Source organism: Virgibacillus oceani (genome assembly GCF_041521345.1).
GTDB classification, from domain to species: Bacteria; Bacillota; Bacilli; order Bacillales; family Amphibacillaceae; genus Virgibacillus_N; species Virgibacillus_N oceani_A.
The window spans coordinates 1-57,671 of sequence record NZ_JBGOHB010000028.1; the positions used below are offsets into that span (position 1 = coordinate 1).

Sequence of the window (57,671 nt, forward strand, 5' to 3'; positions counted from 1 at the left end):
AACTATATCTCCATATTTTTCTAAATGAATACTTCTATTTCGTTTAGAAATTCATTTTCATGGTAGTTGGTGGCGATGCGTAGCATAGCCATGGTTGTTTCAGTGGGGGATGAAAAGAAAACCCCCATTGAATGAAGTTTCACTTTATCGACAAAATACGGCATAAGTCAGGTAGGATATTTACTATAGTAATAATAGATAACAATTGGATGGTTCTTTTTTTGCAACAGAAGAACTGTCCCTTTGTTGCAAACAAGGAGGCGTTTATTTGCGGAGGAATAGTGTTTATCAAATAAAGTTTTTAAGTCTGGTAATGGTAGTGGTGATGGTTTTCTCTATCATCACTCCGGGTTTTGCGGAAGGGAATCTGGAGAATCGAAATGTGTTACATGATAAGAGCAACAGTCCTATGGCTAAGCTGAATGATCGTTTAATAAGTCAATGGGATGATGATGAAAAGGTAACGTTTTTAGTTAAATTTAAAGAAACGGCAGATACAGAAAAAGTCGTAGAAGAAGCGAAAAGTGATGCACAGGCTAACAACTTATCAGCTCAAAAAGCAGAATTTCATCAACGCTCCAATGTGGTTAATGTATTAAAAGAAGTTGCATTAAAAGAGCAGCAGAGCACAATGAAGATCTTGGAAAAAGAAGTTGAAAAAGGGGATGCTGAACTTGTACATTCCTATTTCATTGTTAATGCAGTCGCTGTGACAGCAACAAAAGCAGTGGCAGAAAAAATTGCAGGACTTTCAGAAGTGGAGAAGCTTCTGCCGAATGAAACGAGGTATTTAACAACTCCAGTACCTGAATCGAAAGTTATATCACAACTTGAAGCTGTTCCACAATTAGAAACAGAGAATATAGAATGGAATGTTGATAGACTAAATGCTCCTGCTGTATGGGAGATGGGTTTTGATGGAGCCGGGACAGTAGTCGCAAGTATTGATACTGGCGTACAGTGGGATCACCCTGCTCTAAAGGAAAAATATCGTGGTTTTGAGGTTGGAACGGGTATAGTTGATCATGATTACAATTGGTTTGATGCTACCGGATCAGAAGAGGAGCCATATGATGACCAGGGTCACGGTACGCATGTAACAGGAACGATGGTAGGAAGTGAAAGTGATGGTGTGAACCGAATTGGACTAGCTCCTGGGGCTCAGTGGATTGGAATAAAAGCATTCAACGCGGATGGAACAGCTACGGATGCTGATTTACTGGCTGCAGCGGAATGGGTTTTAGCACCAACAGATGCAGATGGAAATACGCGTGTAGATCTTGCCCCTGATATTGTCAATAATTCTTGGGGCGGTGGTCCTGGATTGGATGAATGGTATCGTGATGTTGTAACGGAGTGGCGTAACGCAAATATTTTCCCGGTTTTTGCTGCAGGTAACGTAGACAGTAATAATAGCGGAGGACCTGGTTCGGTTGCTACACCGGCAAATTACCCGGAATCTTTCGCGGTCGGGGCATTGGATGTTGGAGATGATGTGGCCAATTTTTCACTTCGAGGGCCGTCTCCATATGATGAAATCAAGCCGGATGTAACAGCGCCCGGACAGGGTATCCGTTCTTCTATTCCGGGAGGTGAATATGAGGGAAATAACGGAACATCCATGGCTGCTCCAGCAGTTTCCGGTGTTATTGCTTTATTGATTCAAGCAAACAGGAGCTTTGATGTCGAAGAAATAGAGGAAATTTTAATGGAAACAGCAAACCCATTAACAGATGACGAATATCCGGATACCCCGAATAATGGATATGGCTATGGCCTAGTCGATGCTGAAAATGCTGTGATGGCTGTAGATAGCGGGGTAGCTACAGTAGAAGGAAGTGTTACAGAACAAATAACGCAGCTGCCACTTGATGCTGAGGTAAGTGTACAGGGTAAAAATCGTTCAGTAAAAACAAATCCTGATGATGGATCATATATGTTTCGTTATGCTGGAGGAGAACATGTTTTGCAGGCCGAATCATATGGTTACTATACGGTGGAAGAGGAGATGGATTTAACTGAGAATGAAATAGCAGAATTGAATTTTTTCATGGAAGAAATACCAGAGGTGACGGTTAACGGGAAAGTAACAGATGCGAAGACCAGTGAGCCTATTGAAGCAGCTTATGTGCTGCTGGCAGAGGATGCGAATGTTGAGCCGGTACAGACCAATGAACATGGAGAATATTCGTTCGTGGCCTATGAAGGTGATTATACGCTAAGAGTTTCTGCAAATGGAAATGTTACAGAAAGAGTAGATGTATCAATTTCCGAGGACAATAAAACATTTAACATTGATCTTGAACCGTTCTACAGCTACCCAGGCGGTGAATTGGCTTATGATGATGGAACCGGTGAAGGTGGGAGTTGGTTTCAGGAAGCGGATAATGCCTGGGGAGTCAGGATGTCCCTTGATGAAGGTCAAGAACATGCATTAGTGACGGAAGGTAAATTTCTTTTCTCTGCTGGTGGCGGGGACCAATTTCAAGTTGCGGTAATGGATGCAAATGGTCCGAATGGTGCACCTGGAGAGATGATTGCTGGACCTATTGATGCCACTGCAGTGAAGGATGGCAGCTGGACTATTGTAGACTTGCGCGATTATGGAATTTTGGTAGAAGAAGAATTCTATATGGTCTATATTCAGTCTGAGGGTAGGGAAACAGCACCAAGGCTTCAGAATGATAAGGATGAGTTTACCGACAGAAGCTGGGAAATGTATAAAGGCTTCTGGTATCAATTGGAACCTGATTTTCTAACGGGAAATAAGATGATTCGCTCTGTAGTTGAATATGAAGTGGATACACCGGTAATCTCTTCACCGGAAAACGGATTAGTAACTAAGCATACGGAAATTAACGTAGAAGGTACAGCTACAGCGGAAACCGATGTCCGTGTGATGAATAATGGTAAAGCGGCCGAATTTACTAATGTTGGGGAAAATGGCACTTTTAACATAGATGTTCCACTCAAAGAAGGGGATAATGAATTGACAGCTATAGCATACGTAGATGGGGAAGCCGCGAAAGAATCCGATTTGGTCCTAGTTACAGTTGACACAGAATCTCCTGAACTAAAGGTTGATAGTCCAATAGATGGTGATAAAACTAATCGTGAAACAGCAACTGTGGAAGGTACTGTAAGCGATGAAAATCTTGACACGGTAGCGATTAACGGTCAGGAAACTGCCGTATCTGATGAAGGGGCGTTTTCACAGCGTATTCTGCTTAATGAAGGGGAAAATGTGATTGAAGTTGAGGCCACAGACTTTGCCGGTAATACGACAACAGAAACATTAACCATATTTGCCAAATATACTGCACCCGAAATCACTAACTTAACACCTGAAGAAGATATAGAACTCGAAACAGGTCAATCCGTGATGATTGAGTTTGAAAGTGAGCCGGGACTGCGTACAAGCTTTGTTGTGCACATGCCATTGACAGACTTTGGTACACAGACGTTGAATGCTACAGAATTACCGATGATGGAAACAACACCAGGTAATTATGTAGGCTATTATACCGTACCACGCAATGCTTATGCTGGTGGAGCAGTGATTGAAGTAAAAGCTGTAGATGATTTCAGAAACGAAACCCGTGAGCAAGCTGAAGGTAGACTGATTATTAACGTGGAGTGAAACATGGGGACGGTTCTTTTGTTGCGAAATGGTTAAATTTTGAAGGGTGCAGAGGCGGTATGTCTCTGTGCTCTTTTTATTGCATAAGGAAACCGTTTCAGTGTTCCAACCTTCATTGGTTGATGAAGGTTGGAAATGATTTAAGATTGATAGGTTAATCTTTTAATTTAATTTTTTGGATGTGGCTAATACAATAAATAGGTGAATCATTCCAATAATCCTGCTTTTTACCTTGGAAATGAATTTAATAAAAATGAGAGAAACATATTGTAGATTGTCTAAGCAATTTATATCAACCGGATTTCTATTAAAATGTAATTCACTTATCTTCAGTAAATCCTCCCTTTGAACAAGAATAATATGAATTGAATCTACTAACAACCAAAATATTTTTTCAAAATTTATATTGACTAATGATTTTTAATTTTATATAATGTAGCAAACATATAAATAAGCCCTTAAAACTCTTATTTAAAAATTTTATGAAAAGGGTTTCGTAAAGTGGGGAAGGTTTGAAAACTATCTGTTATCAAAGTATAAAACAGAAAAGCAGAATGCAAAATAGAAAGAATTGGATCAGATGACAATCTCAGAAATTGATGAATGAGGAAGACCATAAAGTCGCTGATGCAGTTATTTGAGAATTACTTACTATTGAAATGATAACTCAAATAATTTGTGAAAGTTTCAAAAAGGCGAGCGTTTATTTTATGTTAGTTCTGGCACGAGTGGCTGAATTTGAATTTTGTATTCCGTAGAATGCCAGCCATCCTTGAGTACTTCTCGTGAGCAAGTGTAAGAAGTTATGGCAGGTGGCGAAATAACCCATTATGTACTCAGTCGAAGGTGCTGAATACAAAGAGGAAATAGGTGAAAGTACCTTCAAAAAAGAAACTTGAATGACAGAGATATCGTGGTTGGAATTGCTCCAAGCGGTAGAACACCCTATGTCGTTGGTGCTTTGAAATATGCCCAAAAGGTTGGATGAGCATCGATTAGTTTAACAAGCAATAAAGATAGCGTCGTTAGTATATATGCGGATCATAAAATCGAAGTCGAGACCGGCTCAGAAGTATTGGCAGGGTCCAAGAGATTTAAGCAGGTACAGCACAAAAAATGGTTTTGAATGTAACGGATTTTTAAGTGAAACCAGCAATTGTTATGTTAATGACCGAACAGCCTTTTGAAAAAGTGATATTCGCCCTCGAAAAATCAAATGGGTTTGTCAACAAGGCAATTCAGTTCTTGCTGATAAATAGTATATTTAATCACGTAGAACTAACCTAAGCTACTAGGTGATGAGGTGTTTCTCTCATGCGTATAGAAAAAAGAATTCAATTCATTACGGAAACCTATCTGCCAGATGAATATTTTAATACTGTTGATCTTTTGTTTAGAAAGGATAATAGATATACGGTTTCATCCACTTATCAAAATGGCAGCTGGTTATCGAATCAAATAGAAAAACCTATTTTTGACTTGGCCAGTTTGACGAAAATCATAACCATGACTGGGATTTTGAGGTTGATTACTGAAAAGAGGTTTGGTTTAGAAACTAGACTTAGTAAATTATTACCATTGTCTGATCGAGTGCAAGAAATAAATAATATTACTGTTAAAGAATTATTGACACATTCGTCTGGATTACGAGCTTGGTATCCTTTTTATACCTTACATCCAAGAAGTTTCCTGGAAGCTTTGGCTGACATTGATCTTAAACATCATTCAGATTCAAAAGTCGTTTATAGTGATTTGAATTATATGCTATTGGGTGAAATTATTAAGTCTATCAGTGAAAAGAATCTATCACAATTTTTGCAAGAGAATATAGTTGAGCCTTTAAATCTGCCAAGTTTATCATATGGTTCCTTGAAAGAAAATCCATTCGTCGTTTCAACTGAATTCGGAAATCGTACAGAGAGAAAGATGGTACAAGAACGACACCTATTATTTGATGGATGGAGATCTTTTGAGGAAGCTATTCACGGTGAAGTAAATGATGGAAATGCTTTTTATTACTTTGGAGGAGAAGCTGGCCATGCGGGCCTATTTGGAACCACGGATGATTTGGACAAAATTTTAGCTCTTTATTTGAAAGGAGGTCAAATTGAAGGAAATGAATTTATCAATCAAAGCCTAGTGAAGCTTTCATTAAATAACCTCGTTGGAAATCGAGGTTTAGGTTGGCATTCAGGTGAACCATTTCCAACGGGATTTGGGCATACAGGTTTTACAGGCACATCCATCTGGTTAGATCCTGAAAATTCCATTACAGGAATAGTTTTAACGAACCGTCTGAATGTTAAAGAGCCTAGAAATGTAAATGGTTTCAGAATGGAAATACATCACGAAATACAAAATTCATTAAAAGATACCTAGGGAGGATTAAGATGATTAAAAACAAAAAAATTCTTGTTGCTTTATTAGCTATCACATTGATGATATTACTTGCTGCATGTGGTGGTGACGATAGTGTTGAATCTATAGATAACAATGATGATCAATCGTCTGAAGAATCAAGTGAAGATACAGGAGAGTCGGAAGAAACGGCAGGGGAACAGATTCTGAAAATCGCCAACGATCAAGAGCCTGCAGGACTTGACCCACATATCACCCCTGCACATTCTTCTGTAAGAGTTTATTCAAAAGTTTATAGTACGCTTGTTGGGTTTGATGAGAATATGGAAATCACGCCAGATTTAGCTGAAGAATGGGATTGGACCGATGATACTACATTGGTGTTCCAGCTAAGAGAAGGTGCCACTTTCCATAACGGAGATGACGTGACGGCTGAAGATGTTGTTTATAGCTTTGAAAGAATCCTGGATGAAGAAACAGGTTCTCATATAGCGTCATATTTTAGCTCAGTCGATAGCATCGAAGCGACAGATACACACAAAGTTGCATTCAATCTTTCTGAACCGGATGCAACGTTGCTGACAAACTTCACAAACTCGAGTGCAGCGATTGTCAATCAATCTGTTGTTGAAGAAAATGGAGACTTACAACAAGTTGCCGTCGGGACAGGCCCATTTAAATTTGAAGAATGGGTACCTGACAACAGTGTTACGCTGGTTAAAAACGAGGATTATTTTGTTGATGGTCAACCAGCCCTTGACCAAGTTGAATACTATACGATGGTGGATGAAGCAGCAAGACTTTCTTCGATTCGCACAGGCGAGATAGATATGACCACAGTGACGGCGCAATCTGCTGAATTGCTTGAAGCTGAAGATGGAATTAATATAATGGAATATCAAACACTTGAGTATAGTTACGCAGGTTTTGATATGAATCATGAAATTCTAAGCGATGAAAAAGTACGTCAAGCGTTGAGCATGGCGACAAACCGAGAAAGCATCGTTGATATAGTGTGGGATGGACAGGCAGTTGTTTCTGGCCCAATCGCTCCATCTATGGGTGATTGGTCAATCGATGTCACACAACATGAGCTTTATTCCAATGATCTAGATCAAGCTCGTGATTTGCTTGAAGATGCAGGGTATCCAGAGGGGTTTGAAATTGAAATTACTACAGCTTCTACTTATGACGATATGATTGATACAGCTCAAATTCTGCAACAACAGTGGGCTGAAATTGGCGTCAATGCGACGATTAGCCAAGTCGAGTGGGGGGAATACCTTGATATTTGGACAAACACCTCTGCTGACATATTGATTGGTCGAAATGGTTCCGGAAGCGATCCTGACCGGGCGATGAACTACTTCTTTAATTCTGAAGGTTCGGCAAACGTATGGGGTTACGCGGACGAAACATATGATGAAATCGTCTATGAAGGTAAAACTACAATTGATGAAAACGAAAGAAATGAAATTTATACGGAAGCTCAAAACTATCTACTAGAACAATCGCCTAACTTGTTCTTTGTTTCACCATCAAACTACGTTGCTGTTCGGAATACAGTGGAAAATTATACACCATATCCTCATAACGCAGAAGATATTGATGAAACATCTAAAAAATAAATAATATGAGGCTGCTTTAAAGCAGCCTCATATTTCTAGTTGAGGGTGAGATCTATGTATTCATATATTATTAGAAGACTTCTAATGATCATACCAGTTCTGTTCGGTGTGTCGATTGTCATATTCTTTACGCTCCGTGTTATACCAGGAGATGTAGCACAAACCATATTAGGAACGAGTGCTACAGAGGAATCTCTATCCGCTTTACGGGGTAGATTTGGCTTGGATTTACCCGTACATGAGCAGTATTTCTTATGGATTTCAGGGGTTTTAGGCGGTGATTTCGGCGTCTCAATGAGAACGGGAGCAGAAATTTTACCAGAGATTTTAAGCCGTTTTGCAATTACTTTTGAATTAACTTTAATGGCTGCCATTATATCTTGGATTGTGGCGATTCCACTTGGCATCATTGCTGGAATTAATAGAAATAGTAAAACAGATTTTTCTGTAAGGATTATTTCGTTATTTGGGGTATCTATTCCTAACTTTGCACTAGCGACCATCTTGATTTTGATTTTATCGTTAGTGTTTAACTATAGCCCGCCTGTAGGTTATGTTGGTTTCTTTGAAGAGCCATTAAGAAACTTGCAAATTTTGTTCCTGCCAGCCTTCGTATTGGGAACTGCAATGGCTGGTGCGGTCATGCGGATGACGCGTTCATCGATTCTGGAAGTTTTGCGCCAGGATTTTATTCGGACCGTTCGTGCGAAAGGTGTTAAGGAGCGCATCGTTATTTTTAATCACGCTTTCAAAAATGCGATGATCCCTATTTTGACGATTATCGGGATGCAAGTCGGTGTTCTTTTGGGGGGGACGGTTATCATTGAGCAAATCTTTTCTTTGCCTGGTCTTGGTCAGATGGTTTTGACAGGAATTAATCAACGTGATTTTACAGTGGTACAAGGGGCAATTCTGTTCATTGCCTTTGTTTTTGTACTGATTAACTTGCTTGTCGATTTGCTTTACGCTTATTTAGATCCGAGAATCACATACAAATAATCAAAAGTTGATGTTTCAGAGAAAGTGGGATTTACATGACAGAATTCATTCAAAAACTGAAGGAAGATAAAGTTGGCCTTGCCGGATTGATTGGTATCGTCATTGTTGTTGTTTTAGCCTTGCTTGCTCCAGTAATTACTCCCTATTCACCTGATCAAATGCATACGGAACATGTCATGGAGGCGCCGAGTTCACAATTTCTATTTGGGACAGATGATTTCGGAAGAGACATATTTTCCCGAATCGTCCATGGCGCGCAAGTTTCACTGCAAGTTGGTCTGATCGCTGTAGGAATTGGCGCTACGTTAGGATTGATTTTTGGACTTTTGGCTGGTTTTTATCAAGGAAAGACAGATCAAATTATTATGCGGGTTATGGATGTATTTTTTGCTTTTCCTGATATTTTACTTGCATTAACGATCATTGCTGTTTTAGGCCCTAGTTTAACCAACACAATGATTGCTATTGGAATTGTATTTACACCTGTATTTACTAGGTTGATCCGATCCGCCGTTTTGACGGTAAAAGAAAATGAATATATTTTAAATGCCAAAGCAGTTGGTGTCAGCAATATAAAAATAATTTTGAAACATATCACTCCGAATGTCATGGCGCCATTTATCGTGCAAATTACACTTGCATTATCTGGAGCTATTTTGACAGAAGCAGCGCTAAGCTTTTTAGGTCTCGGTGTCCAACCACCCAATCCGTCTTGGGGTGTGATGTTAAATGAAAGCAGAGCCTATATGGAGATCGCTCCTTGGTTGACAGTTTTTCCCGTTGTTGCAATTATCTTAACGATTTTCTGTTTTAATCTATTAGGTGATAGTTTGCGAGATTTATTAGATCCGAAATTAAGACAGTAAGTAATAATTAAACGAAAAGGATGAGTGGTATGCCTGCGAAATTAGGAATCGGCCTCATGTCAGGAACTTCTCTTGATGGAATCGACGCTGTTTTATGCAAAATTAATGGCACAGGTTTTGATACAGAAATAGAAATTCTGGATTCATATAATATTTCTTATTCAGAAGATGAAAAACAAAAAATCATGGATTTATGTGATGAACGAACTGCTCGAGTCGATGAAATCACTTCGATGAATTTTTACTTAGGTGAAAAGTTCAGTCAGGCAGTAGTGAAACTAATGGAGAAATCAAATTATGCAATGAGTGATGTTGATTTTATTAGTAGTCATGGACAAACTATTTATCACCTGCCTGATGAGGGCGTAGAATCTTTTAGTCTGAAGAGCACCTTGCAAATCGGGGATATTTCAGTCATTTCAGAAAGAACAGGTTTACCTGTTGTTGGAGACTTCCGTACAGCTGATATGGCAGCAGGTGGTCAAGGAGCTCCACTCGTTTCATTTTTTGATTATGTGTTCTTTAATAGTCAGAAAAAAGCAAGAGCTCTCCAAAATATCGGTGGAATCGGCAATGTGACTTACTTGGGAGTTCAAGCAGATAAGAAACCTTTTTCTTTCGATACAGGACCTGGAAACATGGTGATTGATGAAGTTGTCTATCGATTGTCGTCTAAAGAAAAAACTTATGATCAGAACGGCGAATGGGCTGCTGCAGGCGAAGTTAATGATGATTTTGTTGCGGAACTCATGAGGCATGAGTATTTTTCTAGAAAGCCCCCTAAGACTACTGGAAGGGAAGTTTTCGGTAAAGCCTATGTCGATCAAGTCATGGCATTAAGTGATCAATCCAACTTAAGAAAAAATGATCTCGTAGCAAGTATTACGGCTTGGACGGCGAAGACAATTGCACAAACTTACCAAGATTTTATTATAAATAGCGGCCTTCGACTGGATGAAGTTGTCATCTCAGGTGGTGGAAGTCACAACAAGACTTTACTAAAGTTTTTACAAAACTATTTGCCTGATCAAGATGTAACTACCATTGATGAATTCGGTATTTCGGGAGATATGAAAGAAGCAGCTGCTTTTGTTGTCCTTGGCTATCATTTCTTAAAAGGAGAGACAAATACAATTGAATCTGCAACAAATGCTGACAATAAAGTTATCATGGGCAAGCTAAGTTATACGCAACCGAATACCTTTGAAAAGGTACTTGCTATAAGGGGGAGTTAAATTGGCAAGTTTACTGGAACTTAAAGATGTATCAATTGACTATAAATCAAAAAGAAAAGAATATAATATTATTAAAAATATCAATCTATCGATCGATAAAAAAATGAAATACGGGATTGTCGGTGAGTCTGGAAGTGGTAAAAGTTTAACTTCCTTAGCGATGATCAATCTGTTATCGGATAATTTATCGGTCGATTCTGGCGAAATTATTTTAAGGACAAATGAAGAAAAAGTTTTGAATAAATTAAATAAAAAAGAGATGCGCGGTGTAAGAGGAGACGATATTTCAATGATTTTCCAGGAACCAATGACGGCCCTCGATCCACTTCATACGATAGAAAATCAAATTTTAGAAGTTTTAGAAGCACACCGTAAAATGAACAAAAAAGAGATGCTTGCAAGAGCAATAGATATGCTTGATAGTGTGGGCATTTCAAGACCTGAGAAAATTATGCAAGAATACCCGCATCAGTTGTCTGGCGGGATGCGTCAACGGGTTATGATTGCAATGGCACTCATTTGCGATCCAAAGCTTTTAATTGCAGATGAACCGACTACAGCGCTTGATGTTACGATACAAGCACAAATTTTGGACTTGATGAATGATCTCACGGATAATCATGACACAGCAATCTTGATGATCACCCATGACCTAGGCGTCATATTAGAAACTTGTGACCGTGTGGCCGTCATGTACGCGGGACAAATTGTAGAGGAGTCGACGGTGAAAGAAGTGTTTGATCATCCACAGCACCCTTATACTCAAGGATTGTTAAAATCTATCAAAACATTGGGAGACCGGTCTCAAAAATTATATTCGATTCCAGGAAATGTTCCAACACCGGATAATTATCAAGAGCTAGGTTGCCGGTTTGCGACAAGATGTCCTTTTGCTTTTGAGAAGTGTTTCAAGCAAGAACCTCCTGAATTTCAAGTCGGAGACGATCATGCCAGCAAGTGTTGGCTTCATGAGAAGGAGGCGAAGTCAATTGAGTGAGAAACCAGTCGTATTAGAAGTTAAAAATTTAAAAAAACATTTCCCAATTAAAGGTGGCGTTTTCAAGACAACTAAAGGTCATGTCAAAGCAGTTGATGGCATTACGTTTTCGATCAAAGAGAATGAGACATTTTCAATTGTCGGTGAAAGTGGTTGTGGAAAATCAACAGCTGGAAGAACGATATTACGTTTGCTTGAACCGACTGAAGGAGAAGTGTGGTTTAACGGCGAAAATCTCTATGATTTCAATAAAAAAGAATTTAGGCAAAAGAGAAAGGATTTTCAATTAATTTTCCAGGATCCGTATAGCTCATTGAACCCGCGGATGAAAGTGGAAGAGCTTTTAATAGAACCTTTGTTAACGCATAACATGTGCACAAAAAAAGAGGCGAAAGAACAAGCCGCTAACATGATAGAAAAAGTGGGTCTCTCCAAAAAACAATTGGAAAGATATCCACATGAGTTCAGTGGCGGTCAACGCCAGCGGATCAGTATTGCGAGAGCATTGATTGTCAATCCAAAACTTGTTATTTTAGATGAAGCTGTTTCAGCTTTGGATGTATCTGTCCAATCCCAGATTTTAAATCTATTAAGTGACCTGCAAGATGAATTTGATTTGACTTATATTTTTATTTCCCATGACTTGAATGTCGTTAAGCATTTAAGTGACCGCGTCGGCGTGATGTATCTTGGGCAGATGATGGAACTCACTGAAACCGATAAGCTGTATGATAATCCACTCCATCCTTATACGCAGGCATTGCTTTCTGCGATACCGAGCTTGTCGACGAAGGAAAAGAAAAAGAGAATTATTCTAAAAGGGGATGTACCTGATCCATCCAATCCCCCTTCAGGATGTCCTTTCAGGTTGAGGTGTCCGCATGCGCATGACCGCTGTGTGGCCGAAAATCCAGCTTTTCAAGAAGTTGAAAAAAGTCATTGGGTTGCTTGCCATTTATATAATGAGTAGAAATGGAGTAAGAATTTAAGTGAATTCCATGTTTACTTATTTTGCGAGAGATATTGGATGGATCCCCTGAATAGGAGAAAAAATAGTAAAATATAAACCTGAGGGACCGAAAATGATTTAATTTATACGGACACTATATTAGGCAAAAAAATGGGATCGTAATTTCCCGAGACTAAAAAGAATATTTTATTGGTGTCCATCATGCTTATGTTTATGACATTGAAATAGAAAAGCTTTTTTCATCGTGTGAATGAAATGGTGAAAGGTATAAAAGCAACAGGTCAAGTTAAAATGTATTTTTCTTGAGGAAAATAGGTAAACTCAAAAAAAGCATTCCTCTTGAAATCAGAATAATTTTATGTATAATGGAGTTATAATTAAATATTCGATTCCAATCTTCGGGGCAGGGTGAAATTCCCGACCGACGGTAAGGAGCTGTATAGCTTCAAGTCCGTGACCCGTGAAAGCGTATTGCTTGAGCGGTGGATCCGGTGTGAGTCCGGAACCGACAGTTACAGTCTGGATGGGAGAAGATGTTGAGCCACTTGGTGCATTTTAATGCGCCCGGTTTTCCATTGACGAACTATACCCTAAAGCCCCATTATGCTTTAGGGTTTTTAATGTTCATTGGAGCTAAAGGCTTTTCCTTCATCAACGAGATAGGAATCGAGACAAGATGGAGGAGAAAGAAGATGAAAAACAGAAACCTTTTAAAACTTATTATTCTGGCATTGCTTGGAACGATATCTCTTGTACTATTTTTCTTTAATTTCCCGCTGCCATTTCTGCCGCCGTATTTGAAGATCGACTTTAGTGATATACCTGCACTAATGGCATCGCTCATTTTCTCGCCAATGGCTGGTGTGACAGTAGTTGGAATAAAAAACCTGCTTTATATGGCCATCGGCGGCGGAGAACCGGTTGGCGTGGCTTCCAACTTTTTGGCAGGAATTATGTTTGTGGTACCCGTAGCAATTCTTTACCATAAATTCAAAAAAGGCGTAAAAAGTGTTGTATCCGGTCTTATCGTTGGAACCATTGTTATGGCAGTCGGGATGAGTATATTAAACTATCTCATCATTTTACCAGTTTATGCATGGTTTATGGGAATGGAAGAAATGCATATTACTAGCGTCAAGTTTTATGCTGTGTTGTATGGTATTCTGCCGTTTAACGTGATAAAAGGGATCATTGTAGGGTTAATGTTCGTACCGCTGTTTGTGAAAATGCGCAGCTGGATCGAACAAAAACGGCTCGATATTGCTTAAGATTATAACAAAAGCTGATCTCAAAAGAGGTTGGCTTTTTTTGCATTTGCAAAATCATTTCACTTCCCCGCAGCAAAATAATAAAACAGACCTCCGAGCATCCAGAACGGTTCCCAAAACACAAGCCGCCAATAAGTCGCATAACTGTCCAGATCAAAATCTAGTACTCCAAAGGCACTCAAACTTATGGTAATGAAGTTGAGAAGGCCATATGTAAATAAAAGGATACCCGAAATTTTTATTGTGTAATAGAATGTCCATTTTAACCAGGTTTTTCTCCAATGTACTAAAAGCAGAAACAGCAGGACCGCCCCGAATAACTTTACGAAGCCTGTCAGCCAAACAACCAGGATAAAGGCTGGATCCGGGTTTAAAGACTGTTCATAAATTGCCCCGCCGAGCGATCTAACTCCGATCATGCCTCCCAGGGCCCAGTAAAAGCTCATGGCAGCAAACGTTAGTGTCCACACTACACCCAATGACAGAAAAAGTTTATTTGTTTTCATATGTATTTCCTCCGGCTCCCTCTTTTACTTTTGCAACATGATCACGACTCAAATATTACAGCAAATTGACAAGACAGCATACACAATTTTCTGTTTTCCTTCATTTGACCTATTATTTATTGTTAGATTCTTACTGGAAAGCTGAAGTCACGCACTGGTGTATGCAATATTTGTCTGAAACAGCTCTTAATGTCCATTGCTTATTCTTTGCTAATTAAAAGAGGTGTTGTATAATTTTAGTAGCGTAAAATTGAATAAAGCTTATAAATAAGGTGTCTGAATTACGAGACTTAAAAAGGGAAGTTTGGTGAAAATCCAACATGGTCCCGCCACTGTAAATGGTAAAGAATGTTTAAATCCACTGTGCAACGAGGCATGGGAAGGAAAACATAAATCAGCCATGAGTCAGGAGACCTGCCTTATTTTACTGCGCCAATCAAACCTACGCGGATAGGGGGGTGTATGAAAGGTAAATGAGGAATCTATGGGTCCACGTTTATTTATTCGACATCTCTGTGATCAGAGATGTTTTTTTAACGGATAAAATATGTTTTACGGATGTCCATATTGTAACAAAACATAATAACAATTGGGGGAATTAAATTGAAAAAAGTAAATATATTTTTGCTCACATTATTAATTATTGCTGGAATTTTGGCTGGTTGTGGTGCAGCTGAAGAGAATGGTGAAACCGATACTGCGGAAGATGAAATCACAGAAGAAAATGATCAGTCAGCAGGCGATGAGTCGGCGTTTCCAGTTACAATGGAAGACAGTGCCGGAGAGGAAGTAACGATTGAACAAGCGCCGGAATCCATTGTTTCACTTATGCCAAGTAATACCGAAATAGCTTTTGCCCTTGGACTTGATGAAAGAATAGTTGGTGTTTCCGACCACGATAACTACCCGGAAGAAGCTTTGGAAAAAGAAACAATTGGTGGACTGGAATTAAATGTTGAAATGATTCTCTCGCTTGAACCTGATTTAGTCTTAGCACATCCCACCAATCCACCGGAGGGTATTGACCAAATAAAGGATTCCGGCATAACAGTGTTAACGGTGAATGATGCTATAAATTTTGATCAGGTTTATGAATCCATTGAAATGATAGCTGCTGCAACAGGAACAGAAACAGAAGGGGAGGAAATTATTATTGGCATGCAGGATGATTTGGCTGCTTTAGAGGAAAAAGCAAATGAAATCGCTGAAGCGGATAGGGAAAAAGTTTTCATTGAAATTTCACCGGAACCTGAAATTTTTACGCCGGGCAATAATACATTTGAAAATGAAATTTTAACCAAAATCAATGCGATAAACATCGCAGCGGACCAAGAGGGCTGGGTAGAATTAAGTGAGGAAGCCATCGTGGAACAAAATCCGGATGTGATTATTTTGAGTTATGATTTTGTTGAAGATCCAGTTGGACAGGTTTTAAGTCGTGATGCATGGCAGGATATAACGGCAGTACAAAATGAAGATGTCATCCTTGTAGACACTGATATTATCAGTCGCCCGGGGCCTCGTTTAACAGAAGGAGCGGAGACGCTTGCAAAAGCCATCTATCCGGAAGTTTTCGAAGAGCAGTAAATTTTTCGCATATATTCTTCTTACTGTTTTGTTGGTATTTACCATTTTATTGGGTACATCCATTGGAACCGTTTCTGTTCCTTTTTCCAGTATTATCCAAATAGTAATTTCAAAATTAATTCCTGGATTATCATGGGGCACCGTAGAATCCATGCACGATAATATTGTATGGAATATTCGTCTGCCTCGGGTACTTTTATCAGGGTTTGTGGGGGCTTCTCTTGCCATAGCAGGGGCCGCCTTCCAGGGTTTGTTGCGTAACCCGCTTGCAGACCCTTACACACTGGGAGTATCCTCGGGTGCTTCTGTCGGTGCAGTGTTTACCATCTTTTTTGGGATATCACTTCCATTCTTAGGTTCATTTACCTTGCCTGTATTTAGTATTATTGCGTCATTTCTAACGATATTTATCGTGCTATTTTTCGCCCAGCGAATCGACCGGGCAATGCGCGTGGAGACAATTATATTAACAGGTGTTATTTTCAGTTCTTTTTTAGGAGCCCTTATTTCTTTAATGATTGCTTTAACCGGAGAAGAATTAAGACAAATTATCGGCTGGCTGCTGGGCAGTGTTTCCATGAGGGGCTGGGACCATATTCAAATTATCATGCCTTTTTTCCTAGTCGGTGCTATTTTATTAATATTTCATGCGAAAGAGCTAAATGCGATGTCTTTCGGGGAGGAACAGGCTCAATATTTAGGGGTGAATGTAGAACGGAAAAAAATGAGTATTTTGATCGCAGGTTCGATCTTAACAGGAGCTGCTGTAGCGGTATCCGGAACAATCGGTTTCGTAGGCCTAGTTATTCCGCATTTTATCCGTATCCTGTGGGGACCCAATCATGTACATTTACTGCCGTTATCCGCACTTGCGGGCGGGAGTTTTCTTATTCTTGCGGATTTGGTCTCAAGGACGATTATTTCCCCTTCTGAATTGCCAATTGGTGTCATCACCGCGCTTATAGGAGCACCGATCTTTGCCGTTATTTTAACAAAAAACCGTATGGAAAGAAGAGGATAACATGATTGAGGTAGATAGCTTATCCTGTGGCTATTTTAATGAAACGATTATTAAAGACATCTCATTTCATATTCAAAAAGGAGAGCTCTTTGGCATCATTGGTCCAAATGGAAGCGGAAAAACAACGCTTTTAAAAACGATCAGCCGAATTCTGGCGATAAAACAAGGTGAAATCAGGATAAAAGATGAACCGATATCTCTGTACGACACAAAAAAGTTTGCCCAATTAGTGGCTGTACTTCCGCAAAATGCCGTACAGACATTCAGCTACACGGTAAAAGAAACGGTATCATTAGGCCGATATGCACATCAGAAAGGTTTGTTTCAATCCATGAGTGAAGAAGATGAATCAATCATTCAAGATGTAATGAAACAAACAGGTGTTGAAGCGTATCAGCATGATGCAATTGATACGTTATCTGGAGGGGAACGGCAGCGGGTTTTTCTTGCACAGGCTTTAGCTCAGGATCCGGAAATTCTTTTGCTTGACGAACCGACTAATCACCTTGATATTGCCTATCAGAAAGAATTGCTGGATGTGCTGAAAAGCTGGACAAAGGAAAAAGATTTAACAGTGATTTCCATTTTTCATGATTTAAATTTAGCTGGATTATATTGCGATCGCCTGCTTTTGTTACAGGACGGGAAAAAGGTGATATGCGATAATTCAAATGAAGTGCTGAAAAGAGAACGGATCCAGGATGTTTATGGTGCCGCCATTGAAGCGCATCCACATCCTAAGGTAGCAAAAACACAGATGATGCTTGTTCCCAGTTTTTTTGCAAGGCAAAGGAATGTGATCATTAGCGAGGATTTACTGCAAATAACGGATGAAAAAATCACATTGGAAACAAGTGAGCCGTTAAGGACAATGTCTTCAGGAGTGACGGGCGACGGTGTTGGCTGGCATAGCGCTTTTGTCAATCGCCATGTGGATCAAACCTACAATTGTTCAGACCATAAACTTGAAATGAAAGACTATTTAATTGCCAACGGATTTCATCCCAATGACACAGTGGGCATGATGACAGCGGCATGGTTATCAGATGTTAGCTTTCATTTTCTTGAAGCAGAGGCATGCTCGGTGTTCATTGTCGTTACTGCAGCAAGTGGCAACGCAGTCGATGCTTCCCGAGGTCAAAAAAGAACAATGGAAATCAAGCCAGGTACGATCAATATATGGGTATTGGTGAATGGGAAATTAAGTGAAGAAGCGTTTATTCAATCCATCATGACAGCAACCGAAGCAAAAGTCTCAGCAATAAAGGAAATGGGAATATTGGATGCAGAAACAAATACAACAGCAACTGGTACGTCAACAGACAGTATATTAATCGGAGCATCACAACAAGGGAAAGTGCTCAGCTATGGCGGGACGGCCACACCGCTTGGCCAGCTTGTCGGTAAAGGTGTGTACCAATGTACGAAAAAAGCATTGGAAAATTACTTTAAAAGGAGAAACAGCAGATAATGATTTATCATCATCTTATCGCTATCGTGCTAGCTGTTGTTATTGATCGTATCATAGGTGACCCGCCTCAACTGCCGCATCCTGTAAAAAGCTTCGGGAAAATGATAAGTTATTTTGATAAAAAATGGAATGAAGGGCAGTGTCAAAAGATAAAAGGTTTGTTCATGCTGATTATTTTAATCTTTATTATATTGGGCTTATCTATCGGAGTCGTTACGCTTGCTTATTACATCCATCCTGTAATTAGGGTTATAGCTGAAGCAGTCCTCATTGCAACGACAATCGCCCAAAAAGGACTCAAAGAAGCGGCTTTGGAGGTTGGAGAGCCGCTGGGAACCGGTGATATAGAACTAGCTCGTCAAAAACTATCCAATATTGTAGGACGGGATACGGATCAATTACCAGAAGAAGAAATCATTCGGGGAACCGTTGAAACAGTGGCTGAAAATACGAGTGACGGCATTACCGCACCATTGTTTTGGGCCGCAATCGGTGGGGCCCCGCTTGCATTGACGTACCGTTTGATTAATACATGTGACTCCATGGTGGGCTATAGGAATGTTTCTTATCAAAACTTTGGCTGGGCATCAGCAAGGCTGGACGATATTGTAAATTGGCTGCCATCCCGTCTGACAGGTTTTATTATGATGCTTGGCTACCGTTCGGGACAAATTTCCTGCAAAGAGGCATGGTATATTCTTTTTCGTGACGCTAAAAAGCACCCAAGTCCGAACAGCGGCTGGGGAGAAGCGCCTGTTGCTGTGCTTCTCGGAGTTCGCCTTGGTGGTTTAAACTATTACCAAGGGCAGGAGTCCTACCGAATGGAAATGGGTGAACCTGTAAATCGGCTGCAGCTTAAACATATTGCGGAAAGTATTAAAATAATGCAGCGAACCGTCAATCTATTTTTAGTCACCTTACTTATAGGAGGAATCATCTTTGACCTTACCATCACATGGATCTAATCCGGCTTATTTATATGAAGCGTATGCGCTTCCAATGCCTGCAGAAATCATTGATTTTAGTGTTAATTTAAATCCGTTCGGGCCACCCTTCAAACTGAAGGAAAAATGGCCATCGTGGTTCATGTTAATTGAAGATTATCCTGATCCGCAAGGCAAGGAATTAATCAAAATTATCTCGGAAATGGAAAGTATTGATACTTCATCCATATTATTGGGGAATGGCGGTGCTGAACTGATTACTTTAGTTGCAAGTCATTTCTCAGGAAAATCGATAGGGATCACGCAGCCTGCCTTTTCTGAATATGAAAAAACGGCAAGGGCGTATGGCTGTCACATTACATATATCCATCTTCCTGATGATGATTGGCAATTGAACACAGAGGAAATATCAAGCCAGCTTGATGCTGTGGATGCATTATTTATATGCCATCCCAATAACCCAACTGGCGTAAGCTATTCACAAACAGATTTATTGAACGTTTTAAAAGCGTGCGAGAAGTATCGTTGCTATTTGATTGTTGATGAAGCTTTTCTGGATTTTCTGGAAGAAGGCCAAAGTCTTGCAAGTTTCATTACGGAAAGCAGTTATTTAATCATCTTACGATCGCTAACGAAAATGTATTCTATTGCAGGTTTGAGACTTGGATTTCTGATGACTAACCCGCATTTATTGGGGAAATTGAAAAGTATTCAGCCTCATTGGAGCGTAAATACCTTAGCACTCGAAGCCGGAAAAGCAGCTTTGAAGGATAAGACGTATGTCCGTAAAACAAAACAGTTTATTCATGGGGAAAGAAAGCGGATCATGCGTGATTTAAATAAGCTGGGCTATCATCTTTCAGACAGCAAGGTTAATTTTTATTTGCTTCGGGATCCCTCGCTGCACAATCAATCTTCTTTACTCCAGTATTTATTGAAAAAAGGGATTGTTCCAAGACATACTGAAAATTATCCCGGGTTGGATGGGCGATATCTGCGCTTTGCAATTAGACAGCAAAGTGAAAATAATATACTTTTGGAGGCATTGGCAAAATGGAAACAGGAGAGCTGATCTTCGTTACAGGCGGGGTGAGGAGCGGGAAAAGTTCATTTGCAGAGGAATATGCAGCTTCCGAGGCGAACACAAAAGCAGGAAATTTACATTATATTGCCACGTCAAAACCAGCGGATGAAGAAATGGTGAATAGAATTAAACGCCACCAAAGAGATCGGGAAAGAAGTGGAACCGCTTGGAAAACATGGGAGTGGCCTGTAGACTTGCATGAAATTGTTCCTCATTTTAAACAATCTGATATTGTGTTACTCGATTGTTTGACAATCCTTTTATCGAATGAACTTTTTCGATATAAGGATCCAGGCGAAAGCTGCGATAAAAAGAAAATTTACGATGCTATAATAGACGGGATTGTTCAACTTACAAATGTGGTTAATACACTTATCATCGTTTCCAATGAAGTTTTAACAGAACCAATGTCAGACGAAAAAGTCGTAAAGTCATATTCGCATCTTTTAGGAAAACTTCACCAGGCAATGGTGAACCGTGCGGAGAAAGCCTATCTTGTAGAAGCTGGAATACCTATTTTAAAGAAGGAGAGACCCTGAATATGAAAGGAATTATGATTCAAGGTACCGCCTCGAGTGTTGGAAAAAGCTTAATTGCAACAGTATGCTGCCGCTTGTTTTATGAAGATGGGTATCATGTGGCACCATTCAAGGCGCAAAATGTTACCCACCATTTCTATACAAATATCCAAGGTGAGAAAATTGCCAAATCCCAAGCCATTCAAGCAAGAGCGGCTAAAACGGAACCTTCTGTTTTAATGAATCCAACCTCCTTAACTTTAGGAAACGATCAATCGGAAGTAATCCTGCTTGGAAAAACAAAAGGACGGTTTGAGAAAACAGACAATCCTAATGCTATCTATGACAAGTGGATTAACGTAATTCAATCATCGCTGGAACAATTAAGCAGACAATATGATCTGCTTGTTTTAGAAGGTGCAGGGAGCCCGGTAGAACTTAATTTAAAAGAACGAGATGTTTCCAACATGAAAACTGCAGCACTTGCAGATGTACCTGTATTGCTTGTTGCAGATATTCATAGGGGCGGGGCATTTGCGAGCATCGTCGGTACGCTTGAATTACTGGAACCAGCGGAAAGAGAACGGGTGAAGGGAATAATCATTAATAAATTTCAAGGGGATAGAGCACGATTCCACGATGGGATAAAATTAATGGAAGAAAGAACAGCACTGCCTGTTCTTGGTGTATTGCCATTTATGGATCATGACATTGAAGAAGAGGATGACAAAGTCCTCCTGCTCAATGATTCTAATGCCACTCCTTCAAGCTTGCCTGCAGATCATCAAATAGATCAAATAGCACAAAAGATGAAACAGCACCTTGATTGGAAACAAATTAAAGAAATAGTGGACCAGTGGGATAAACGATGAAAGCATATATTTATGGCCTCATTTTAAATATACAATTTTTTAGTATTATCCCGTTACAGGCAGAGGTACCCTCAGTAAAGAAGAATTACGAACGGGCCATACAGACGTTTCCGATTTCAGGATTGATGCAAGGCGTTATTTATGCCGGCTTTTTATACATGATGTTAGAGTGGACGCCTTTGTCAGCTCTGGCAGTCGCCTTTTTACTTTGGCTTCTGATGATCGTTTTAACCGGCGGTATTCACTTAGATGCCTGGATTGACTGCAGTGATGCTTTTTTTTCCTATCGCGATAAAGAGAAGCGTCTTCGTATTATGGAAGATTCCCGGGTTGGGGCTTTTGGTGTGCTGAGTGTGATCGTACTATTAGCTGCCCGCTTTTTCTTTTTATATGAAATTATTTTAATGGCGAACACTTCAACTTACCTATTCGTTTTAGTTATCCCGTTTTTCGGCAAAACACTCATGGGGATGATGTTGGCTCGCGTTCCCTTAGCTAAAGAAGAAGGAATGGCATACTTTTTTAGAAAAGCGACTCAACCAAAAACTTTATGGATATATCCAGCGTATATGCTTATTTTGTTCCTTGGCAGTGCGCTATTAGCGCAAGATTATTTCATTCATTTACTCATCTTGCTTATCATGAAATATATTTTGTTTATTTTATTTCGCAGGAAGTCATTAAAATGGTTTGGCGGTATAACGGGGGATGTTACCGGGGCAGCAAGAGAAGGAGGAGAAATTAGTTTATGGATAATTGTGTGGCTATTTCATTATTACGCCATGGGATGACAGAAGAAAATGAAAGACGGGCATATATCGGCTGGACTGACGCTCCCCTTAGTGATAAAGGAAAAGAAATGATGTATCAGAAACGAAAAGATTACGAGCAGCATGATATGATTTTTTCCAGCCCGATGGTTCGCTGTTTGCAAACGGCTGAAATACTTTTTCCCAATCAAAAATTAAATATTGTCCCTGATATGAAAGAAATGAATTTTGGTTTATTTGAAGGAAAGACGTACGAACAATTGAAAAGTCAAAAGGCGTATATAAATTGGTTATCTAATCCTTTTTCCCGCCGCCCGCCACACGGTGAATCTTATTATGATTTTGAAAAAAGAGTAGAAATTGGCCGGAAGAAGGTTGCCGGGAAAATAGGTGAAACAGAAGCAACGAATGCGGTGATCGTGGCACATGGCGGGGTGATTCGCCAGCTGCTTTCGACCTGGTCTGCAAGTGATAAACCATTCTTTGAGTGGAAGATACCTTATGGTGGCGGATACCAATTGATTTGGACAAAAGAAGCGTTCAGGAGGGGTGAAAAATGCATGTCGTTACAGGTGGTGCCTACAACGGAAAAGCTGGGTGGGTCAAGCAGTGTTATGAATTAAGTGACAAATACCATACTTGGATATCGGCTTATGAAAGGGTGCCATGTCCCGATGACTTATCAAAGTATAATACCGATTTGATCATTTTAGAAGGCGTGGAACAGTGGATTCGGCGAAAGGTTGCGGAGGAAAATACGGCGTTTACCCGAAATGCTGGCAAAGCATTAATTGAAAAATGGGTTGGGTGGACACAGCAGCATCCAGGATACCAGCTCGTTGTGATTGGAACAGATATTTCTAAGGGTATTGTTCCAATTGAACAAGTTGATCGGAAGTGGCGAGATATGACCGGCTGGTTTTATCAGGACTTGGTAGAAAACTGCGAGCGATTTGATGTTATATGGTATGGGATAAACAACCAATTAAAAGGGAGGAATTTGCAATGAAAATTTATACAAGAACAGGTGACAAAGGACAAACAGCCCTTATTGGCGGACGGGTTGACAAAGATGATATTCGGGTAGTGGCTTACGGAACTGTGGATGAACTGAACGGATTTGTCGGCAGAGCAATGACCGAGCTTGACAAGGATAAATTTTCTGATGTGCTTGATGACTTGGAAAAAATTCAGCATGAGCTATTTGATTGTGGCGGGGATCTTTCCAGTGTACTGGAGAAAAGAGAAAATAAACTAAAAGAAGTAATGGTCGATTATTTAGAAGCACGGATTGATGTGCTGACAGAAGAAACACCTGATGTGGAGCGTTTTATTTTACCTGGTGGATCGAAACCTGCTGCAACCATCCATATTGCCAGAACAGTAGCCAGACGTGCAGAGCGATTGATTGTAAAATTAATGAAACAGGATGAAAATGTGCCGCCGGTTACTTTACAATATGTAAATCGGCTTTCTGATTACTTTTTTGCATTAGCCAGATTAATTAATTATAGGCTGGAAGTTCCCGACGTAGAATACGTGCGAAGTGCAAAGGTTTTCCGCAGCGGCCGCAGCAAGGAGAAGTAATTGAAAAGGGATGTAGCAGTGATCCCGTTGAATGATGAAGAGGAGCTGGTTATTGCAACGGATAACAGTGGATCAACCGGGATGCGCGAACAGGATGTCGTGCAAGTGCCGTATGACATTGTGTCCTATTTTAATTTTCGAGTCGCTTGGATGGAATGTGTGGCTGCAGGAGCAGCGCCCTTTGCTGTCGTCTTGCACAATTTCTCCGGTGAAGCGGCTTGGACTCAGATGGTCAAGGGGATTCAACGCGGGATGCAAGAATTGGAGATAGAAGATTTGAAGATTACCGGCAGCACGGAGACGAATTTTTCACTCATGCAGTCAGCAGTTGGAATGAGTATAATTGGACGAAGGAAAAAAGGGTTGGAAGAAGCAATTTATTCTGATATGGAAAAAATGAAAGCAGCAGTTATCGGTGAACCGCTGGTTGGTAATGAAGTCATTGACAATAAACATGCTATTGCCCCGCTCAAGCTGTTCCAATGGTTCGCCAATCAACGTGACATTCTATCTTTGGTGCCTATCGGTTCAAAAGGAATTTTATATGAATTGGAGCACTTTTTTGCAGACCGGCCATTGAGATTTACGACTGACCTGGACATGCAGAAGTCTTCAGGACCTGCTACTTGTTTTATTGTTGTTTTTAAAGAAAGTAAGAGGGAAAAAGTGAAAGAAATAGCGGCAGATTTGTTTCATGAAGTGACAATAGAACAAATTGATACTTAAATTTGAGCAGTTCAGACACTTTTTTAAAATGGAATGAATTTGTAAACCAGATAAATAAGTAAAAGGGTAATACATAAAATAGGAACATATGGATTACCCTTTATGCTGTTTACTTACGCTTATGATTTACCGATTCGAGCTCCAATGGCAAAAAAGCATAGTCCCCGTCCTTAATAATCTCCCCTTTACGAACCGAAATTGGATATTTAAACAAGGGGCCATTTATTACTGTCGTATGGAACTCTCCACCTTCTCCGCATGGGTCTATACCCCGGGTTTCAAGCTCTTTTAAGTATTCATGGTTTAATGTTCGGCCTAAGTCGTCCTCTCGCATGCCAAGTGATAAATTAACCGTTACAATAATTGATTCAAATTTCAGGTTTACGAACGCTTCAACAGCCGCTCGATGAGTCATGCCCCATAATGGCATCCCTAGCTTTAACTCCGCATTCTTCGTAACTTTTTCATGCCAGCTGCCGTGGGAAGGCACAGCTAAGTCTCCCGTCACTAATACTTCTGCCCCTTTATTTTTAGACTTTTCCAATAGGCGGATAAATGCCGTTTCATAATCTTCCCAGCTTGCAGCAGCAGTAATCAAGGGTAAACCAATAGAATCAGCCTGGGCACGCAAGAGTTCTGGCGGCATTCCGTGTGATCTGGAACGCTTTCCTTCTTCCTCCAGCATGGCGATCAACCCAATTGCTTCTCCAACCTTCATTGCCTTATATAAAGCTAAGACACTATCTTTTCCTCCGCTAAAAGCAGCTACAAATTTATGCTCTGAGACAATACTTTTCCAATTCATTAATGCTGACATTAATATCTCCCCCTTTTTATTAATAACTCATTCCCAGGACCTGTTTATAACCAAAATAAATTTCTTTTATAGAATAGTACATTTCAAAAAGCACATTATTTTCTATCGTATATTACTTTGAACGCACTAAATACCAGAAAAAAAGCATGTGATTCTCAAGTTGGATCACATGCTTATATACAAATTATCTACTCTTCTTCAACTAAATTTCTGGCTGTTGGCTGCACTTCCAGCCGTTCATAGGGAATAGGCTTTCCTGATTTTTGGCTGTAGCCATAAGTACCATCTTCAATCCGCTGCAATGCATCTTCAATATCCTGTATCTGATCCTGTCTCATCATTTCTAACCCAGCATCCCGCTGCTGTTCAAATTGCTCCGTTCCCATATCACCAGGATGGTTGTCATAATCAGCAAGTTCTCCGACCGAATCATTGGGTCCCTCTGCCTCATCTATCCGTTCCTGATCTCGGTCCTTCATCATCTGTAATCGCTGTTTAAAATGCGCAAGATCGTCTTTACTCAGATGTTCACTCATCGTATTCTCCTTTCTGTGCTGTATCTCTGAATATCCGGAATGGAAGTTAGAACAGTCCGCTGATCAATAAGGATAATCCTAACAACAAACCATAAATCGAATTCGTTTTACCCGTGGCTGCCATGGCAGGCATCATCTCAATCGGTTCTGTTTTCCCTTTGAAATTTTTAATCACATGTACTGACTTAAAAATAGCGATAAAGGAAATCATTGACCATATCGGCAAAATTCCGGCAACAATGTAAATTGCCGTCATGATAAAGGCTACACTGAACATGACTGCAAGAAACACAACCGCATTTTTTCTGCCAAGTAATATCGCAATTGTTTTACGTCCGCTCTCCTTATCTCCATCTAAATCACGGATATTATTTGATAACATAATGGCGCCAATGAAAATGGCAACCGGAATGGAGACGAGAATGACTTCCCATGTGACAGCAGATGTCTGGATGAAATAACTGATTCCAACGATGACAGGGCCCATGAAAAAGCCTGAAGAAAGCTCGCCGAATGGTGTATAGGCAATTGGAAAAGGCCCTCCAGTATACAAATAACCGAATAACATACATACTAAACCAATAACAGCAATCCACCAGCTGGATTCCATACTAATATAGACGCCAAGCAATATGGAGATGCCAAAGAACCCAAGCGCCAGATTTAATACTGTTTTTGGCTGAATTCCGTCACGTACGATGGTGCCGCCGATACCAACTGAGCTTTCCGTATCCAGCCCACGTACAAAATCATAATATTCATTAAACATATTGGTTGCTGCCTGGATAAGAATGGAAGCCACCATCATAGCAAGAAATAACCATATGTGAATGGAACCTTCGACAAAGGCAAGCATAGTACCTACAAAAACAGGTACGAATGAAGCGGTTAATGTATGCGGCCGCAGTAGGCGCCACCACACTTGAAACCCTTCTTTTTCATTTAAAGCATCTTTTATATTAACTTTATTGGATGATTGCATTACAGTTCCCCCTAATTTCTCTACATCATACTTATTTTAGGCAAATCCGCATAGCGTGTCAATTTATGCCGGAACGCATTTTATATAAAGTTAGGTTATATTTGCATTTTCTTGAGGGGCAAAAATAGGATTTCCTTGAGAATCAAACCAAAAGAGAATAGAATAAGAAATGGGAGTTTGCCATTTGGAGGTATTTACATGATTGAAATGAAAGAAAAAGAGCTGGAGGCCATACTGGAACATGCGATACAGCGTGCCAGTACCGATGAAGATTTTCAACTCGTTAGTATTACAAAAAAAATAAAAAATACGGAACCGCTTCATTTTTTTGAAGCTGCCAAATATATGAATAAAGACCGAATTTACTGGACAAGCACTGCTAATGAATTCACTATTACCGGCGTAGGAAACGCATTTGAAATAACCGCTGACGAAGACCGTTTTCGCGTGACGGAAAAAGAATGGGAAAAAATACAAAATAAAGCAATCATCCATAATGAAGATAATGTACCAGGAACAGGTATTGTCGCATTAGGCGGCATGTCATTTGATCCAAAGAAAGAACAGACCGATTTATGGAAGCATTTTAGACCTAGTGAATTTACCATCCCCGCATTTATGCTGACTGTTCATAACAACAATCATTATTTTACGATAAACAGTCTGGTGAATAAGGGTGACCATCCTGTACAGCTTGCAAATGAACTCAAAATTGCGGAGGAAAAGCTTTTCACACAGGAAACCCTACCAGCAGAATCATTATCCATTATAGACAAGAAAGAAATTGAACCCGAAACATGGAAAAAAACCGTCGTCAAAGCGACCGAAGAAATTAATGCAACACAGACCGATAAAATTGTGCTTGCAAGAGAATTGCGGCTGAAGTTGAATAAAGAGGCAAATATTAGCCTGGTTTTACAAGAACTGATGGCCAAACAGGCAAACAGCTATGTATTTGTATTTGAAAAAGAATCGGACTGTTTTGTTGGTGCTACACCGGAGCGGCTGGTGAAGCTGGAACAGGATAAAGTGCTTTCCATTTGTCTTGCTGGTACTGCACCAAGAGGAAAAACCAAAGAGGAAGACAGAAAAATTGCCAGGTCTTTGCTGCATGATTCCAAAAACCGTGATGAGCATGATTTTGTTGTGCGAATGATTAAGGATGGAATGAAACATTATTGTAAAAACGTGGATATTCCAGAAGAACCTGTCGTTTATCCACTGAAAAATCTGCAGCATTTATATACACCAGTAACAGCCACCTTAAAAGAAGGCCACAGTATTTTTGATATAATCGGTAAGCTACACCCAACGCCGGCTTTAGGTGGAACACCTACTGAAATTGCCTTGAAATTCATCAGAGACAATGAGCTTTTGGATCGGGGCTGGTATGGTGCTCCTGTTGGTTGGCTGGACAGCAACCGGAACGGGGAGTTCGCTGTTGCCATTCGTTCCGGACTAATACAAGGAGATGAAGCATCACTCTTTGCAGGCTGTGGCATTGTAAAGGACTCGGATATTGAAAAAGAATATGAAGAAACAAATATTAAATTTTTGCCGATGTTAACTGTATTTGGAGGATAACAATGAATCATACAGAGGTTTTAACACGCTATACAGCAAATTTTATAGACGAATTAACGAAAAATGGAGTAACAGATGTCGTCATTTCTCCAGGTTCCCGGTCAACACCGCTTGCTCTACCTGTTGCCGAAAATGACTATTTAAATGAATGGGTCATTATTGATGAGCGCTCTGCAGCATTTTTTGCACTGGGCATGGCTAAAAAAACAAAGCGGCCGGTAGCGATCATTTGCTCATCAGGAACAGCAGCTGCCAATTATTTTCCGGCGATCATAGAAGCCCATTACAGCAGGGTTCCGCTTGTTGTCCTGACTGCTGATCGGCCGCATGAATTGCGTGATGTGGGGGCACCGCAAGCAATTGAGCAGATAAAGCTTTACGGAGAATATGTAAAATGGTTCCAGGAAATGGCCATTCCGGAAGCAACGTCTGAAATGCTGAGCTATGTTCGGAGTAAAGCAGCCCGTGCTGTTTATATGGCAACGGAAGGTAACCCTGGTCCGATACATTTGAATTTTCCTTTTCGTGAGCCGTTATCTCTTGATTTTTCTTTGGAAAATATATGGAAAGCGCCTTATAACAAACCGTACAGTCCGGCAGTTGAAGGGAAAAAGCAGCTCAATTATCAACAATTAGAAGGGCTGCTGCAACAGCTGGATGGAAGGAAAAAAGGAATTTTTGTATGCGGTCCTCAGGTGAATGAGGATTTTGCAGAAAGTATAACCGCTCTTGCCGATAAATGGGGATGGCCAGTACTGGCAGATCCTTTGTCACAGTTGCGTTCTGGAAGCCACGTAAAAGAAAATATAATTGAAAGTTATGATGCAATCCTGCGAAATGAAGAAATTCGTGAAGAGCTGAAGCCCGATGTGATCATTCGTTTTGGAGCAATGCCCGTATCTAAACCTTACTTGTTTTTTGTAAAACAGCACAAATCAGTACAACAATTCATCGTAGAAAATGACACAGGATACCGGGAACCTGCGGGAAATAGCACAGAATTTATTTTTGCGGATGCTGCTTTGCTATGTAAGGATCTCGCAGCAGTAAAACAGTCAGTACATCGTGATAATTATTGGCTGAAAAAATGGCGGCGCATGAATCAAATCGCAAAAAATGAGCTGTTGAAGAAAGATGCGGAGGAAATCACGGAAGGTGAAGCTGTAAGAGGACTGCTGGCAATCATTCCGGATAACAGTTCCATCTATGTTGGAAACAGTATGGCCGTAAGAGATCTGGATACATTTTTTCTGACAAACGAGAAAAACTTATCTGTTTTGGCCAATCGGGGTGCGAACGGAATTGATGGAATGGTTTCCAGCGGCCTGGGTGCTGCAGCAGCCGGCAGCCCTGTTACGCTGGTTCTTGGGGATTTATCTTTTTTTCATGATATGAACGGACTGATGGCCGCCAAGCATTATAACTTAAACATCACCATTTTAGTTGTAAATAATAATGGCGGCGGCATCTTTTCCTTTTTACCTCAAGCGAAAGACCCGAAGCATTTTGAAACCTTGTTCGGCACCCCGCTTGATATTGATTTCAAAGAAGCTGTTTCGATGTATGGCGGTGAGTACGCGGAAGCAAAAACAGAAGAAGAATTAAAAGCAGTTCTGAAAGAAAGCTATCAATTTAACGGTTTGTCCGTGGTGGAAGTAAAAACAGATCGAACGGAAAATATAGCGTGGCACAAGGAAAAATGGCAGTCGATTCAACAGGACATTCTGTCAGATAAGAGGTGAGACAATGTATCATTCCATTGGGGATGCTAATTATTGGTGTGAAATTCACGGCACTGGAGAGCCACTCGTACTTTTGCATGGATTTACAGGCAGCTGTGAAACTTGGAGATCGTTTATAGCTGACTGGCAAAAAGATTTTAAATTGGTCATGGTAGACTTGCCTGGTCATGGAAAAACCGATGCACCTCATGTCATGACCATGGAAGAAGCCTGTTACGATTTGCATCAGCTATTTTCTCGCCTTGGTCTTGATACTTTTCACCTGCTTGGCTATTCCATGGGCGGGAGAACAGCTATATCTTATGCGATGTACTACCCTGGGAAGATAAAATCGCTTATTCTGGAAAGTGCTTCCCCGGGTCTGGATACGGAAGAAGCACGAAAAGAGCGGCGGGTCAAAGATGAAAACCTTGCTGACCGTATAGAGAAGGATGGCTTGGAGCGGTTCGTTAATTTTTGGGAGAACATCCCATTATTTGAAACCCAGCAAAGGCTGCCTGCTGAAAAAAAAATTGCCATCAGAGAGGAGAGACTCACGCAGAGCAAAACAGGGCTCTCGCAGTCTCTTCGAGCGATGGGGACGGGAAGCCAGCCATCCTGGTGGAAAAAGCTTTCTGACATAACAATACCGGTTTTCTTGCTTGCAGGGGCGTTGGACCCGAAGTTTACGGATGTTAGTAAGAGAATATATGAACATCTCCCAAATAGTGGTTTAAAAATAATTGCAAATGCTGGACATGCAATTCATGTGGAACAACCCGATATTTTTGGTAAAATAGTAAAGAGTTTTATTTTTAATACATAGAAGGAGGAATCAGTATGACAGTTCAATGGGAAAAAGTAAGAGATTATGAAGAAATCATTTATGAGAAATATAATGGCATTGCTAAAGTAACGATGAACCGTCCGGAGAAACGGAATGCGTTCACACCTTTAACGGTGAATGAAATGATTGATGCTTTTGCTGATGCAAGAGACGATTCTTCCGTTGGTGTAATTATTTTGGCAGGTGCCGGGAATGAAGCATTTTGTTCCGGGGGGGACCAGTCTGTAAGAGGACATGGCGGATATGTTGGCACGGACCAGGTACCGCGTTTGAACGTACTTGATCTGCAGCGTTTAATCCGTACCATTCCAAAGCCTGTCGTTGCCATGGTTTCCGGCTATGCAATCGGTGGCGGCCATGTGCTGCATGTCGTTTGTGATTTAACAATTGCAGCTGATAATGCGATTTTCGGACAAACAGGGCCAAAAGTAGGAAGCTTTGATGCCGGTTACGGTGCAGGTCTCTTAGCACGCATGGTTGGCCATAAGCGCGCCCGTGAAATCTGGTACTTGTGCCGCCAATATAATGCAGAGGAAGCCTATGAAATGGGACTCGTTAACACAGTCGTACCATTGGAAAAACTGGAAGAAGAAACTTTACAGTGGTGTGAGGAAATGCTGGAAAAATCACCAACAGCACTTCGCTTCCTGAAAGCTTCCTTTAACGCTGATACAGATGGTCTTGCAGGCCTGCAGCAAATGGGCGGGGATGCAACGCTTCTGTATTACACCACAGATGAAGCAAAAGAAGGAAGAGACGCATTTAAAGAAAAAAGAAAGCCCGACTTCAAAAAGTTCCCGCGCTTTCCTTAAATTATAAAGAGGCTGGTACAGAACAATTGTAGTAAACAAAAATCCGAACACCACTAGACTTGCACTTAAAAATCGCTCAGGAAATATACACGCTTTCATCACGGGCACAAGTGCGACATCTATTCAAACTCTCGTTGGTCGTTTTTCACAGTGTCTTCTTTGCTGCGGGTGGCCGGTGAGCTTCTTTGCCCCGACAAGGGGTATGCCGACTTTGCCCGCAAAGGGCGGTTTTAGTCGGCCTTCCTTATCAAAGCACTCCGGGGTCTCACCGGTGCCGACGCAAGCACAGGATGTGCGAGTGTCGGCGTTGGTCATAGGACGTGACCGAAGTTAGCCGACCTCCCGTAGGAGTCTACGTATATTTCCTGAGCTACCATAGTAGATTGTTCGTCTTTACAATGTTTCCTCAGGCTCTGTCCCATCCTTTTTCCTTGGCAAAAAGAAAATTTTCAAACTTTCTTTTCTACATAATTGTAACTGCGGCATTCGCTGAAAAGCTTGCACTTCACAGCATAAGGCCTTTTAAGTAAGCAAAGTACGCTTTCAAGAATCCCTTTAGCGAATGTCAAGTTTTCTAAAGTTTTCATAGAAGGAGATTGGAAAAATGCACGATGTGATCCCTCATTGGTTAACAAAACAGGCAGATACGGCGCCAAACCAAATTGCGTTGGAATTTCCGGACGGATCCCAAGCAACTTTTCGCGAATTGAAGGAAAGAAGTCAGCAGTTTGCGAGGAAATTAGCAGCACATGGGGTGAAACAAGGCAGTCATGTTGGTATCCTTTCAACGAATGAGCTGTCAATGGCTGTTGCAATTCATTCGCTAAGCTATATTGGGGCAGTCACTGTACTGCTGAACAACAGATTAACGAAGGATGAATTAGATTTTCAGCTTAAAGATGCCGATGTTTCCATATTGCTGACGAGTGATGGGTTAAAGGACAAAGGACAGGCACTAGAAGTACCGCAGATGAAGACATTTCCAGAGGTGGAGCAATGGGAAGAAAAATATGTACCCCTAAAATCTGAAATAACACTGTCAGACCCGTTTACCATTATGTACACTTCGGGAACGACCGGTTTTCCCAAAGGTGTTATTCACACATATGGAAACCACTGGTGGAGTGCGATCGGATCACTGCTGAATCTTGGTTTTACGGAAAAAGATAAATGGCTGGCCGCACTCCCGATTTTTCACGTGAGCGGCCTGTCTATTTTAATCAGAAGTGTCATTTATAGCATGCCGGTATATCTTATGGATAAATTTGATGAGCAGGTCGTCCAAAAAGCGATCATGAAACAGGGAGTAACGATTGTTTCTGTTGTAACGGTGATGCTGCAAAAGCTTGTAGAGGAGCTCGGTGATAGCCGCTACCCGGAAGCATTTCGCTGTATGCTGCTTGGCGGGGGACCGGCACCAAAAATGCTGCTGGAAAAAGCGAAAGAGAAAGGCATACCTGTTTTCCAGTCGTTTGGCATGACGGAAACAGCCTCGCAAATCATCACATTAAGCTCAAGGTATGCACTAAATAAAATTGGTTCAGCAGGAAAGCCGCTGTTCCCTGCCCAGCTTGAAATTGATAGCGCCGGAGAGGAAGAAATCGGAGAAATTTTCGTTAAAGGTCCCATGGTCACAACAGGTTATTATAAAAATAAAAAAGCGACAGAAGAAGTTCTGCAGGATGGCTGGCTGGCCACAGGGGATCTTGGGTACACCGATGATGAGGGATTTTTATATGTCGTGGACCGGCGGAAGGATTTAATTATCTCCGGGGGAGAGAATGTTTACCCTTCGGAAGTGGAGAGCGTGCTGGCGGGCATGGATGGCATTAAAGAAGCCGGTGTCACTGGTAAGGAAGATGCTACATGGGGTAAGGTGCCTGTTGCATTTGTTGTGAAAGATAAAGTGCAGCTGACAGAATCGGAAGTAAAAACTTATGCCAAAACCCGAATGGCAGCCTTTAAAGTACCAACTCATGTTTATTTTGTAAGTGAACTGCCACGTAATGCATCTAACAAACTGGTAAGAAATCGTCTGATGGAATTATTGAAATGATGTGTTTATTAAATCAAAACCCGGGATCATATATAATGATTTCGGCTTTTGTAGCATAGAAATTAATTATTCTTTATAACCGTATTCTTAGCTGCATATCGAAGACGATGTCTCAGGTATGTGAGATAACAAAATATCGCATAGTTGCATATCAGAGAAGTGCACTTAGGTATGTGAGATTGCTATTATTACTCGTGTTACTTACTAAGGTCGCACCCCTTCTTATACTTGGTGATCTTTGTTTGAATTGGTTTCCATTTACTTTTAGCAATTATTATAATCCCCAATCGGATTTCAATATGTCTGCCAGTAGCTGTAATTGATCATCTCCAATGTTATCGGCGATCTTTCTTTCCAAATCAGCTTTCAATGCTTCATTTTTTTCATAACAAGTTTCTCCCAGCTCCGTCAAACGAATACTTTTTTCTTTTTTATTATCCTGGGCATCGCTGATTTCAACCAGCCCCTTGGATGCGAGTTGTTTTATAAATTTATGCGTTGCCTGCCTGGAGATGTCCACATTTCTTGATATATAGGCAATGGTGGGCTCCTTATTATATATTCTAACCATAATAAACCATTCGGAATTGGACAGTTTTATATCACTATTTTCGTTCCATAGATTCTCTGTAATCTTTTTCAGCTTTATATGACGTTCGTTTAACAAGTCAATTAAATTTAAATGCTTCAAATCAAAACTCATCTGTTTCACCCCTGTGTATTTATCCAGTATTACTATATAAAAGACACTCCTGTTTTGTCAACCTAATTGACAATTGATCGAAAATAGCGTATACTAGTATTGTAAACTAAGTTGACAATATGGAGTTTGGAGGCCAAAAAATGTTTAATATTGGAGATTTGATTATCTACACGACACACGGCTTATGCGAGATTGTCGATATATGTGATAAAAATATTGGCAACGTAACAAGGACTTACTATGTGATGCATCCAATGGAAGATCCAAAGCTAACCATCAGTATTCCAAAAGATATTGGGGAAAAGAATATGCAACCAGTGATGGAAAAGAGGGAAGCTAAAATGATATTGCAATCCTTCCAGAACATCGGTATTCCATGGATAGAGGATGCTAGAGAGCGAAATAAAAAATACAGCAATCTTGTTAAAACAGGGGAGCGTAAAGACATATCAAGAATCGCCAACACCTTAATGAGGAAAAAAAGCGAGCTTAGGAAGAATAAGCAAAAAATGTCTGAACAGGACCGGAAGCTTTTAGAATCTATTCAGCATATTTTATTCCAGGAAATGGCTGTATCTATGGATACTTCGATGGAGGAAATATCTGAAGAAGTCGATAGCATGATTAAACAAACAGGATAAATTTTTTAATCAGAAATAACTCAGTTTAGAACTGGGGTTTTTTAAATAGATAAATCTCCAATTATCGGATTCTCGTTATATATAGCTGGATGACATCATTTGTTATCCAGCTATGTTTGTTTATAATTCCTTTTCACGTATGATTTTTGCTATTATATATAGTATAGTGAGGAAATAAATAGTTTACTGCAATGAGATCCTAATTTTGGCGGATAATACAGACAGGGGCTATTTCCTAAAAATAATTAGAGGAGGAATTTTTATGGCAACATCCAAAGAAATCATTGAACAAACAGAACAATACGGGGCACATAACTATCATCCGCTTCCAATTGTCATTAAAGAAGCTGAAGGGGTTTGGGTAAAGGATCCTGAAGGCAATAAATATATGGACATGCTAAGTGCCTACTCCGCGGTGAATCAAGGGCATCGTCACCCGAAAATTATTGCTGCACTTCAGGATCAGGCAGGCAAGGTAACGCTGACTTCTCGTGCTTTCCATAATAAATTATTGGGACCATTAACAAAAAGAGTTTCAGAATTAACAGGGAAAGATAAAGTACTGCCAATGAATACTGGCGTGGAAGCTGTAGAAACGGCAATCAAAGCAGCACGCCGCTGGGCATATCAAGTAAAAGGTGTGGAAGCTAATAAAGCAGAGATCATCGCTGCAAAGGGAAACTTTCACGGGAGAACATTAAATGCGATATCCTTGTCCAACGATCCAGAAGCAACAGAGGATTACGGACCATTTGTACCAAATATTAGTAAAGTAGAGTATGGAAAAATTGAAGCAATACGGGAAGCAATTACGCCAAACACAGCGGCGGTTATTGTAGAACCAATTCAGGGAGAGGCTGGGATCGTTATTCCACCTGAAGGTTACTTAAAACAAATCCGTGAAATTTGCAATGATAACAATGTATTATTTATTGCAGACGAAGTACAAACAGGTCTAGCCCGAACAGGGAAAATGTTCGCCTGTGAGTGGGAAGATGTTATTCCGGATATTTATGTGATGGGTAAAGCTTTGGGCGGCGGCGTTTTTCCGGTATCTGCCATTGCTGCAGATAAAGAAATTATGGATGTCTTCACGCCAGGTTCACACGGCTCTACTTTCGGCGGAAACCCACTAGCATGTGCTGTTTCATTAGCAGCACTGGATGTGATTGAGGACGAAGATCTGGTGCAAAAATCACTTGACATGGGTGAGTACTTCGTTAATGAATTAAGAAAAATCGATAACCCGGAGTTGAAAGAAGTTCGTGCCCGGGGAATGTTCATTGGTGTGGAAATGAATCATCCGGTTCGGAAATATTGTGAAGCATTAAAAGAAGAAGGCGTATTGTGTAAAGAGACACATGAGAATACGATCCGCTTTGCACCGCCGTTAGTGATTAAGAAGGAAGAAATTGACTGGGCGATCGAAAAGGTGAGTAAAGTATTGTCGAAATAGAATGATGTTAAATATGAGAGGGGATGGACTTAGTTAAGCAGGGTTCCGTCCTCTTTTCTATTTGTTTTGAAGAACTGATGCTGAGGAAGTACTTCGATTAAGTGAAAGGACACTAGAATAGATCTTCATCAAGGTGATGAAGATCAAAAAAGTTGAAATGAGCAGAAAAAAGATCTTCATCAAGGCAATGAAGATCAAAAAAGTTGAAATGAGCAGAAAAAAGATCTTCATCAAGGTAATGAAGATCAAAAAAGTTGGAATGAGTAGAAAAAAGATCTTCATCAAGGCAATGAAGATCAAAAAAGCTGGAATGAGTAGAAAAAAGATCTTCATCAAGGCGTTGAAGATCAAAAAAGCTGGAATGAGTAGAAAAAAGATCTTCATCAAGGCAATGAAGATCAAAAAAGCTGGAATGAGTATATAAAAGATCTTCATCAAGGCAATGAAGATCAAAAAAGTTGGAATAGAATAATAATAGACTTTTATTAAATTTCCTGGTAGTTAAAGACAAAGTTAAATATAGTAAGCCCATTGATGAACGCCTACTATTTTGAAATTATTACTTAGTATTTTTCTTATTCTCTGTTTCGACTTAACTACCATGCACCAATCATGAATTATATTTGTCGTAAGTCTCTTATCTGGGAATAGAATCTGAAATTCCTTAATGTTTCTTAATACAGCGTTTGTTACTGACTCTTCATAGCCGCATTCACTACAAATACATTTGCTTTTGACTACTGTAACAGATAATGATTGACACTCTGCACAAGCAATGCCCTTTCGCAATTGGTCATAATCGTAGTACGGCAACTTGCTATATTTGGATTTGGTTTTATGCAAAGCCACCAATTGTTCGGCAAGTTTCTTATTTTTTACTGTTAATTTTGAAGGTATAGAGTTTAAGCTTTCCGTATAACTGTTGACTTGGGTTGGAAGAATAATTGGCTTGTCCATCGGTGCTTGGTATAAGGTGAATTTGGGATTGTTGAAAACAACAGAAGCATTAATTTGAGGATTGGTACCGAGGCTTAGGAGTAACTGTCGCAGCAAAGAATCACTTCTGCTCAATTGGTGCAGCGGGTTAATCACTTCTTTTCTAGGTTTTTTAAACAATTTGTCCTTTTCATAGTAGTAATCGCCCTCATGATATTTTACTTCATAAAAGTAAATCATTTCCTGCAAAATAATTAGAGTATCAATTTGGAAGGTAGTGTTACTAACTTCGAATAAGAGATCGTTTAATACCAAACAGTCACATTGAAGTTTTTCCGTAAATGTATCAAATAGCATCTCTCCCTCATAACCTTTTTTCAGGCTAAAATAATATTTCTTGTCCTCGCTGTTTAAATCCATTCGCTTGTTTAATAATCCGAGGGTTATTAATTCATTAGGCTTGGTTCGAGGTTTGTAAATCATCGTCCACATCCTTTCTATGTATATATAAGTTTATTATATTCTAATAATTAAATAAAGGGAATTAACTTACAATTTTTTGACTTAAATAAATTAATGTCAAATAAAATCAATTAATGTAAATGCCATATCGAAACCAATTCTTTCCGTCGGACAGTTGCATAGTGTGAAATAGACGCTGTGTAAAAGAAATTCTAATACAGGTTGATTTTAAGACCAAAATAATGTAAAATATCCCATATACAAATATTCGATATAATAATACAAGGAGCGCAAATAGATGGAAAGAAATCTTTTTACTGCTGCATTTCCTGAAACGAAATTAAATACTGAACATTCCCTGGGTATAAACTTAATGACCAATATTCAGCTGGCAGATTATTTTATAAATAGTTCAACCTATCCTTCTGAATGGATTAAGCGTTTTTCCAATGAGCTGCATCCGACAGTAATAGCTGATTTAAAGCTATTAAGAACAGTGTTTGCCCATGGTGTAATTCTTCGTGACTTTTATATTTGCAAGCAGCCGAATGTAAATCAAAACTGGGAACAATTTATCGGCTGGTGGAAGGGTTTGTCCAAAGAAGAAGTACTGGAACTCATTATTTACGGGATAAGAGAGACGATGGATTATTATTTTAAATACTTATCGCCGATGCCCACGGTCGAAAGGACCATGGAGCGAGTCAGTTTAGATGAAGAAAAATTAAGAGATTCGCTTAACCGAAGACAGGCATTACGAGCGGTTTTACAAAGCTGGTCTGTGGACGATATTAAAGAAACACTTCCTCTTTATGAAGATACAGGTTTGATCAAAAACAGAATGGTTCGTTTATTGGAAGGTTTTTGGCAGTCTGGTTTTAAAGATCTCTGGACCAGAGAGAGTGAACGTCTTTCTGATTGGCAATCCGAAAATAAAGAACTGGTGTTTAAATCTTATCCAACAAATGTGGAGGCCATTTTTGAAGTTACTGGTTTATATCCGGATACGAATGAATTGGATAAAGTGAACAGGGCTAAAGAACTACTATTTATTCCTGTAACCAATCTGGGGCGACTTATCGTTTTATACCACTCAAATGAACAGCTTTATGTGATGTTTGAGCCAGGTATCAGAAATAGTAAAAAAGAATCCTGGGTGGGGAAGGAAAAGCTGTCGGAGTTTTATTCACTGTTTGAGGGGCTCGGGGATAAAACCCGTTTGCAAATGATTGAATTAATTGATGAAAACAAAGAAATGTTTGCTCAGCAAATTGTACAGAAGCTTGGGATGAAACAAAGCACGGTTTCCCGGCATCTGAATCAGCTGCATCAATCAGGAATAGTAAACATCCGGCAAGAGGGAACCACCAAATATTTTTCCATTAATAAAAAAGAGTTCAGGAGAGTGAGTAAGTTCCTGGATACGATTTTAAAATCTTAACGAGGAGGGCTACGATGGCTGAATTTAACGTAATGAGGGTAAACACAATAATTGTACAAGTGAAGGAACTGGATAAATCTACGCAATTTTATGAACACGTGTTGAACTTGAACAAGGATTTTGTAGATAAAAATATGGCTTTTTTCCGAGTTGGTTCAGGTGGAGTAGAGGTCTCCATTTTACTGCATACAGCAGAAGATCCTGAACCATCCGATAAAGGAATGGTCATGGAACTATTGGTGGATAATGTGGATGTGGCTGTATCATCCATTAAATCTGCCGGCGGGGAAATTGTGCAGAATCCCATCAATCAGGATTGGGGCGTAAGGGAAGCTGTAATAGCAGATCCGGATGGATATAAAATCTGGCTGGCGCAGCGTTTTGCATAAAAGAGGTGTGTGGATATTGAATATATCTATTTTGAAAGCAGACACAAAACATACAAAGGGGATCGCCAGGATTTGTTCAGTCGGCTGGAGGCAAACGGTCACAAGGGAGCTAAGTGAGGAATACCAAAAGAAAAATGCGGATTTTTGGTACAATCATGACCGGGTTTATGATGATATTCGCGCTGGGATGTATTCATATGTCGCTCTCCAGAAACAGGATGTTGTCGGAGTAATCGGAGGCGGAATAACAGAAGTCGGTGCCGGTGAAGTATTTGTTTTTTATGTTGATGAAACTTACCGGTATAAAGGTATTGGCAGGTTGCTTCTGGAAGAGCTAACGGAAGAACATAAGTATTTAGGTATAAAAAAGCAATGGGTGTCTGTTCAGGAAGATAACCATCGAGGAATTCCCTTTTATGAGGCAAGAGGTTTCGTGTTTCAACATAAGCGAATTTCATATACCGAGACGAATGAAGCGCAAGTATCTTTGCGGTATTTGAGAAAGATATAAAATAAGGTACAGCGTATCTCCTGTACCTGTGTCCCAAAAATTCCATACATGATTTCTGGTTTCTTGAGCCAAATTATGACCAGGAGGTGTTGGGTATGCAAAGGAAGAAATATTACGTAAATATCGGCTCCGGTGAGATTTCGCAAACAAAGTTTGGGAATAATGATGAATTTATCATTCATGCAACAAGCGAAGATATTTTATTGTTGCGTTCCAAAATGGAAAATATGCATAATGCGAACTGGAAGTCAGCTTGGCGCGGGCATGTGCCGATTATGCCCTACCACAATGACAAGCCAAATGACCTTTATGACGATGCGTTAACTGAGACATATCAAATGCTATATAATTTAGGCGACGATCATGTAAAAAAACATATTGATGATATTGGCGTACTTGGAGAAGATCCTTTATAAAAATTTTAAGCAGTTAGGATAATGTGGTGTCTTTGTAACACAAGACACCACACTTATTTCATGAATAAACGATCAGTGATACGGATTGACATGGACATTTACGTCCTGTACTTCTACATATTCTTTCATTAAACTATCTTTCACTTCTGCTGCAATATCATGGCCTTCATCTACGGTAATCGCTGGGTTGACACTAATCTTTACATCGATAATTACATAAGAACCATGTGACCGTGCATTAAGGGCATCAATTCTTTTCACACCTGCTATTCCATCGGTAGTATTAAGGAATTTCTTTTTTTCTTCCTCGTCAAGCACTATTTCCAGGGAAATTTTCACCGCTTCTTTACCGAGGCTGAAGCCCATCCAAATGATGATTACTGCGATAAAGGCACCGGCAAGCGGATCCAAATATTGCAAGAATGGAATCTGATAATTGGCACCCCAAATGGAAAGTCCGATCCCGGCAAGCGCAATTACAGAAGAAATAGCATCTGTGCGATGATGCCAGGCATCTGCAATAATCGCAGGACTATTGATTTTTTTACCTAAGCGGTTTTTATATTGAAAAAGAGCTTCTTTTATCAAAATGGAGAACATGACAATATATAAAGCGAGCATGCTTGTTTGGCTGTCAGTCTCCGACCAAATGGCGGTAATGGCATCTACAAGAATCTCAAAACCCACTACAACGAGCAGGAAAGAAACGATTAATGTAGCAATATTCTCCGCTTTACCGTGACCATAAGGATGCTCGGAATCGGGCGGCTTTTGCGCTGCCCTTATACCTACCAAAACGGCAATTGAGCTGATGACATCAGATGCAGAATGGAAAGCATCGGCTATTAAAGCACGGCTGTTTCCAAATATGCCGCCAGCTCCTTTAATAACGGCTAATATCAAATTTGCCACGATGCCTAATATAGAAGCGAAATTGGCTTTTTGAAACCGATCATTCATATAAAAAACCTCATTTGCGATTTGCTTTCTTCACATCATATCAATAAATGAACGGTAACGTCCATAATGGGTGTTCAAATCACTATCTATTAGCTGTCTCACAATACAATGTTTATTTTTTGAGAAATAAGGAATGAATATATAGATATCGTATTAAAAAAAGGAGGGGAATCAGATGAATAAGAAACACTGCAAACATAAGCAGTAAGTCACTGTATTTTCTTCTTCCTGTATTCATTCTATAAATTATAACATTTACATATCACAAAGAAAAAAAGAAGTCATAGCAAAAGGCGTAGTACAGCAGGAAGAAAAAGAGAGGTGTCCATAATCCTACACCTGACAGGTTAATTTATGGGCTTCATTTTGAGGCAGCGTATTAGGTGAAATTATCATACGAAAGAAGAACTTCTCGGTCGCTTGAATTAAATATTTATAATATTAAGTATTCCCGGTGGCTGAGGCACCGTCCTGGTTTCTAAAAAGACAATGAGTATGATATGATTCAAGTAGCGAACAAAAGATAAATCAATTCAGGATAACATATACAATAGAACATCAATCTACAAATGATGATGAGGGGAAAAGTAACCAAAAATTAAACATTTGAATTAATGTGCAAAAGGCAGATGAATCGATGTTCACGTTTACAGACTACTATAATAATCAGGTGAAGTTTTCTTTTGAAGATCACCCCTTCTCAAAGAATCCAAAGCATGTGTGGGTGATTTGCAAGTATAAAAATAAGTGGCTCCTGACAAAACACAAAGAAAGAGGAATGGAATTTCCCGGCGGCAAAGTGGAAGAAGGGGAAAATGCTGAACAGGCAGCAATAAGAGAGGTGGAGGAAGAAACCGGTGGACGCGTAGGATCAATGCGGTATATTGGTCAGTACTTTGTAGATGGAAAGAGACAGACAGTCGTTAAAAATGTGTATTATGCAATTATTGAAAAACTCATACCGAAAGATTCTTACTTGGAAACGGAAGGTCCCCACCTATTAAGAAAGCTGCCAAAAAATGTAAAATATCTGGAAATATACAGCTTTTTAATGAAAGATGATGTGTTAAAACACGCATTACGTTATATTGAAGAAAATAAAATATAAGATCGCCTGCTGTCGCCAGTAGGCGATTATTTTGCTAGTAGGGAGATTATGCCTTTGGTCTCTACGTGGAATGTTTGATGAGCCAACCTTCCAATTTCTCTACCATTTTATACATGATGGCTGCAAATATAGCGATGAGTACCAGACTGGAAAGAACGAGGGAGAAATCAAATACCTGAAAGCCGTAGATAATTAAATAGCCTAACCCGTTTTTTGCTACGAGAAATTCTCCTACGATAACACCTACCCACGATAGGCCAACGTTTACTTTCAGCGTGGAAATCATAGCAGGGAGTGTTGCCGGGAAAATGGCTTCTTTGAAGGTTTGCCATCTCGTTGCACCAAAGCTGGTAAGTACTTTTTCATAATTGGAATCCACTTCATTAAAAGCAGAGTAAACAACCAATGTCGTAATGATTACACAAATAATTGCTCCCATTGTAATAATAGATATATAACCTGTGCCAAGGGCAACAATCAGAATCGGACCAAGTGCCACTTTCGGCATCGCATTAAGAATGACCAGGTATGGATCCATGATTTTTGCAAATCTTTTTGATGACCATAAAAGGGAGGCAATGATGATTCCTGCAATGGTACCGATGAGGAATCCAGCGATCGTTTCAAATAGTGTGATCTGCACATGGCTAAGCATCGAACCGCTAGCAAAGCTGGAAATAATGACTTCAACGACCTGGGAAGGAGAACTGAATATGAGGGGATCAATCCAATACAGTCTGCTTCCTATTTCCCACAATGCAATAAAGCCTATAAAAATAGCTATTTGCCAACTGATTACAATCTTTTTTTCTTTTTTTAAGCCGTTCTGGTATTCTTGAAAAAGCTGCTGGTCATTCTTGGCTGCCATCTTTTGAAGTCACCACCTTTGTATCTACCTGGTCATTTTCCTCAGTCTCCAATTCTTTCCAAATTTTATCAAAAAGAACTTGAAATTTAGGATGACGCCTTACAAGAAACGGGGTTTCGTTTCGTAATTCGATTGGTACATCAAACGTTTTTGCAATCGTACCCGGATTGGCATTCATGATGAAAATTTTATCACTCATCGCTATTGCCTCCCCAATATCGTGGGTTACCAGCATCGTTGTTTTGTTGTATGCTTTTAACAATTGAGCGACGAGGTCTTCCAGTTTTAACTTTGTCTGATAATCCAGGGCGGAAAACGGTTCATCCAGCAGCAATATTTTTGGATCATTAATCAGCGTTCTCACTAAGGCGACTCGCTGGCGCATCCCTCCAGAAAGGGAACTGGGATAATCATCAGCCACCCCGGATAATCCAACCTCCTCAAGCAATTCACTGGCTTTTTCTCTGGAATCCTCACCTAATGTTTTGGATACTTTAGGTCCAAGCAGGACATTCTCAATAATCGTTTTCCACGGAAACAGGTAATCTTGCTGCAGCATATATCCAATAGCCATCTCAGATTCACGAATCGGTTGATCATGGAGAAGAACTTTTCCTGATGTCTGATTCATTATACCCGCCACAATGGATAAAATGGTTGACTTCCCACAGCCGCTCGGACCCAAAAGAGCAATGAATTCCCCTTCCTTGATGGAGAAAGAAACATCGTCCAATGCCTTTGTATATCCATTTTTGGAAAAGTAGTGATGGGTTACATGGGTTAAAGATAAAAATGACAAAGGATCTCCTCCTTAATTGTTGATGACTTCCTCGGCAATTTCAGTATTAACGAGCTCTTCATATGGTACATCCTCCGGCAGTTCTCCAGCTTCATCCATAATGTCTTTCAAATTTTCCCATGCCTCTTCATCCATTAATGGACTTTGGGCAAAAGAATCCTGTTCTTTATAGCGTTCAACAGAGGTGGCAAGCATTTCTACTTCGGTTTCTTCAAAATAAGGATGGATGGATTCTGCGATCGTTTCAGCACTGTTTTCCTGCACCCATTGCTGAGCTTTATATACGGCGCGGGTGAATTTTTCAATCGTATCCTGGTCTTCATCAATCATGCTTTGTTTGGCCATGAAGACGGTGTATGGAACTTTCCCTGATTCTTCACCAAAGGAAGCAATAATATGGCCTTCTCCTTCTTTTTCAAAGGTGCTCGCAGTTGGCTCAAAAAGCTGGACATATTCAGCATCACCTGTTTGAAAAGCACCAGGAATATTGCCAAAATCAATGTTTTGCTGCAGTTCTAAATCCTCATGCGGATCAATGCCATGATTCTTCAACACAAATTCACCAACCATCTGCGGCATGCCGCCAACACGTTGACCGAGGAAATGACTTTCTTTGAGGTCATCCCATGTAAAGTCAGGCTTTGGTTCCTTAGCAACGAGAAAGGTGCCATCTGTTTGTGTGAGCTGAGCGAAATTGATAGCATAGTCCCTGGAATCCTGTGCATAAACGTAGATGGATGTTTCCGAACCTACGAGCGCAATATCGACACCATCTGATAACAAGGTGGTCATCGTTGTATCTCCGCCCCAAGTTGTCTGCAATTCGACATCCAGGCCTTCTTCTTCAAAAAAACCTTCTTCTATGGCGACATACTGTGGTGCATAAAATACGGATCGTGTAACTTCAGCGAGGTCAATCGAAGTCGTTTCACTCTCTGATTGACATGCAGAAAGAAATAAGACGATACCCAGGAAAAAGATAACGATATAGTTTCTCATACTTTCGTTCCTTTCTGTAGGAGGTATTGTTAATTACATCTCAGTTTATGCACGTGATAAAAATGTGTGAATGCCTAGATGGGGGAGTAGGGTTTTGAAGTCTTTCTTCTTGGTTGTCGTCTTGGATTGTTCCTATAAATTACTTATAAATGAAAAGAAAATATAAGCAAATAAAAAACCGACCTCCACAAAAAGGCCGGTTCACTATCTATCAAATTATATTTTTCCTTTATACACAGGTCCTGATTCTCTGATTTCTTTGTCTGCCTGATCGAACTTTGTAAAGTTCTCATGGAATTTCATTGCCAGTGAAGTTGCTGCTTCGTAATAACCTTCTTCATCATCCCAGGCATTTCTTGGAACAAGCACTTCATCCGGGACCCCTGGCACATGCATTGGAATTTCCAGGCCAAACACGTCATCTTTGATTGTTTCTACCGTGTTCAGTTCGCCTTCCAATGCGGAGTGTACCATAGCACGGGTATAGGATAACTTCATTCTTTTGCCGATGCCGTAAGATCCGCCGGTCCAACCGGTATTGACTAGAAATACATTGGAATTATATAAATCAATTTTTTCACCGAGCATTTTTGCATAGATCGAAGGAGCTAACGGCAAAAATGGTGCGCCGAAACAAGCTGAAAATGTTGCTTCCGGCTTGGTTACTCCACGCTCAGTACCTGCCAGCTTACTTGTATACCCGCTCAGAAAGTGATACATTGCCTGTTCTTTTGTCAATTTGCTGATTGGCGGCAATGTTCCGGATGCATCAGCTGTTAAAAAGATAATTGTATTCGGATGACCTGCAACACTTGGTGTTACAATGTTATCAATGTTTTCCATCGGATATGCTGCACGGGTATTTTCAGTTAAAGATGTATTATCATAATCCGGAAGTCTGCTCTTATCATCCATAATTACATTTTCCAGAACGGAACCGAAACGGATGGCATCGAAAATTTGTGGTTCCTTTTCTTGCGACAGGTTAATGGTTTTTGCATAACAGCCACCTTCAATATTAAAAACACCATTCGGACTCCAGCCATGCTCATCATCCCCGATAAGACGGCGATACGGATCAGCGGAAAGCGTTGTTTTACCTGTACCGGATAAGCCAAAGAATAATGCAACATCGCCTTCCTGGCCAATATTTGCTGAACAATGCATGGACAAAACATCTTGCTGCGGCAGTAAATAGTTCATCACCGAGAAAATGGATTTTTTAATTTCACCGGCGTATTCTGTACCTCCAATAAGTACAACACGTTTTTTAAAGGAAACAATAATAAATGTTTCAGAGTTGGTTCCATCTACTTCCGGATCTGCTTCAAAATTTGGTGCAGAAATTACCGTGAATTCAGATTTATGTTCTTTCAATTCTTCCTCTGTCGGTACAATGAACAGCTGTCGGGCAAATAAATTATGCCATGCATATTCATTGATTACCTGAATAGGAAGGCGGTATTTAGGATCTGCACCGGCGAAACCATTGAATTCATACAGGGTATCTTTTTTGCTCAAATAGTCGATTACTTTGTGGTACAACTTATCAAAAGATGCTTCATCAATCGGCTGGTTGACAGGACCCCAATCGACTTTCTTATCTGTTTCCCCATCTCGAACAATAAATTTATCCTTAGGTGAACGGCCAGTATATTTACCAGTTGTTGAACGAACAGCACCAGTGGCTGTTAAAATTCCTTCATTCCGCTCTAAAATTTCTTCTACTAATCCAGGTACAGACAAATTCCGTTGAAGGTTTCTATGTGCATGTAATTCTTCTATCATTGTTTTCATATGAGATACCTGCCTTTTTGATAAAATATGTATGAACCGATGTCGGTTTTGTATTCCTTAATCTGATTAATAGTATAACACATTTGAGTGATTAGTCCATACTAATAATCATATTAATTTGAAAAAAATAAGTGTCAATTTTACTTTTATTTTACGCTCTTTTTAAATTATGCACAAATGAATTAACCTGCAATATTTTTGTTTAAATCGGCAATTCTTATCTGTCATTAGTATAACACCGTTACCTATAGATAGGAGAATTTTATCTTAAGGATTAATAGTACCTTTTTATTGACATTAACACCCTCTTTCGTTAATCTGATTCTGAACGGATACTCTCTTATTCAGAGTTGGTGGAGGGACAGCCCCGATGAAACCCAGCAACCATCACACCTTAGTGAATTGGTGCTAACCTGATGCAAGGAAAATTCCTTGAACAATAAGAGCGAAAGGTCACAAATCCTTTCCTCATAAATGCAGGAAGGGCTTTTTTTGTTTAGGGCAAGATGTTGATTTGGAAAAATGACAACAGCCCGATTGCATACTATGCAACACCAAATTATCTTAAGCATATAGTAATGGAGTTCCGTAACAATTCATAAGGGGAGATAGCCATATGGCTGCAAATCGTCGTTTATTTACGTCTGAATCAGTAACGGAAGGGCATCCGGATAAAATCGCTGATCAAGTTTCGGATGCCATTTTGGACGAAATTTTAAAGAAAGACCCATATGCACGGGTCGCTTGCGAAACCACGGTCACAACAGGACTTGTATTGGTTTCTGGGGAAATATCAACAAATACATATGTCGATATTCCTGCAATTGTCCGTCAAACGATAAAAGAGATTGGGTATACACGGGCCAAATACGGCTTTGATGCGGAAACATGTGCCGTTCTAACCGCGATTGACGAGCAATCTGTGGATATTGCCGGTGGGGTGGATAGGGCGCTGGAAGCACGAAAAGGGAAGATGAGCGAGGAAGACATTGATTCGATTGGAGCAGGGGATCAAGGCATGATGTTCGGCTTTGCCTGTGATGAGACAGAGGAATTAATGCCCCTTCCGATTTCACTCGCACATAAGATGTCCAAACGCCTTTCCGATGTTCGTCAAGATAAGACGCTAGGATATTTACGTCCGGATGGAAAAACTCAGGTGACCGTGGAATATGATGAGAATGGTCAGCCTGCACGCGTTGATACCATTGTAATTTCTACACAGCACCATCAAGATATTACCACGGATCAAATTGAAAAAGATGTTATTGAACATGTGATTCGTCCGGTTGTGCCTGAGCAATTTCTGGATGAGTCCACCCAATATTTTATTAACCCGACAGGTCGTTTTGTGATTGGCGGTCCCCAGGGGGATGCCGGCTTGACCGGCCGTAAAATTATTGTCGACACATATGGCGGATACGCCAGACACGGCGGAGGCGCATTCAGCGGCAAAGATTCCACCAAAGTGGATCGTTCCGCAGCCTACGCAGCGCGTTATGTGGCTAAAAACATTGTTGCAGCAGGCTTGGCGAAAACATGTGAAGTACAGCTTGCCTATGCAATTGGTGTAGCAGAACCGGTATCGATTGCAATCCATACATTCAGCACTGGAGTAGTAAGTGAGGAAGAGTTGGTGGAGGCAGTAAGAAAACTGTTTGATCTGCGCCCGGCAGGAATTATCCGCATGCTGGATCTGCAGAAGCCGATTTTTAGAAATACAGCTGCTTATGGGCACTTTGGCAGAACAGATATCAGCTTCCCGTGGGAGAAAACGGATAAAGTGGAAGAGTTGAAAGCATTAGCTGAAAAATAAATAAATGCCTGGAACCGATTTTAAGAACGGAACCAGGCATTTATTATTTTTTGTGCTTATCAAGCATTTCTTTTACATATTCCTCAGACTTTCCTATAGGAATACTGAGGCTTTCCCAGCTATCATTTTTGCACGCTTTTCCAATATAAACAATTTGCCCGACATGATAGGAATAATGGGCAAGCTGCCTTTCAATGGCGTCGAGCACAGTGTGCTTTTCCCCGCGGATCGTAATGATTTTTAAAAGATCTTCTTCATTCAATTTACTGATGGCATCAAACAGTAGAACCCAGCCTTTATCCCAAGCGGCCACGATTTCCGTTTTTGATAATAATGTGTCCATAAATTCCTCATCCCGCTTGCGATCCGGCTTTTCCCCATCACTTGTTAAAAAGTTCGTCCATCTTGAGCGCATATTGCCGCTTATATGCTTTACAATAATGGCAATACTATTGGAAGCATCATTGACGGACCAATGCAGTTCTTCAGCCGTTAATTGTTCGATAGTCTTATCGCCAAGCTGTTTCACACTTTGGAGTCTGGCTTTGATAACACTTAAATATTCTTTGCCAATCGTCATAATAAACCCCTTTCAAGCATTAGTTATAAACTCGTATGATCCCGGTAATAATTACATTTTTCCACGTAAGATTTGATGACGCGATTCATTTCTGCATAATCCTTATCCGTCAGCTCACGGATCACTTTGGCCGGTCTACCCATAGCCATTGTGTGGGGAGGGATTTTTTTGCCCGGAGGTATGAGGCTTCCTGCGCCAACAAATGCACTTTCGCCAACTTCTGCACCGTCTAGAATAATTGATCCCATACCAATCAAGGAATTTTTTCGAATGATGGAAGAATGCAGGGTGACCTGATGGCCAATAGCAACGTCGTCCTCAAGGATCAGCGGGTTGTCTGGACTTTGATGGAGCATGGAAAGATCTTGCACACTGACTCTTTTTCCAATGATTGTCGGGGCAATGTCGCCGCGAATAACCGTGTTGAACCAGATGTTGGAAAGTTCATCTATTTTAACATCTCCAATAATCGTAGCATTGTGTGCTACAAATACAGATTCGTGAATGTCAGGCTGATAGCCTTTATATGGATGTATCATTTGAAACCTCCTGATAAATATGATGATATAATGTAGTATAGCAAATATTAGAAAAGAACGGTTGCAGAATGGAGGAAGCAAATTGACTGCCCCTATACCAACGAATGCAGTGATATTAATGGCCAAAGTCTATCGCAAAATTTTACCTGAAGTAAATAAAGAACTTTTCTATTGGAAAAAACGCGCTGCGGATATCCCGAATAAAGAGCTGCGCACCCAGGCACTTGCTAGCATAGCGTCCAAACGGTTTCATTGTCAAGGTGGTTCTGTGTATGCGCTTCTTGCAGGGGAACGATGGAGGGAAGCTATACGTTTTATTGTTGCTTATCAGACAATCAGTGATTATTTGGATAATTTATGTGATCGAAGTACTTCACTGGATCCGGAAGATTTCCGAATGCTGCACCATGCTATGCGGGATGCATTAACCCCGGGAAGGGAACGGGAAAATTACTATGCATTGCGACAGGATCAGGATGACGGGAATTATTTAAGCGATTTGGCTTCAGCTTGTCAAAATACACTGGAAGTGATAGAAGATTATTCGGAAATACAGGGCCATGTATACCGGCTTGAGGGTTTATATGAGAATCTGCAGGTACATAAACATGTAAAGGCGGAGGAGCGCATTCCAAGATTGACAAGCTGGTTTGAAAAAGAAAAGAATCCTGCGTCGGATTTAAGCTGGTATGAATTTTCTGCTGCTTCAGGGTCGACCTTAGGTATTTTTTGTCTGGTCAGTTATGCGATGGGTAAAAAAATATTAAAGGGGCAGTCGGCTGCAATTTATGAAGCCTACTTTCCTTATGTACAGGGGTTACATATTTTACTGGATTATTATGTCGATCAGGATGAGGATAAAAAAGAAGGAGATCTGAATTTTTGTAATTACTATCCAACTCAAGAGCAGATGAAAGCGCGATTTGTTCACTTTATTGAGCAGGCGAATAAACAGGTGCAGCGATTGCCTGACCACCATTTTCATGAAATGGTGCATCAGGGGCTGGTTGGTTTGTATTTGGGAGACAGGAAGGTAAAAAGCTTAGATGCTTCCGGGGATATGAAAAAGATATTACTGCGTCAGAGCGGGTTTCAATCGAAGTTTTTTCATTGGAATACGAGGGTGTATTATAAAGTAAGAAAATAACCCGGAGAAGCAATTCACTTCTGCCTTCCGGGTCTTCATTTCTTCTGTACGGCCAAAATAAACGGGGGATTATTCTTTTGGTTAATAAACCCATACTTCAGCACGTTATACTTTTTCTGATCTAAGTTAGCCATATATTTCAGAACAGCATTCTTCTCCTCTTCACCCCCTTCATGACCATGATACACAACAATGACAACAAGTCCGTCCTTTTTCAAAAGATACAAAACAGAATTAATCGCCGTAATGGTAGAATCACTTTGGGTAATGATGTTTTTATCGCTGCGCGGCAAATAGCCGAGATTAAAAATAGCACCACCGACTCTAGTTTCATCCTCCATATGCAAATAATCTCCAATATAGGCATGGCTGTCATGGATAAGGGAGACGTTTTTTAAACGGTTTTCGACAAGTGCATCCTTTGTCGACTGGATCGCCTGCTCCTGGATATCAAATGCAAGTACATGGCCTTTTTCGCCAACTAATCTGCTCAAGAAAACTGTATCATTCCCGTTTCCGCAAGTGGCATCTATGACGGTATCTCCTTTTTTTACGGATTCTTCCAGTAAATAATGTGCGTATTTCAGAATTCCTTTTAACATAGCAATCTCCTTTATGGTGATATATGTCTATTTTAGCAGAAAACAAAGCGAATTGCCTTGACAAAACGATGGCATTTCCATACAATTCAAGTTACATAATAAAACGACACAAATGAGGGATTAGTAGTAATTATTTTCAGGTAAAGAGAGACAGTGGCCGGTGAAAACTGTTCCTGAAAAATTATGAACTCGCCTTCTGAGTTGCAGGGGTGAATCCAAGTAGCTTCTGCCGTATGATTCGCGTTAAGAATTCAAGTGAACGCCGGTGATTTAAATTTGCCTTCTGCGTTAATTTGGGTGGTACCGCGGGAATAACAAGCTTCTCGTCCCTTTTGTAGGGATGAGTGGCTTTTTTATGTTAGGAAAGTATAGAACTTTCCTATTGCATAGGTTTTCTAATCGTTGTTTTGATCAAAGGAGGAAGCAGGATGAGTTTTCATCATCAGAAAATTGAAAAGAAATGGCAAACGTATTGGGAGGAAAAGAAAACCTTTAAAACCGATACGTATTCGGAGAAAGAGAAGTTTTACGCGCTGGATATGTTCCCGTATCCGTCTGGAGCGGGACTGCATGTCGGCCATCCGCTGAGCTATACGGCAACGGACATACTATCACGTATGAAGAGAATGCAAGGCTATGAAGTGCTGCACCCGATGGGCTGGGATTCATTTGGTCTGCCGGCAGAGCAGTATGCAATCGATACAGGGAATAGTCCGGAAGATTTTACGCTCAGTAATATCGCTACATTTAAGAGACAAATGAAGGAAATCGGTTTTTCCTATGACTGGGACAGGGAAATCAGCACGATGGATCCAAGCTATTATAAATGGACCCAGTGGATTTTTAAAAAGCTGTACGAAAAAGGGCTGGCATATGTGGATGAAGTGGCCGTTAACTGGTGTCCGGCACTGAATACTGTGCTTGCAAACGAAGAAGTAATTGACGGAAAAAGTGAACGAGGGGGACATCCTGTTTACCGAAAACCAATGAGACAGTGGATTTTGAGAATTACAGCTTATGCCGATCGTCTGCTTGAAGATCTGGAAGAGCTTGACTGGCCGGAAAACCTGAAGGATATGCAGCGGAATTGGATTGGCCGGTCTGAAGGAGCGGAAGTTAGATTCACCATTGACGGGCATGATAAGCATTTTGAAGTGTTCACGACACGGCCTGATACATTGTTTGGTGCAACTTATGCCGTGTTTGCACCGGAGCATCCTTATATAGAGAACATTGTGACGGATGTACAAAAAACAGCAGTGGATGAATATTTAAAAAAAGTACAGACCAAGTCTGACTTGGAGCGGACGGATCTGGCGAAAGACAAGACTGGTGTTTTCACAGGTGCTTATGCGATCAATCCGGTCAATAATGAAAAAATGCCAATCTGGGTTGCAGATTATGTCCTGATGTCTTATGGGACTGGTGCGATTATGGCAGTTCCAGGGCATGATGAACGTGACTATGAATTCGCAACGAAATTTGAACTGCCTATTGTAGAAGTTGTTTCAGGTGGGGATCTTTCCAAGGAAGCTTATACAGGCGATGGGGAGCATGTAAACTCTGAATTCCTGAATGGCTTGAGTAGTGAAGAAGCCATTTCAAAAATGATCGATTGGCTGGAAGAGAATAAAATGGGTGAAAAGCAGATTACTTATCGGCTTCGTGACTGGTTATTCTCCAGACAGCGCTACTGGGGAGAGCCGATTCCGATTATTCATTGGGAAGACGGAACAGTGACGACAGTTCCGGACGAGGAACTGCCGCTGGAGCTTCCGGAAATGGATGAAATTAAGCCATCGGGTACAGGGGAATCCCCACTTGCCAATAGTGACTGGGTATATGTGACCGACCCGAAAACCGGGATGAAAGGACGCCGAGAAACAAATACAATGCCACAGTGGGCAGGAAGCTGCTGGTATTTCCTTCGTTATATTGATCCGGAAAATCCGGATCAGCTTGCAGATCCGAAGGCACTGAAAAAATGGCTGCCGATTGATATTTATATCGGGGGTGCCGAGCATGCGGTGCTCCACTTGCTGTACGCTCGTTTCTGGCATAAATTTTTATATGATATCGGAGCTGTTCCGACAAAAGAACCCTTCATGAAGCTGTTCAATCAAGGGATGATCCTCGGGGAAGGCAATGAAAAAATGAGTAAATCGAAAGGGAATGTGGTAAACCCGGATGATATTATTTCATCCCATGGGGCAGATACACTGCGTCTCTATGAAATGTTCATGGGTCCGTTGGAAGCATCTGTGGCATGGTCAACGAACGGACTTGACGGAGCAAGAAGATTCCTTGACCGCGTATGGCGCTTGTTTGTTGCAGATGGTGGGTCAATTTCTGATAAGATAAGCGAAGAGGAAAACAGCGCGATGGATAAAGTGTATAACGAAACAGTGAAAAAAGTAACCGAAGACTTTCCAACCCTGCAATTTAATACTGGAGTTTCACAAATGATGGTATTTGTAAATGAAGGAAACAAGCAGGAAAAGTTGCCAAAGGAATATATGGAAGGCTTCGTGAAATTGCTATCTCCTGTCGCGCCACATTTGGCTGAAGAACTATGGGAAATACTTGGTCATGATGACACTATTACGTATGAACCTTGGCCGGCTTATGATGAAACCAAACTGGTCGAAGATGAAGTGGAGATTGCCGTACAAATCATGGGTAAAGTCCGCGCCAAAATCAATGTAGCAAAAGATGCAACAAAAGAAGAAACAGAAGCAGCAGCATTGGCCAATGAAAAAATAAAAGAACAAATTGAAGGAAAGACAATACGTAAAGTGATCGTTGTGCCTGGAAAGCTTGTGAATATTGTAGCGAATTGATGGAATGAAACACAGGGACGGTTCTTTTGTTGCAAGAATTGTGCAATATGCCCATTGGCTGATTTTGATTTAAGGAGAATATTAAAGAAGGTTACGAATGCAGTTATAGATTGAGAGAAAAAATTGGAGCGATAATCAACAAAACACTTGTTATTTCTTAAATGAAATTCCAGGTGTTTTTCTTTACTGAATTTTATTCAAATATTATGAGTTGTTTTACCATTACATATGATAAAATAAAAGAAGCCGTGGATCGCTTTGTATAATTTATAAAAGGATAAAAAAACAATCGAATATTCTTCGGATAAATTGGATGAAATTTGGAAGTGTACTTAGGAAATATATATCGCATAACAGCTAATGAAAGTAGGAAGAAAAATGCTGCTGGAATCATTTGAAAAACCTTTGAGATACAAAAATGAAACACAGTCATCAGGTAATGTGATAAAAAAATATATAAATTAATGGAAGCAGACAAGGTTTAATATAATCGAAACTTTAAACCAAGGAAAACCATTGCTGCTGTTTCTGCATGGGCCCCGGTTTTCCCGTCTACCCGGTAGTCAAAGCCCATGGATTGCAGCTCGAAAAGTATTTCCTGGGATCAAAGGGGTGCCGGAATGTCCTTCGATGCAAAGGAAACGAAAAAACCGCTGACATTAAAACAGTTATTAGAGGATACAATCCAAGTTGTTCATTATTTGAGAGAAACATATGCACAAGACAAAGTGTTTTTACTGGGCCATTCCTAGGGCTCCTATCTCGGCACCCTTGCAGCAAGCAAGCACCCTGAACTATTTCACGCCTACCTTGGGATAGGTCAGATTGGATCAGCACTGGAGTCAGAAAAAGAATCGTATGATTTTATTTTGGATACTGCGATAAAAAAGCGTGATAGTCGTGCGCAACAACAAATTGAAAAAGTAACGTTGGATAATAAATATTACGAAAATCGTTCCTATGGTGCAATTAGATCAAAATATACAAATGCTTACAGCGGAGGAACGAAACGCAATGGGTATTCGAATTTTGAGACGTTGAGACACATATTAGCTTGTCCCAATTATACATTCAAGGAACGGTTAAATATTTTACGCGGGACGAATTATGCTTGGCAGTCCTTAGGAGGAGTTATGGCGACTATTGACCTGGTGGAGCGTGTTTCATCACTCGATCTGCCGGTTTTCATTCTTCATGGTAAGCATGATTATACGACAACTTGGACACAAGCCAACCGTTTTTATGAATCGCTCGAAGCCCCAACCAAGAAAATGTTCACCTTCAGTAATTCTGCACACAGTCCGTTTATTGAAGAACAGGAACGTTTTTATGAGATTATTGAAAATGAAATATTGGGAACTGCGATGGACTCAGTGAGGTAAGAGGGGAGAATTTGAAGTTATTTATTGGGGAGGTAGTTCCATGAGTAAGTTTATAATTGCTGTTTTGTTACTCATGTCTTTCTTTATTGCTGCATGCAACCAAACTTCCGCTGAAACGGATGAAATGAAGCAAATTATTGAAGATGAATTAGGTGTGAGTCCTTATATACCAGAAGGTGATTCGGTATGCACGATGGTGTTGAATTATTCACCGGTATTAGCTGATGATGGTGAATCTGAAAAAGGAGGCTCGTTTAAAGTTGAAATTGAATATAAAGCTTCCACCGATGAGAAAGTGGATGAAGAAATGAAGGAAGTATGGGAGGAAAGGGATCCTTTAAGGGAAATTATTTATGGTGATTTGTATATGGATCCGAATACTTCTAAGGTAACAATATTTCCAGATGGAGCAGGAGAAATTACAGACGCTGAACACCTCGAAATAGAAGGGCATGAAGTTCAATATCAACATATTGATCGGGAGAGCGGAACGGTGATCATGGCGATGGATTTTGCAGATTACAGTTATATGATTGAGTATTATTTGATAGAGGGAAAAACGGAGGAAGATGCAAAAGCTTTTGCTAAGGATATAATTAGGAATGTAGAACAATAAGGGAAGAAGACTCTCCAATCTGGTGAAGCCCCTCATTATTATTTCTTGGGTATATTGTTTAAGTAAAAAAAGATAGGATGAACTCTGCGTTAAGTTAATTAGTGTAACAATTTAAAGGAGAACATAAAATTGAAACTATTAATATTAGGGGCTACTGGTTTTCTTGGCTCAACCTTATTTCACTTGGCGGGGAACCGAAACCTACAAGTGATTGGCACTTCTAGGTATTTAAATGAGAATAGAAAAATAATTGAAGTGGAT

54 protein-coding genes, 1 pseudogene, 3 riboswitches and 1 other annotated feature (1 of these 59 running past the window's edge) are annotated in these 57,671 nt (G+C 40.3%); of the genes and pseudogenes, 41 read left to right on the forward strand and 14 right to left on the reverse strand.

All coding sequences use genetic code 11. From position 1 onward, the window contains the following. The first annotated feature begins 325 nt into the window (after positions 1-325). The 9 genes from ACDX78_RS17620 to ACDX78_RS17660 all read left to right on the forward strand — a co-directional run bounded on the left by ACDX78_RS17620 (position 326) and on the right by ACDX78_RS17660 (position 13,961). Entirely contained in the window at positions 326-3,640 is a 3,315-nt protein-coding gene (locus ACDX78_RS17620; protein ID WP_486029540.1) for a S8 family serine peptidase, read from the forward strand. 1,314 nt (positions 3,641-4,954) lie between these two features. After that, on the forward strand, positions 4,955-6,019 hold the full coding sequence (locus ACDX78_RS17625; RefSeq protein ID WP_486029477.1) for a serine hydrolase domain-containing protein: 1,065 nt from the start codon (positions 4,955-4,957) through the stop codon (positions 6,017-6,019). Positions 6,020-6,030: 11 nt separating this feature from the next. Then, complete coding sequence (locus tag ACDX78_RS17630; protein WP_486029478.1) at positions 6,031-7,626, forward strand: ABC transporter substrate-binding protein; 1,596 nt, start codon at positions 6,031-6,033, stop codon at positions 7,624-7,626. 54 nt (positions 7,627-7,680) lie between these two features. Further along, positions 7,681-8,625: an ABC transporter permease gene (locus ACDX78_RS17635; RefSeq protein WP_486029479.1), complete on the forward strand. Its 945-nt coding sequence runs from the start codon at positions 7,681-7,683 to the stop codon at positions 8,623-8,625. 35 nt (positions 8,626-8,660) lie between these two features. Then, positions 8,661-9,491 (forward strand): ABC transporter permease, encoded by an 831-nt coding sequence (locus tag ACDX78_RS17640; protein WP_486029480.1) that lies wholly within the window; start codon positions 8,661-8,663, stop codon positions 9,489-9,491. Positions 9,492-9,520: 29 nt separating this feature from the next. Next, entirely contained in the window at positions 9,521-10,726 is a 1,206-nt protein-coding gene (locus ACDX78_RS17645; protein ID WP_486029481.1) for an anhydro-N-acetylmuramic acid kinase, read from the forward strand. Position 10,727: 1 nt separating this feature from the next. Next, positions 10,728-11,723, forward strand: coding sequence for an ABC transporter ATP-binding protein (locus ACDX78_RS17650; protein ID WP_486029482.1), 996 nt, complete (start codon positions 10,728-10,730; stop codon positions 11,721-11,723). Next, positions 11,716-12,693 (forward strand): ABC transporter ATP-binding protein, encoded by a 978-nt coding sequence (locus tag ACDX78_RS17655; RefSeq protein WP_486029483.1) that lies wholly within the window; start codon positions 11,716-11,718, stop codon positions 12,691-12,693. The genes ACDX78_RS17650 and ACDX78_RS17655 overlap by 8 nt, the downstream gene beginning before the upstream one ends. 390 nt (positions 12,694-13,083) lie before the next feature. After that, positions 13,084-13,232: riboswitch (FMN riboswitch) on the forward strand. Positions 13,233-13,385: 153 nt separating this feature from the next. Continuing rightward, positions 13,386-13,961, forward strand: a complete 576-nt coding sequence (locus ACDX78_RS17660) for an ECF transporter S component (RefSeq protein WP_486029484.1) — start codon at positions 13,386-13,388, stop codon at positions 13,959-13,961. Positions 13,962-14,020: 59 nt separating this feature from the next. Here ACDX78_RS17660 and ACDX78_RS17665 read toward each other — a convergent pair whose 3' ends face one another. Beyond that, positions 14,021-14,467 (reverse strand): DUF3995 domain-containing protein, encoded by a 447-nt coding sequence (locus tag ACDX78_RS17665; protein ID WP_486029485.1) that lies wholly within the window; start codon positions 14,465-14,467, stop codon positions 14,021-14,023. Between the two features lie 253 nt (positions 14,468-14,720). Then, a riboswitch (cobalamin riboswitch) is annotated at positions 14,721-14,903 on the forward strand. Positions 14,904-15,070: 167 nt separating this feature from the next. On the opposite strand from ACDX78_RS17665, the gene ACDX78_RS17670 reads away from it, so the two are divergent. From ACDX78_RS17670 to ACDX78_RS17725, 12 genes are read left to right on the forward strand one after another with little or no spacing between them, the layout of a single operon-like run. After that, on the forward strand, positions 15,071-16,054 hold the full coding sequence (locus ACDX78_RS17670; RefSeq protein ID WP_486029486.1) for an ABC transporter substrate-binding protein: 984 nt from the start codon (positions 15,071-15,073) through the stop codon (positions 16,052-16,054). Continuing rightward, entirely contained in the window at positions 16,014-17,075 is a 1,062-nt protein-coding gene (locus ACDX78_RS17675; protein ID WP_486029487.1) for a FecCD family ABC transporter permease, read from the forward strand. Before ACDX78_RS17670 ends, ACDX78_RS17675 begins: the two co-directional genes overlap by 41 nt. A gap of 1 nt (position 17,076) precedes the next feature. Then, positions 17,077-18,546, forward strand: a complete 1,470-nt coding sequence (locus ACDX78_RS17680; RefSeq protein WP_486029488.1) for an adenosylcobinamide amidohydrolase — start codon at positions 17,077-17,079, stop codon at positions 18,544-18,546. Further along, positions 18,546-19,511, forward strand: a complete 966-nt coding sequence (gene cbiB, locus ACDX78_RS17685; RefSeq protein ID WP_486029489.1) for an adenosylcobinamide-phosphate synthase CbiB — start codon at positions 18,546-18,548, stop codon at positions 19,509-19,511. The genes ACDX78_RS17680 and cbiB overlap by 1 nt, the downstream gene beginning before the upstream one ends. After that, a complete protein-coding gene (gene cobD, locus ACDX78_RS17690; protein WP_486029490.1) occupies positions 19,486-20,562 on the forward strand; it encodes a threonine-phosphate decarboxylase CobD in 1,077 nt (358 codons plus the stop codon). Before cbiB ends, cobD begins: the two co-directional genes overlap by 26 nt. Then, entirely contained in the window at positions 20,544-21,113 is a 570-nt protein-coding gene (locus ACDX78_RS17695) for a bifunctional adenosylcobinamide kinase/adenosylcobinamide-phosphate guanylyltransferase (RefSeq protein ID WP_486029491.1), read from the forward strand. Before cobD ends, ACDX78_RS17695 begins: the two co-directional genes overlap by 19 nt. Positions 21,114-21,115: 2 nt before the next feature. Next, a complete protein-coding gene (locus ACDX78_RS17700; protein WP_486029492.1) occupies positions 21,116-21,964 on the forward strand; it encodes a cobyric acid synthase in 849 nt (282 codons plus the stop codon). After that, the gene (locus ACDX78_RS17705) at positions 21,961-22,755 is read left to right on the forward strand and encodes an adenosylcobinamide-GDP ribazoletransferase (protein ID WP_486029493.1); all 795 of its coding nucleotides are present in this window, start codon (positions 21,961-21,963) and stop codon (positions 22,753-22,755) included. Before ACDX78_RS17700 ends, ACDX78_RS17705 begins: the two co-directional genes overlap by 4 nt. Beyond that, positions 22,713-23,357 carry a histidine phosphatase family protein gene (locus ACDX78_RS17710; protein WP_486029494.1) on the forward strand — a complete coding sequence of 215 codons (645 nt, stop codon included), beginning with the start codon at positions 22,713-22,715 and terminating at the stop codon, positions 23,355-23,357. Before ACDX78_RS17705 ends, ACDX78_RS17710 begins: the two co-directional genes overlap by 43 nt. Further along, a complete protein-coding gene (locus ACDX78_RS17715; RefSeq protein WP_486029495.1) occupies positions 23,291-23,743 on the forward strand; it encodes a bifunctional adenosylcobinamide kinase/adenosylcobinamide-phosphate guanylyltransferase in 453 nt (150 codons plus the stop codon). The genes ACDX78_RS17710 and ACDX78_RS17715 overlap by 67 nt, the downstream gene beginning before the upstream one ends. After that, positions 23,740-24,321 carry a cob(I)yrinic acid a,c-diamide adenosyltransferase gene (locus ACDX78_RS17720; protein ID WP_486029496.1) on the forward strand — a complete coding sequence of 194 codons (582 nt, stop codon included), beginning with the start codon at positions 23,740-23,742 and terminating at the stop codon, positions 24,319-24,321. Before ACDX78_RS17715 ends, ACDX78_RS17720 begins: the two co-directional genes overlap by 4 nt. Continuing rightward, positions 24,322-25,047 carry an ATP-binding protein gene (locus tag ACDX78_RS17725; RefSeq protein ID WP_486029497.1) on the forward strand — a complete coding sequence of 242 codons (726 nt, stop codon included), beginning with the start codon at positions 24,322-24,324 and terminating at the stop codon, positions 25,045-25,047. Positions 25,048-25,156: 109 nt separating this feature from the next. On the opposite strand, the gene ACDX78_RS17730 is transcribed toward ACDX78_RS17725, so the two are convergent. From ACDX78_RS17730 to ACDX78_RS17740, 3 genes are all read right to left on the reverse strand, one after another. After that, a complete protein-coding gene (locus ACDX78_RS17730; RefSeq protein WP_486029498.1) occupies positions 25,157-25,864 on the reverse strand; it encodes a Dph6-related ATP pyrophosphatase in 708 nt (235 codons plus the stop codon). 188 nt (positions 25,865-26,052) lie between these two features. Continuing rightward, complete coding sequence (locus ACDX78_RS17735) at positions 26,053-26,400, reverse strand: TraR/DksA C4-type zinc finger protein (RefSeq protein ID WP_486029499.1); 348 nt, start codon at positions 26,398-26,400, stop codon at positions 26,053-26,055. Between the two features lie 46 nt (positions 26,401-26,446). Continuing rightward, positions 26,447-27,382 carry a 1,4-dihydroxy-2-naphthoate polyprenyltransferase gene (locus tag ACDX78_RS17740; protein ID WP_486029500.1) on the reverse strand — a complete coding sequence of 312 codons (936 nt, stop codon included), beginning with the start codon at positions 27,380-27,382 and terminating at the stop codon, positions 26,447-26,449. Positions 27,383-27,580: 198 nt separating this feature from the next. Between ACDX78_RS17740 and ACDX78_RS17745 the strand changes: the two genes are divergently transcribed. From ACDX78_RS17745 to ACDX78_RS17765, 5 genes are all read left to right on the forward strand, one after another. Then, positions 27,581-28,966, forward strand: coding sequence for an isochorismate synthase (locus ACDX78_RS17745; RefSeq protein WP_486029501.1), 1,386 nt, complete (start codon positions 27,581-27,583; stop codon positions 28,964-28,966). A 2-nt stretch (positions 28,967-28,968) separates the two neighbouring features. Continuing rightward, positions 28,969-30,708: a 2-succinyl-5-enolpyruvyl-6-hydroxy-3-cyclohexene-1-carboxylic-acid synthase gene (gene menD, locus ACDX78_RS17750; protein ID WP_486029502.1), complete on the forward strand. Its 1,740-nt coding sequence runs from the start codon at positions 28,969-28,971 to the stop codon at positions 30,706-30,708. Between the two features lie 4 nt (positions 30,709-30,712). Beyond that, on the forward strand, positions 30,713-31,513 hold the full coding sequence (gene menH / locus ACDX78_RS17755; protein ID WP_486029503.1) for a 2-succinyl-6-hydroxy-2,4-cyclohexadiene-1-carboxylate synthase: 801 nt from the start codon (positions 30,713-30,715) through the stop codon (positions 31,511-31,513). Between the two features lie 14 nt (positions 31,514-31,527). Continuing rightward, the gene (gene menB / locus ACDX78_RS17760; RefSeq protein ID WP_486029504.1) at positions 31,528-32,346 is read left to right on the forward strand and encodes a 1,4-dihydroxy-2-naphthoyl-CoA synthase; all 819 of its coding nucleotides are present in this window, start codon (positions 31,528-31,530) and stop codon (positions 32,344-32,346) included. Positions 32,347-32,950: 604 nt separating this feature from the next. Further along, complete coding sequence (locus tag ACDX78_RS17765; RefSeq protein ID WP_486029505.1) at positions 32,951-34,402, forward strand: o-succinylbenzoate--CoA ligase; 1,452 nt, start codon at positions 32,951-32,953, stop codon at positions 34,400-34,402. Between the two features lie 274 nt (positions 34,403-34,676). Here the strand turns inward: ACDX78_RS17765 and ACDX78_RS17770 are convergent, their stop codons facing one another. Continuing rightward, the gene (locus ACDX78_RS17770; RefSeq protein ID WP_486029506.1) at positions 34,677-35,105 is read right to left on the reverse strand and encodes a MarR family winged helix-turn-helix transcriptional regulator; all 429 of its coding nucleotides are present in this window, start codon (positions 35,103-35,105) and stop codon (positions 34,677-34,679) included. Between the two features lie 140 nt (positions 35,106-35,245). Here ACDX78_RS17770 and ACDX78_RS17775 point away from each other — a divergent pair, with 140 nt between their 5' ends. The 3 genes from ACDX78_RS17775 (at position 35,246) to ACDX78_RS17785 (ending at position 37,626) form a co-directional block, all read left to right on the forward strand. After that, positions 35,246-35,746 carry a CarD family transcriptional regulator gene (locus ACDX78_RS17775; protein WP_486029507.1) on the forward strand — a complete coding sequence of 167 codons (501 nt, stop codon included), beginning with the start codon at positions 35,246-35,248 and terminating at the stop codon, positions 35,744-35,746. Between the two features lie 262 nt (positions 35,747-36,008). Continuing rightward, positions 36,009-37,202 carry an ornithine--oxo-acid transaminase gene (locus ACDX78_RS17780; protein WP_486029508.1) on the forward strand — a complete coding sequence of 398 codons (1,194 nt, stop codon included), beginning with the start codon at positions 36,009-36,011 and terminating at the stop codon, positions 37,200-37,202. Between the two features lie 136 nt (positions 37,203-37,338). After that, entirely contained in the window at positions 37,339-37,626 is a 288-nt protein-coding gene (locus tag ACDX78_RS17785) for a hypothetical protein (RefSeq protein ID WP_486029509.1), read from the forward strand. A gap of 89 nt (positions 37,627-37,715) precedes the next feature. Here ACDX78_RS17785 and ACDX78_RS17790 read toward each other — a convergent pair whose 3' ends face one another. Further along, a complete protein-coding gene (locus ACDX78_RS17790) occupies positions 37,716-38,621 on the reverse strand; it encodes a nuclease-related domain-containing protein (RefSeq protein WP_486029510.1) in 906 nt (301 codons plus the stop codon). 277 nt (positions 38,622-38,898) lie between these two features. On the opposite strand from ACDX78_RS17790, the gene ACDX78_RS17795 reads away from it, so the two are divergent. From ACDX78_RS17795 to ACDX78_RS17810, 4 genes are all read left to right on the forward strand, one after another. Continuing rightward, complete coding sequence (locus ACDX78_RS17795) at positions 38,899-40,041, forward strand: ArsR/SmtB family transcription factor (RefSeq protein ID WP_486029511.1); 1,143 nt, start codon at positions 38,899-38,901, stop codon at positions 40,039-40,041. Between the two features lie 14 nt (positions 40,042-40,055). Beyond that, positions 40,056-40,430, forward strand: coding sequence for a VOC family protein (locus ACDX78_RS17800; RefSeq protein WP_486029512.1), 375 nt, complete (start codon positions 40,056-40,058; stop codon positions 40,428-40,430). 16 nt (positions 40,431-40,446) lie between these two features. Further along, the gene (locus tag ACDX78_RS17805) at positions 40,447-40,941 is read left to right on the forward strand and encodes a GNAT family N-acetyltransferase (RefSeq protein WP_486029513.1); all 495 of its coding nucleotides are present in this window, start codon (positions 40,447-40,449) and stop codon (positions 40,939-40,941) included. 95 nt (positions 40,942-41,036) lie between these two features. Continuing rightward, the gene (locus tag ACDX78_RS17810; RefSeq protein WP_486029514.1) at positions 41,037-41,357 is read left to right on the forward strand and encodes a hydrolase; all 321 of its coding nucleotides are present in this window, start codon (positions 41,037-41,039) and stop codon (positions 41,355-41,357) included. A gap of 72 nt (positions 41,358-41,429) precedes the next feature. Here the strand turns inward: ACDX78_RS17810 and ACDX78_RS17815 are convergent, their stop codons facing one another. After that, entirely contained in the window at positions 41,430-42,317 is an 888-nt protein-coding gene (locus ACDX78_RS17815) for a cation diffusion facilitator family transporter (RefSeq protein ID WP_486029515.1), read from the reverse strand. 637 nt (positions 42,318-42,954) lie between these two features. On the opposite strand from ACDX78_RS17815, the gene ytkD reads away from it, so the two are divergent. Next, positions 42,955-43,425: an RNA deprotection pyrophosphohydrolase gene (ytkD, locus tag ACDX78_RS17820; protein ID WP_486029516.1), complete on the forward strand. Its 471-nt coding sequence runs from the start codon at positions 42,955-42,957 to the stop codon at positions 43,423-43,425. A gap of 61 nt (positions 43,426-43,486) precedes the next feature. Here the strand turns inward: ytkD and ACDX78_RS17825 are convergent, their stop codons facing one another. The 4 genes from ACDX78_RS17825 to pckA form a co-directional block, all read right to left on the reverse strand. Further along, a complete protein-coding gene (locus ACDX78_RS17825; RefSeq protein ID WP_486029517.1) occupies positions 43,487-44,293 on the reverse strand; it encodes an ABC transporter permease in 807 nt (268 codons plus the stop codon). Next, complete coding sequence (locus ACDX78_RS17830) at positions 44,277-45,092, reverse strand: ABC transporter ATP-binding protein (RefSeq protein ID WP_486029518.1); 816 nt, start codon at positions 45,090-45,092, stop codon at positions 44,277-44,279. Before ACDX78_RS17830 ends, ACDX78_RS17825 begins: the two co-directional genes overlap by 17 nt. A 12-nt stretch (positions 45,093-45,104) precedes the next feature. Continuing rightward, positions 45,105-46,091, reverse strand: a complete 987-nt coding sequence (locus ACDX78_RS17835) for an ABC transporter substrate-binding protein (protein ID WP_486029519.1) — start codon at positions 46,089-46,091, stop codon at positions 45,105-45,107. Between the two features lie 216 nt (positions 46,092-46,307). Beyond that, the gene (gene pckA, locus ACDX78_RS17840; RefSeq protein WP_486029520.1) at positions 46,308-47,888 is read right to left on the reverse strand and encodes a phosphoenolpyruvate carboxykinase (ATP); all 1,581 of its coding nucleotides are present in this window, start codon (positions 47,886-47,888) and stop codon (positions 46,308-46,310) included. 337 nt (positions 47,889-48,225) lie between these two features. Then, positions 48,226-48,334, forward strand: a riboswitch (SAM riboswitch). Positions 48,335-48,504: 170 nt separating this feature from the next. Here pckA and metK point away from each other — a divergent pair. Beyond that, complete coding sequence (gene metK, locus ACDX78_RS17845) at positions 48,505-49,704, forward strand: methionine adenosyltransferase (protein WP_486029521.1); 1,200 nt, start codon at positions 48,505-48,507, stop codon at positions 49,702-49,704. 43 nt (positions 49,705-49,747) lie between these two features. On the opposite strand, the gene ACDX78_RS17850 is transcribed toward metK, so the two are convergent. Together ACDX78_RS17850 and ACDX78_RS17855 are read right to left on the reverse strand one after the other, a co-directional pair. Continuing rightward, a complete protein-coding gene (locus ACDX78_RS17850; protein WP_486029522.1) occupies positions 49,748-50,284 on the reverse strand; it encodes a DUF1572 family protein in 537 nt (178 codons plus the stop codon). A gap of 23 nt (positions 50,285-50,307) precedes the next feature. Next, the gene (locus ACDX78_RS17855; protein WP_486029523.1) at positions 50,308-50,823 is read right to left on the reverse strand and encodes a gamma carbonic anhydrase; all 516 of its coding nucleotides are present in this window, start codon (positions 50,821-50,823) and stop codon (positions 50,308-50,310) included. A gap of 82 nt (positions 50,824-50,905) precedes the next feature. On the opposite strand from ACDX78_RS17855, the gene ACDX78_RS17860 reads away from it, so the two are divergent. Next, the gene (locus tag ACDX78_RS17860) at positions 50,906-51,970 is read left to right on the forward strand and encodes a tetraprenyl-beta-curcumene synthase family protein (protein WP_486029524.1); all 1,065 of its coding nucleotides are present in this window, start codon (positions 50,906-50,908) and stop codon (positions 51,968-51,970) included. Positions 51,971-52,005: 35 nt separating this feature from the next. Here ACDX78_RS17860 and mnmM read toward each other — a convergent pair whose 3' ends face one another. Beyond that, entirely contained in the window at positions 52,006-52,572 is a 567-nt protein-coding gene (gene mnmM, locus ACDX78_RS17865) for a tRNA 5-(aminomethyl)-2-thiouridylate-methyltransferase MnmM (protein WP_486029525.1), read from the reverse strand. A gap of 100 nt (positions 52,573-52,672) precedes the next feature. After that, positions 52,673-52,906, forward strand: a binding site (T-box leader). 94 nt (positions 52,907-53,000) lie between these two features. Between mnmM and leuS the strand changes: the two genes are divergently transcribed. The 5 genes and pseudogenes from leuS to ACDX78_RS17890 form a co-directional block, all read left to right on the forward strand. Continuing rightward, positions 53,001-55,412, forward strand: a complete 2,412-nt coding sequence (leuS, locus tag ACDX78_RS17870; protein ID WP_486029526.1) for a leucine--tRNA ligase — start codon at positions 53,001-53,003, stop codon at positions 55,410-55,412. 620 nt (positions 55,413-56,032) lie between these two features. Next, positions 56,033-56,164: a hypothetical protein gene (locus ACDX78_RS17875; protein WP_486029527.1), complete on the forward strand. Its 132-nt coding sequence runs from the start codon at positions 56,033-56,035 to the stop codon at positions 56,162-56,164. A 12-nt stretch (positions 56,165-56,176) separates the two neighbouring features. Then, positions 56,177-56,794: pseudogene (locus ACDX78_RS17880) on the forward strand (alpha/beta fold hydrolase); the annotation flags it as partial. A gap of 40 nt (positions 56,795-56,834) precedes the next feature. Continuing rightward, the gene (locus ACDX78_RS17885; protein WP_486029528.1) at positions 56,835-57,410 is read left to right on the forward strand and encodes a hypothetical protein; all 576 of its coding nucleotides are present in this window, start codon (positions 56,835-56,837) and stop codon (positions 57,408-57,410) included. Between the two features lie 129 nt (positions 57,411-57,539). After that, a protein-coding gene (locus ACDX78_RS17890) for a sugar nucleotide-binding protein (protein ID WP_486029529.1) crosses the window boundary here: on the forward strand, positions 57,540-57,671 show its 5' portion. Its footprint extends 702 nt past the window's final position; only the first 132 of its 834 coding nucleotides appear in the window; the start codon lies at positions 57,540-57,542; its stop codon lies off the right edge, out of view.

Bases quoted from the DNA above. Each gene is read 5' to 3' on its own strand.
- ACDX78_RS17620 (WP_486029540.1), top strand. From the start codon at position 326: ATGGTTTTCTCTATCATCACTCCGGGTTTTGCGGAAGGGAATCTGGAG.
- ACDX78_RS17625 (WP_486029477.1), top strand. From the start codon at position 4,955: ATGCGTATAGAAAAAAGAATTCAATTCATTACGGAAACCTATCTGCCA.
- ACDX78_RS17630 (WP_486029478.1), top strand. From the start codon at position 6,031: ATGATTAAAAACAAAAAAATTCTTGTTGCTTTATTAGCTATCACATTG.
- ACDX78_RS17635 (WP_486029479.1), top strand. From the start codon at position 7,681: ATGTATTCATATATTATTAGAAGACTTCTAATGATCATACCAGTTCTG.
- ACDX78_RS17640 (WP_486029480.1), top strand. From the start codon at position 8,661: ATGACAGAATTCATTCAAAAACTGAAGGAAGATAAAGTTGGCCTTGCC.
- ACDX78_RS17645 (WP_486029481.1), top strand. From the start codon at position 9,521: ATGCCTGCGAAATTAGGAATCGGCCTCATGTCAGGAACTTCTCTTGAT.
- ACDX78_RS17660 (WP_486029484.1), top strand. From the start codon at position 13,386: ATGAAAAACAGAAACCTTTTAAAACTTATTATTCTGGCATTGCTTGGA.
- ACDX78_RS17665 (WP_486029485.1), bottom strand. From the start codon at position 14,467: ATGAAAACAAATAAACTTTTTCTGTCATTGGGTGTAGTGTGGACACTA.
- ACDX78_RS17680 (WP_486029488.1), top strand. From the start codon at position 17,077: ATGATTGAGGTAGATAGCTTATCCTGTGGCTATTTTAATGAAACGATT.
- cbiB (WP_486029489.1), top strand. From the start codon at position 18,546: ATGATTTATCATCATCTTATCGCTATCGTGCTAGCTGTTGTTATTGAT.
- ACDX78_RS17695 (WP_486029491.1), top strand. From the start codon at position 20,544: ATGGAAACAGGAGAGCTGATCTTCGTTACAGGCGGGGTGAGGAGCGGG.
- ACDX78_RS17700 (WP_486029492.1), top strand. From the start codon at position 21,116: ATGAAAGGAATTATGATTCAAGGTACCGCCTCGAGTGTTGGAAAAAGC.
- ACDX78_RS17705 (WP_486029493.1), top strand. From the start codon at position 21,961: ATGAAAGCATATATTTATGGCCTCATTTTAAATATACAATTTTTTAGT.
- ACDX78_RS17710 (WP_486029494.1), top strand. From the start codon at position 22,713: ATGGATAATTGTGTGGCTATTTCATTATTACGCCATGGGATGACAGAA.
- ACDX78_RS17715 (WP_486029495.1), top strand. From the start codon at position 23,291: ATGCATGTCGTTACAGGTGGTGCCTACAACGGAAAAGCTGGGTGGGTC.
- ACDX78_RS17720 (WP_486029496.1), top strand. From the start codon at position 23,740: ATGAAAATTTATACAAGAACAGGTGACAAAGGACAAACAGCCCTTATT.
- ACDX78_RS17730 (WP_486029498.1), bottom strand. From the start codon at position 25,864: ATGTCAGCATTAATGAATTGGAAAAGTATTGTCTCAGAGCATAAATTT.
- ACDX78_RS17735 (WP_486029499.1), bottom strand. From the start codon at position 26,400: ATGAGTGAACATCTGAGTAAAGACGATCTTGCGCATTTTAAACAGCGA.
- ACDX78_RS17740 (WP_486029500.1), bottom strand. From the start codon at position 27,382: ATGCAATCATCCAATAAAGTTAATATAAAAGATGCTTTAAATGAAAAA.
- ACDX78_RS17745 (WP_486029501.1), top strand. From the start codon at position 27,581: ATGATTGAAATGAAAGAAAAAGAGCTGGAGGCCATACTGGAACATGCG.
- menD (WP_486029502.1), top strand. From the start codon at position 28,969: ATGAATCATACAGAGGTTTTAACACGCTATACAGCAAATTTTATAGAC.
- menH (WP_486029503.1), top strand. From the start codon at position 30,713: ATGTATCATTCCATTGGGGATGCTAATTATTGGTGTGAAATTCACGGC.
- menB (WP_486029504.1), top strand. From the start codon at position 31,528: ATGACAGTTCAATGGGAAAAAGTAAGAGATTATGAAGAAATCATTTAT.
- ACDX78_RS17765 (WP_486029505.1), top strand. From the start codon at position 32,951: ATGCACGATGTGATCCCTCATTGGTTAACAAAACAGGCAGATACGGCG.
- ACDX78_RS17770 (WP_486029506.1), bottom strand. From the start codon at position 35,105: ATGAGTTTTGATTTGAAGCATTTAAATTTAATTGACTTGTTAAACGAA.
- ACDX78_RS17775 (WP_486029507.1), top strand. From the start codon at position 35,246: ATGTTTAATATTGGAGATTTGATTATCTACACGACACACGGCTTATGC.
- ACDX78_RS17780 (WP_486029508.1), top strand. From the start codon at position 36,009: ATGGCAACATCCAAAGAAATCATTGAACAAACAGAACAATACGGGGCA.
- ACDX78_RS17785 (WP_486029509.1), top strand. From the start codon at position 37,339: ATGAAGATCAAAAAAGTTGAAATGAGCAGAAAAAAGATCTTCATCAAG.
- ACDX78_RS17790 (WP_486029510.1), bottom strand. From the start codon at position 38,621: ATGATTTACAAACCTCGAACCAAGCCTAATGAATTAATAACCCTCGGA.
- ACDX78_RS17795 (WP_486029511.1), top strand. From the start codon at position 38,899: ATGGAAAGAAATCTTTTTACTGCTGCATTTCCTGAAACGAAATTAAAT.
- ACDX78_RS17800 (WP_486029512.1), top strand. From the start codon at position 40,056: ATGGCTGAATTTAACGTAATGAGGGTAAACACAATAATTGTACAAGTG.
- ACDX78_RS17810 (WP_486029514.1), top strand. From the start codon at position 41,037: ATGCAAAGGAAGAAATATTACGTAAATATCGGCTCCGGTGAGATTTCG.
- ACDX78_RS17815 (WP_486029515.1), bottom strand. From the start codon at position 42,317: ATGAATGATCGGTTTCAAAAAGCCAATTTCGCTTCTATATTAGGCATC.
- ytkD (WP_486029516.1), top strand. From the start codon at position 42,955: ATGTTCACGTTTACAGACTACTATAATAATCAGGTGAAGTTTTCTTTT.
- ACDX78_RS17825 (WP_486029517.1), bottom strand. From the start codon at position 44,293: ATGGCAGCCAAGAATGACCAGCAGCTTTTTCAAGAATACCAGAACGGC.
- ACDX78_RS17835 (WP_486029519.1), bottom strand. From the start codon at position 46,091: ATGAGAAACTATATCGTTATCTTTTTCCTGGGTATCGTCTTATTTCTT.
- pckA (WP_486029520.1), bottom strand. From the start codon at position 47,888: ATGAAAACAATGATAGAAGAATTACATGCACATAGAAACCTTCAACGG.
- metK (WP_486029521.1), top strand. From the start codon at position 48,505: ATGGCTGCAAATCGTCGTTTATTTACGTCTGAATCAGTAACGGAAGGG.
- ACDX78_RS17850 (WP_486029522.1), bottom strand. From the start codon at position 50,284: ATGACGATTGGCAAAGAATATTTAAGTGTTATCAAAGCCAGACTCCAA.
- ACDX78_RS17855 (WP_486029523.1), bottom strand. From the start codon at position 50,823: ATGATACATCCATATAAAGGCTATCAGCCTGACATTCACGAATCTGTA.
- mnmM (WP_486029525.1), bottom strand. From the start codon at position 52,572: ATGTTAAAAGGAATTCTGAAATACGCACATTATTTACTGGAAGAATCC.
- leuS (WP_486029526.1), top strand. From the start codon at position 53,001: ATGAGTTTTCATCATCAGAAAATTGAAAAGAAATGGCAAACGTATTGG.
- ACDX78_RS17875 (WP_486029527.1), top strand. From the start codon at position 56,033: ATGTCCTTCGATGCAAAGGAAACGAAAAAACCGCTGACATTAAAACAG.
- ACDX78_RS17885 (WP_486029528.1), top strand. From the start codon at position 56,835: ATGAGTAAGTTTATAATTGCTGTTTTGTTACTCATGTCTTTCTTTATT.